Source organism: Deinococcus marmoris DSM 12784 (assembly GCF_000701405.1).
Lineage (GTDB): Bacteria > Deinococcota > Deinococci > Deinococcales > Deinococcaceae > Deinococcus > Deinococcus marmoris.
In genome coordinates this window covers 1-50,095 of sequence record NZ_KL370780.1, presented here as the reverse complement: position 1 = coordinate 50,095, position 50,095 = coordinate 1, and the positions used below count along the sequence as shown (strand labels likewise).

Here is a 50,095-nt window from a genome sequence, read left to right as displayed (position 1 = left end):
ACTCCCAGCCGTCACGGCCACGACATTTCTTAGACCGCCGACTGCGACGGGGACGGTGCTGTCTACCGTGCTGCCGTTGCCGAGTTGACCGCCACCGTTGTATCCCCAGGCAGTCACGGTGCCGTCCGCCTTGAGGGCCAGGCTGTAATCGGATCCACTCTGAAGGGTGTTACGCTGCCGGAGCGCCGTACCCTTGAGTGTGACTGTCACACCCGTCGCCTTGCAATCCACGCCCCGGACGAACGTCACGGTGTGCTGGCCCTGCGCCAGCACCTGAACGCGCAGCCGGTGGGGATGCGGAGCGGCGCTGATGTCGCTCAGCCGGATCTTTGCCGGGTCATAGCACGGTTTGAGGTCCGACAGCATGGTGGCCGGCAACGCTTTGTCCGCCGCGTCGCGGGCCTCCAGATCAAAGTACACCGGCAGACTGGTGTTGCCCACCACCTCGAAGGTCATGGGATCACTGCCGGGCCGCTTGACCACGGCGCTCAAGGCGATGCTCTCGACGGTGGGGCCGGCAGGGGGAGGGGTGTTCGTAGTCCCAGGGCAGGCCGTCAGCAGGGCAGCGCAGAGCAGCATGCCGCAGGTGAAGCGGATGGGACGGGTTATCAGACGGGTTGCTTGCATGAGAACTCCTTGGTGTGAAGGAAGCGCTTGTGGCTGCGTTCAAGCAGCCGATGGTTGGCTTTCTAGGGTCGAAGCCTTGAACCGTTCTAGGGCTCCGGCAGACTGGATTTAAGAGCGCTGGCGCATAATCTGGCGGACTAGCAGAGGCCCGCTTTGCCCTGATGCACCTGGGCGGTCTCGGCACCACGGATTGGTCCTCCGGGTTGGGCCGTCACGTCTGCTCCTTCCGAGACGTCAGCCCTGGGAGGGTGGGGGAAGGGACAGAGGTGTGAGGTCTGTTCCGCAACGCACGCAGAAGCGGGCATACGGTGAAGTGATGGACGCGGCGCACTGCGGACAGGTGGTCAATAACCGGTTGCCGTCATTGGCGCATTACCGTTCACCGGACGTGATGGGGACGGCCCGCGCACAGCGGGGACAGAGACGGTAGCGCAGCGCAGGAGCTGTAGGGCCAGCAGAGTCGTCTGAGTCATTGCTGCCGGTACGCACGGGTAGCCTCCTGGGACGCAAAGGGGAGGGGCGACCAAGTGATGAGCGCCACAACGAATACCGTACGAAGTCCGCAACGGATTGCCCCCGCCCATCTCTGCTTCAGCCTGGCAACCCATCAGTGGCAGATTCCTTCTGGCCGTGATCCGAATGCGTATCCAGCGCGTTGCTGCCGACGTTCCTCAGTCCTTACACCATTGACGGCGTGCGCGTGATCAAGCCCCGCGCTCTGACCACTGCGCCGCACAGCCTCTCTGGAACAACTTTAGATTGTGATTGGCTGCCAAGGGCTGATTCCTGTTCGGGGCGACGTGATCTAAGGTCACCCCAACATCCAGTGGAAGATCCATCTGGATGGCGCGCTCAGCGCACGTCGAGAATGGGACGGGGCATGCCTGGGCAAGACCCAGGAGCGATGTAATCCAGGCAGAAAATGGGCCCTCGAATCGGCATGGGCTTGAACCATCGAGAGATCGGCACGGGCGTAGGCGTCACGGGCTGAGGCGCAGGGTCAGGGATGGGCTGGGGCCAGATGGGCACAGGCCGGAAGCGGGGCCAGCCAGGCTGGGGCAGCGGCCGCTCCCAGCATGTGAACGATCCATTTTCCGGCATCGTACACCGCATCACCTGTTGCTCGGCAGGTTGGGCGGCTTGCTGGGCCACCGCAGGCGCGCTCGCAATCACCAGGGACAGGATGCCAAACCATGCTTTGTTCATAAACTCCTCCTTCAGTTTTGTTATTTCGAATTTTTATATTGTTTCGCTTGGATTGGAATGATGAATTTGAAGATCCCCACACCACCAATATTCGCAATGAGCAGAGAAAGAAGACCAAACCATACTTTGTTCATCATTTCTCCCTCAAGTATTGTTACTTTGCTTTCTCACGTTGTTCCGCCTAAGTTCGAGTGATAAAGCTGAAGCCCTTCCCACTGCTGAGATCTGCAATCACTGGTCAAATTGGGCCTGAGTGATGTCACTCAGAAGGCAAAGAAGTCCTGCCATGGCAAATCAGAGATGCCGGGTGCAGGGCCGATGTACAGTTGCGCCTGCCTGGTGTCGCTCAGGCTCGACTTGCAGGTGTCTTCCATAGGTGTGAAGGTCATGGCAACCCTCTGATCGCCCAGCGTGACGATCCACACCTCCTGCACGCGCGTGCACTCGGGCATGCCGGGCAGCAGATTCACCACGTTGATGGTCATGCGGCTGCCCTCAAAGCTGTAGGTGCCGTGTGGAAAGGGACTGAAGCTGGCGGGGGCAGCGGCGTGTTCCAGGGTATCGACGAGCGCGAACGTCCCGTCGCTGCCGAAACGGCTGTACCCCATCCTGCCCGCCATAGTGAGGTCCACAGGGCTCAGGGGCTGCCTCCAGACCCCCGCCATCTCGGAAATGCTGGTGGCCAGCACCATGCAGGGTGTGGTTTTCCCCTGCCCGCAGGGAACGAGGGGTGACCCGGTGGCCGCCAACGACGAGCCTATGAGCAGCGTCGCCACCATCAATATTCGGTTCATCCTTCCTCCTCTGCCATGGTTGGCAGCTTTAAAAGCCATCAATCAGCGTGATCCAGCAGTGCTCACTCGGTAGGCAGCGCTGGCCCTCCCCGCGAGCAGCTGGCATAAAGGGCATCACAGTACACGGGTTTGCCCGAATGGGCACCGGTCTGCGGCAGTGGGAGAGCGGCGGCAGGAATGCTGGCCAGAACGGCACAAACGGCAATACTGAGCAGAGCGGTGCGGGTCAGGTACTGGATCTTCATCTTCTCTCTCCTCCTCGTTTCCAGGGCAGAACCTGGAGTCACGCCCCGCCGAAGAGGGCGGGTGTGTCTGCTGGGCGGATGAATGCGGGCCGTGGCGTCTGGAACGGATGCATGTGGGTACATGTCCTGTACCGTTGTCATGACAGCGTTCAGTGGATTTCCAGATCAGTTCCGGATGAACTGCCGAACGATCTTCAGCGTGAAGGTTTGGGTACCGCGCTTGATGGTCAGCGTCACCGGCTTGCCCACGTCTCCCCTCACCCGCCTGGTGACGTCCATGCCATTCTCAGGGGTGACGTTCTTTAACTGGAATCCATCCACCGCAACGAGCTGGTCGCCCACCTTCAGCCCGGCGGTTTCAGCCGGTCCACCCGGCACGACGTTGTCCACCAGGACCGCGCTTTTGTCCAGGCTGAAATCCATGCGCATGCCTATGCCGACGTACCCTTCGTAGAGGTGCCAGAAAGCGTCCTGCGGCACCGACTCAGCGCTCACACTGATCTGCCACACCCCGTCCCTCTCCTCTCCATCCTCCTGCCACAGCAGGTTCCAGCCGGCCACCAGGGGCGCGGTCCAGGTCTGGAGACTGTCCTTCGTACAGGTCACCGCGCCGCTGAGTGTGGTGGGGACTGAAGCAAAGGCCAGCGCTGCAATCCCGTCAAATGAGTCGAGTTTGACGGTGCTCAGCAACACGCCATCCTGGTAGGCGTCGAGGGTGAAGAAGTTGACGCGGCCAGCCGGCGAGGCTGTGACCTGTCCTTTACAGGTGTTTTGAAAGGTATACGTGGCACTCGCCGCTGGCAACAGAGCTGCGATCCCAGCGCTGGAGGGCAAGGGAAGGCTGAAGCGTCCCTGCGCGTCCACGGGTGCGGTGGCAATCACGGTGCCCAGCTTCGCATCGGCGTTCTGCGCGAAGTAAGCCACCCGCAGCCGCACCTCGTTCATTGTGCCTGCAGGCCAGTTGATGATCTGGACGGTGAGTGGCCCCGTGACCGGGTCGGCCCGCGCGCCGCTGACGGCGAGCAGCAGGGCCAGAGCGGCCCAGGCGGCGTGGTGGCGAGCGATGTAAGGACGGGACAGGCGCGCTGTGCAGCGATCAGTCATATGACTCCTCCTTTGTGGACATTGCACAAGCAGTTTGCGATCGGCCGCATCGGAAATCCCTCCACAGTGCAGAGCGCCCGTCCCCCGGTGTGCCGGTCGCGAATATCGGCAACAACTTCCCAGGACGCTTCGCCATCCAAGATGATGGGACTACCACAGGCCGGTCAAATCGGTAATCTTCTGATCGTTTCCTTCCCCTCCTGGGCCACAGCCTGATCTACCTCTGGTCATACGGCGGTCAGAAAAAAGGAGAAGTTGTGTCTCCACTGCCTAGAAAAACGGTGAAGCTGCATTTTGGAGCCGTGGTCAAAGGTGGTGCTTTGAATCTTCTGTGGCTGGTACCGTGTTGGCATTCACGTCCGCCAGCACGCTACAGGTGGATCTGTAGCCTCCTCATCTCCATCCAAAGCGTGAATGCTGGGTGTCCGTCCCGCCGACTACTGGATGCCGAAGAAGTCATTCGAGTGAACCAGACCGGGCACTTCGACTACGGAGAAGACGTTGTCTGAGGCCTGCGTGCCGGAGATTGCCAGGAAAGTCGTGTCGCGCTGTCGACCATGCCAGCTGGCAATCATGGTGTCTCCTCTGGCATACGGGCGCATGGAGCGGTAGCCGGCCTGCGCGAGGATGCCGGTCATCTGCTGGACGCGCTGCTGGCACTCGGCGAGGGTCAGTCCGGTAGCCGACATGGCCGTCACCTGGGCACTCAGGGCTCCAAGTAGCTCAGGCTGCCTGGCCAGGGCGCCGGGAGAGGCCAGCAGGGCCAGCATCAGCAGTGCGGACGATGTGCGGCGCACGACAGTCTTGAGCGACAACATAACGGTTCCTCCGGGGCAAGTCGGACCTGCCGCCGCGCTCCTTCATCCACAACTGGACGGAAGGAAGCGCGAAGGGATGTGGGGTGAACGAGGACGAGAACTTTGAGGAGCCTAACGCTCTGCTCCTTCATCAGCGGTGAGCTGGTGTTTCCAGGGTGCGCGTTCCCAGTTCAAAGCACATCGCCAGAACCAAGTACGGTGCGGGCAGGTGCCCCTGGCAGAATTATGTAGAAGCCGGCCCGTGGTGAGAGGGTGGGGGGGACAAAAGCCGCCAGACATCCGTCCGGAGCAGAATTTTCCTGTACGTCGACTCAGCCGTGTTCAGCCGTGAGGCGAGACCAACACCGTTACGACAGGGGCAACCCGGACTCTGCCACGTCAGCCAGCCCATGCCCAATGGCCCAGCGGGTCAGTTCCACGCGGTTGTGCACCCCCAGTTTGCCGAGCAGATTGCTCACGTGCTTGCTGGCAGTCCCAGCGGCGATGTTCAGCACCTGCGCCACCCTGCGGTCTGAATGGCCCTGCGCCACCAGGGCCAGCACCTCCAACTCCCGTGGCGTCAGGTCTGGATGGAAGACAGGCAGAACCGGCACCAAGGCCAGCCGATCAGCCAGTTCCACCACATCCGCCAGTTGGAGTTGAAGACCAGTTGTCCAGGCTTGCTGGTACCCAGCCTCGCCCAGCGCCTGCCGAGCGAGAGCCATGTCCTGGCGCAGGCGGCGCTCTGGCACACTCTGCGCGCTTCCCCAGACGGGATCGTTCACAAAGGCGGTGAACTGAATCAGCGTCGTCCATTCGGACTGCTCAGCCGCCACCAGAGTGAGTCCCAGACGCAGCGCGTCCCGAACCATTCCTCCGAGCCCCCTGTCCACTGCGTCGTGTAGGCAGGACAGCAGAAGGAGCCTTGCCTCGGGAAGCCGCTTCATATACACCAGCAGATGGCCTTCCGCGATCCTGGAGTTCAACTCGAAGACCCGGTTGCCCGCTTCCCGGAAGTATCCACAAGCCAGTTGGGCATATTCCAAGGCTTGCGCGTAGCGGCCCAGTTGCAGCAGATTCAGCGCCCCGCTCAGGTGGACACTGGCCCGGAGCATCCGCTGCCTGCGGGTGGGCTGCCTGTCTCCCACCCGGTCACGCAACTCGCAAATGATCCGCTGCGTGATCGCCCACGCCCGTTCTGGCTGACCACTCTCACGCGCCACATGGGCCAGATTAAGATTGGCCCAGGCCATGCTCTCCACATCATTCAGCTCGCGGCACAGCGTCAGAACCTCATACACCCGCGCCTTAAGCGCCTGAAATTGCCCCGTCCAATTCAGGCTGTCCACACTGACTTGCAGCGCCCGGAGCAGCGTGACGCGGTCTTCAGGTTCAGGCAGGGCCAGCACCCGTTCGACCAGCGGCGATTCCTGCACATGCAGTCCAAAAGCCACCCATAGGCCACCGATTGCGCCGAGATAGCGGTAAGCCAGATCGGAACGGCGCTCCGCCCCCGTCCAGACCAGGCCAGCCCGGATGTTGGGGTAATGCGGCAGGTACGCTTCTCGGTGGTCCACGGACTCGCCCTGCCACCCACGCGTCTCTTCTTCGATCATATTCAGAAAATGCCGAGCATGCCGCTCGCGCCACAGGGCAACTTGCGGGTGACCCTCTAGGTGCTCCAGGGCCAGTTCCCTAAGCGGCTGAAGCATCTTCCACAGCGTCTCCGGCGTGTCTAGGCGCTGCAACAGGCTCTGCTCAAGCAGCGATCCGGCCCGGTCAAGCACCTCGGGCGATCCCCACACCTCGGCCAGTGCCTGCGGCGTGAAGGGGCCATCAAACACCGCGCAGCACTCGAACACCGCCCGGTCGACGTCATCCAGCAGATCGTAGCTCCACTGTACGGCGGCCCGCAGCGAACGCAGTCGTTCGGGCCGGTCCCGGAAGTCGGCTTTGAGAACATCCAGCAGATGGTCCAGTCGGGCCAGGAGGTCGCCCAGGGTATACGTGCGGGTCCGCACGGCGGCCAACTCCAGTGCGAGGGGCACCCCCTCCAGCACCTCGCATAGTCGCGTGATCTGTGCCACGTTTTCCTCGCTCAGTGCGAATGAAGGTGTCAGGGCCTGCACGCGGGCGACAAACAACTGGACCGCTCCATTTGAAGCGGCGTCGAGAGCGCGGTGGGGCAGCGCCAGTGGCTCTACCGGGTACTCGGTCTCGTCATGTAACCGCAGCGCGGCCCGGCTGGTCACCACCAGGTGCAGGTTCGTCGTGGCCGCCAGCAACTCACCCAGGACCGGCGCGGCGGACAGGAGTTGCTCGAAGTTATCCAGAACCAGCAGGGGGCGGTGACGGGCGGCGAAGGTCTGAATTCGCCATTCTGGTGTTCCCCGGAGTCCATTGTCTGGCAGGGACGCCGCGATCAGGCCCATCACTTGTTCCGGTTCGCGGACGGAACTGAGGTCAATGAACTGCACATGGTCAAACTGGGCCAACACGCCTGAGTCCCTCAGCGCGTGGGCCAGGTGCAGGGCCAGGGCGGTCTTGCCGATCCCGCCGGGGCCGCGCAGAGTGAGCAGCCGCACACCACCGCGCAGCAGCTTCAGCAGTTGGCTGAGGTCGTGCTCGCGGCCATACAGTGGGGCGAGCGCACCCGGCGGCGGTGACCCAGGCAGGCGGTTCATAGATTCAGTGTAGACCTGGGAAGCTGGCTGGATGAGAAGCCAGTTCCAGTGGCGAGAAATGCTGCTGTGCAATGAAAGCAGCTTTTACAACAGCCGAATCGTTGACTGTTCATGCAGATTGGACAAAACTTCGACTTTCACCAAGTTAAGCCCACGCTGCCGCAGGCGATGAGATCTGGCGGCTCTCATCCGATTCACGTGCGCCGTGGATGGGGATGAGCGGAAGGCTCTCCACATCGCTGCTCACGATCCCACTTTGAATCTCAAGTCGAAGCTTGACTTCCCGTGCCGCGCAGTTCCAGAAATGCCGCCCAGTCTTCAGGCAGGTCTTCGCCCACCTCTTCAAAACCCTGCCGGGCCGAGGCGTAGAAGTGCCTCAGGCTGCGCTGGCTTCCGGCAGCCCGCAATGCCCGCAACGTCAGGGCCAGGGCCGCTTGGTCATAGGGATTGACTTCGCACAGCAACCGGCCCACGCGGGCAGCCTCGGCGGGGTCCGCGGCCAGGACAGCGGCGGCCCGTTCGCACAACGCCTGTGTCAGGGCGTCTTGAATCAGGGCGTCCGCCTCCAGATGGTTTCCCGCCAAATAGAGGCCACGCCACAGGCGGGTTTCACCCGTCTTCAGAAAGACCTCAGCGTCGCTTTGCAGTTCACCCAGGGTGTAGCCGTCCTCGGTGGTCTGGATGACGCCTGGCTCCAGTGCCGCGCGGGTCTGGTGGACCAGTTCCTTGAGGGCCGCCGCCGCCCGATTCTCCTCAATTTGCGGGTACAACCTATCCATCAGCTCCGGCCGGGACACGTTCGGGCGACCCCGCAGGCGACCCTCCAGGAGACAGGCCAGCAGATCACGGCGTTTGCGACCCCGGACGGTTTCTGCCTTTCCCACAGGACCACACCGCATCTCGCCCAAGACGTCCAACCGGTTCGCCGCTTCTCCCAGTGGGGACTGACCCTTTGACTCCAGGAAAGTGCGCTGCAACGCTGGGAACAGTTGCCGCGCCTTGTCCATCCCCTGCCCGAGTCCCCTAGCCTCGAACCAGGCCAGACGGGTCTGGGCCGCCGCCTCGTCCCTATTCAGGGCGTCAAGTTCCAGCCCTACCAGATGTGCTGCAAGAAGATCGCCCATCTCATGCGCCAGGCTCTCGGCCAGGCTCAGCGCAGCCATGGCCTCAGGGCGGTGCAGGGCAACCAGCGCGGCGCCCCGCGCTGCCTGAGCATCCTGAAGCAGCTGCGACATGCCGAGCTGCGTCGCGAGCGTGACGGCCTGCTCGGCCATGTCCAAGGCCTGCAGCGGCTGACCCGTCCAGGTGCAGGCCAGGGAGGCGGTGGGCAGGGTCCCAGCCAGCGCCCACTGGTCACCCAGGGTCTGGGCATCCCGTAGGGCAGCCAGCCCAAACCGCACTGCCAGAACCCGGCCGTGCGGGGGTTGCCAGTGACGGTACAGCGCGCTGAGCGCGCATTTACAGTCCACCAGGTAGCCCGTCAGTTCCAGACCCTCCAGCAGCGCCAGGGCTTCGAGCAGTTCCGTCTCAGCCTGCGCGTAGGCCCCGGTTTCGGTCAGCGCACCACCATAAGAGGTCTGGGCGATGGCGTAAGCCGCCGGGTCGCCCAGTTCCTGGCAGATTGCGAGCGCCTGCGCCAGACATGCCGTGCGCTCCGCGTAACGGCCCAGGGTCCCCAAGGCCATCGCTCGGTTGAACAGCGCCGCGTCCATCAGGCGCAGGTTGCCACTGGGCTGCACCAGCTCAAAGACCTCCCGCTCCAGCCGCTCCATGGCCCCGAAGTCAGCTTGGACCTGGGCCACCACAGAGTTGACCTTGAGCGCCATGACCCGCGCTCTGGTGGGCAGCCCAGGCTGGTTCCACAACTGCTGGGCCAGGGCCGCCGCCTCATCTGTGCGGCCCGTGTAGGCTAACGCGCGTCCTACCCGGTACATCACGGCTGGCGTGGCGTGCAGCAGGGCTTCGGGATGCTGGTCCAGCAGCTCGAGCAGCCGCTCATTGTCCTGCACCCGCAGGCCCAGCACGCGTGCTACGAAGGCGGTTCCCTGTCGTTCAGCGGGGTACAGGCAGTTCAGCAACTCCTCGGCCTGGTGGCCCTGACCCTGAGCAGCCAGCAGCTCGGCCTGAAGCCAGATGGCCTGTACCGATTGCACCGGACTCTGCGCCGCAAGCTTCGCCAAGCGGGTGGCCTCGGGGACGTCGATTTCCTGAAGCGCCTGCGCCGCTTCTAAAGCTAGACCCGCCGCTGTTGCCGGATCCGCGTACGACACGGCCTTTGCCAGCAAGCGCGCCGCCCGCACTGGATCGCCCACCGCCTGCAACTGTCTGGCCGCCCCAAGGAACCAGTTAAGCGCCGCTTCAGGCTGCAGTTGTGCAGCGTCCACCAGATGGGCCGCACTTCCCAGATCACCTTGCCAGATATCTAGGGCCCGCCGGGCCAGCGGCTCTCGGCGGCCCGGCGGCAGCAGGCTCAACGCCAGCTCGCGGTAGAGCGGATGGACAAAGGCGTTTCCCCTGAGGATTCCCACGCGTTCCAGAAGTCCCAGGGCCTGACTCACCTCAGTGTCCGTCAGGTCCGTGCAGGCGCATAAGCTCTCCTGAGTCACCTCAGGCAGCAATGCAAGGGTCTGTAGGACAGTTCCGGGCGGTCCCTCAGAGGCGTCTTGCAGGGTGCGCTCAATCAGCGCTTCCACCGTCACAGGCAGCGATGGACTGCTGGGGACGCGCCAGCGCCAGCGGTCCCCGCCGTTCCAGAGGTGGCCCTGCCGGGCCAGCAGCCGGAAGTATTCCAGCGTGAACAGCGGGTTGCCGCACGCCCGTCCATAGATCCACACACTGGCCTCATCTGGCAGCCCGGTTCCAGCCTCGGCTTCCAGCAGGGCGGCGGACACCTGCAGGGAGAGCCGTTCCAGCAGGACCATCAGGCCGCTGTCAGGCCAGTTCAGCGGAGGCGGCAGACGGCTGCTCACCAGCAGGCCAGCCCCGCGGGTACGCGCCACGGAGGCGGCCACTTGACAGGTCAGTTCCTTTTGAGAATCGTCGGCTTCGTGAAGGTCTTCGAGATAGAGGACGAAAGGCGCGAGTTGGCCCAGCAGAGTGGCCAGAACGTCCGCTGTCGGGGTGGTCAGGGACTGGCCTGCCTGCAGACTGTCCAGCGCCGCCTGCATCCAGGCACGGGGACGGGGCGGACGGGGCAGGGCGCGAATCAGTTCGGGGAGGGGCAGGGCGGCCGGGAGCGTCAGGCTGCGGCACGGTGTCTCGCGCAGCAGCGCCCGACTGGTATAGGACTTACCGATGCCAGCCTCGCCCCACAAAAACGCGGCCAGACCAACCCGCCGTGCGGTTAAGGCGCGCAGTCGCTGGCCCAGCACTGACAGGGGAACATCCATCTGAATCTTCAGCATAGGCTCTCGGCAGTTGTACCGTTTGACTGGGTGCAAAAGAGGAACGGCAGGGCCTACCCTTGAAGGTGCCTGCCGTCACCTGCGCCAGTAGGGCGTCAGCCTCGTCTGCCCGCCCACTCTGGGCCAGGGACCACGCCGCGTGCCGCGCGCTGTCCGGGTCCAGGCTTTCCCACCACTCGGGGTGTTGGCGCAACAAATCCAGCACGCCCGTGTGGTCCTGGCCGCTGCCGCGCAGCGACAGCAGCCGTCCGAACCAGACCTGACCGCCGCGCGCGCCTGCGGGCAGACGGGCCAGCAACCCTTCAGCCTCACCGGCCCTGCACTGCGCCGCCAGCAGTTCGGCCTCCAGTCAGGTGGCCGCCTCGAACTGGGCCAGGTTGCTGGACGCACGCTGCGCGAGCCGGGGCGCCTCCACCACGTCCACCTCGCGCAGCAGTCGGGCCGCCCGCAAAGCCAGCCCGGACGCCGTTTCCCCATCCGCGTACTCGCCGGCCCGCGCCCACTGACGCGCCGCACCGACAACCTGTCCAGCCGCCTCCAGCCGTTCTGCGGCCCAGATCAGCCACTTCAGGGTCTGGGCGCCGCTCAGGTCAGCCCAAGCCCAGCGAGTGCGACGCTGCCAGCGGCTCGTCTCTCAGAACCACCACGGCCCGCCGCGCGGCTGCCCGCAAAACGGAAGCGGGCAACAGACGCGGGGGTCATCTCCCGGTAGAGCGGATGCACGAAGTCTTCCCGTAGCAAGACGCCGCGCCGGGTCAGCTCGCCCCGCGCCGCTCCGAAGGCGGCTGGATCACCCACCACCCGCACCCACAGGGCGGGCGGCCCGCACCCAGCAGCCCCCACGCCGCGAGGATGGCTTGCAGGGAGGGTGTATCTGCTGCGCCCTGTAGCGCCAACTCGATCAGCGCCTCAACAGTGGACGGCAGCGTGTGCGAGCGAAACAGGTGCCCGGAAATGCCAGCTCTGCCCATCGTTCCACAGCGCTCCCAGGCGGGTCAGAAAGCGGAAGTATTCCAGAGCGAACAGCGGGTTGCCCGCCGCAAGCCCGGGACCCGCGCCATGGGCGAACTGTTTGTGGCGCGCAAGCCCGTGCTGGCAGAAGTGCGTGGGCACAGGGACAACGCGGCCAACGATCAGAGGGGCGACTGGGTGCTGCCGGACTGGAGCATGGGCGGCCAAGACATTCCCCACCTGCGTCCTGCCCAGTTCAAACGTACTTGATTAGCAATTGTGTTGGGCGTCAAGGGGGGTGAAGGCCGAGGGGGTGGGCAGTGGTTGTACCGGCACACACGACGTGCTGGCACAATTGCCAATCAGATTCACTTTTTCGTTCACCGTCGGGAATTTCTGGTAGCAGGTCACAACTTCAGCAGCCCCTTCAGGCCCTGTTGGATGGGTGCATATTCAGTGACGCTCAACCTCCCCAATAAACGGGCCATGCGGGTCACATCCAGGGCGCGCACCTGATCCAGCAGCACCACCGAGTTGGCAGGAAGGCCGCCGACCCCAGCTTCAAGGCGAACGTAAAGCGGATTGCCAGCAATCCAGTCCTGTCGCCTATCCGTAAGGAGAAAGAGGAGTGTGCCCTCACTGTCATTGATTGGGCCACTCCTGAGTGAAGCCGCCGCCCGAGCCTCCTTTCTGTAGACTGCACAGCATGAGGCAAAACGCCGCTTCCAGGTTGGCCGCACGGTCCACTCCCCTCTTTCCCGCAGGTCCGCAGGCCAGCGCCGCGCGCCAGATTTCCTTCCTGCCCGGCACAGTCGCCAGCGGGTGGCCGACATGAGTGCCACCGATTTCCTGCGCGACCTGATCCGTATTCAGGCGCTGCCAGGGCAAGAAGAAACGCTGCGCGAGCGGGTCTTGCAGGAGTGGCGTCAGCTCGGCTTCGAGGACGTGCAGGCCGACGCGGGCGGCAACGCTCTGGCGCGGGTGCGGGGCCGCGAGCCGGGAGCGGCCTGGCTCCTGCTGACCCACCTCGACCACGTCCACGAGGGCGACCCGGCGCTGTGGGAACACCCCCCCTACGAGGCAGTGCTGGAGAAGGGCGTGATTCACGGGCGCGGCGCGGTGGACATCAAGGGTCCGCTGGCGGCCCAGACCTACGCGCTGGCCGCACTGCTGGAAAAGGGTGAGCGCCCGCGCAGTGACGTCTGGATCGTGGCGGCGGCCGAGGAGGAAATCGGCGGCCCCGGCGCGGCGTATCTGGTGGCCCACCCACCCGGCGAGATTGGCGCGGTGATCGTGGCCGAGCCGTCGAGCAACCAGTTGATGCTGGGGCACCGGGGCGCGGCGCGGGTGCGGGTGCAGCTTCAGGGCCGCGCCCACCATGCCAGCCTGGCGATCAAGGACGAGAACCCCATCTTCGCGCTGGCCGAACTGCTGAGGCGTATCGAGGCCCTGACCTTTCCCGACTTCCCGGTGACCGGTGCCTCGACCCTGACGGTCACGCAACTCTTTACCGACTCCGGCAGCGAGAACCTGACGCCCAACACCGTGACGGCAATTCTCGACTGGCGCTTCAACGAGGACGACGCCTCCAACCGGCAGACGCTGGCGAAGTTGCTGGAGGGTCTGCCCGCTCAGGGTGAACTCTCGGCGCTGTGGACCCCGGAATACACGCCGGGTTTCGTGACCGAGCCGAATGATCCGCTGGCCCTCAAGGTGCTGCCCTACGCCGCGCGCTTTCACGCCGAGCCGGGCGTCTGGCGCTTTGCTACCGATGGCCGTTACACCGCCAACGCGGGCTGGCCCACGGTGGGCTGGGGACCCGGCAACGAGGGCCTGGCCCACACCACCAAGGAATCGGTCAAGGTGGCCGACATTGATGCTTACAGCGGAGCGCTGGCCGAGTTGCTGCTCAGCGAAAGCCCCAGCTAAGACGAATCGGGTCAAGAGAGCGGTCGGCCCAGTGCAGCGTTCTGATAATTCTAATATCTCGATGGAGTGTGCGAGGCGAGATGCGTTTTTGAAGCCAGCCGATTTCAAGGCAGAAAACTGATTTGCCAAATTCTAATGATTCAGATTCCCTGGTATCAGAACTTAAAGAACGCTGCACTAGGCACCAGCGCCATCATTCTGTGAAGAATGGCTGTGTGGGTTCCATGTAGTCGCGACATCTCCACCTGTCTACCGACAACGACTTCAGCGAAGTCAGCGCCCTGCGTCAGCAGATCGGTTGACCTGTCTCCCACTGTCCTGCCCCCGCTGTGTACTGTATGGACATCATGATGACCTGTCGCCCGACGCTGGCCCTGTCCTGTTTCATGACCCTTTCTGCCGGTGTGGGGGCGGCGTCCACGCTGCCGGTCAACTTCAACGCCCTCAGCAACCCCGGCCTGCTCAGGGGCAACCCGGACCTGGATTTTCCTGCCCTGAACGCGGCGCAGCGCGCGGCCCTCGCCCGGCAAGGTTTCGTGATCGCCCCTGCTGGGTGGCGGCAGTTCGACGCGGTGTACGAGGCCACCCGGTACGCCGAGCAACCGGTCTTCGTGACCACGGACTCGGTGCTGCACATCTACCATCTGGTCTTCGACAAAATGCTGCGCGATCTGGAACGCGAGACCCTCGCGCCGGCGGCCCAGCAGCTCACGGCGCGGCTGGTGGGAGGCGCACAGAAACAGTTGAAGGCGCTGCGCAGCACGCCACTGGAAGCCGACGCGCGGCGGGCGCTGGCTTACCTGGCCGTCGCGCAGAAACTGGCGGACCCGGCAGCCCCGGTGCCGGCAGAAGTCGCACCGCTGGTGGCCGCAGAGTTGAAACTGATCGACGCCCACGCTGGAGCCGCGCCCTCACCCATCTTCGCGGCCTCGGAGATGCTGGAAGACTATTCGCAGTATGTGCCGCGCGGACACTACACCCGTTCCGAGACACTGAAACGCTACTTTCGCACGCTGACCTGGCTGGGCCGCATCAACCTGCGGGTCACGAAGCCTGACGAGACGCGCACGGCGGCGCTGATCACGAACCTGCTGACCGGAGACGCTCAGGCGCAGAAGCTGTGGGCGCGCCTGTACGATCCCACCGCGCTGCTGATCGGCGCGAGTGACGATCTGAACTACCGGCAGTACGCCACGGCCCTTCAGACGGCGACGGGTGGCAACATTCGCAAGCTGGGCGAGGCAAGCACCCTGACAGCATTTCAGGCGGCCCTTTCCAAGCTGCCGCCGCCCCGCGTCAACAGTGTTTTCGTGGTGGCAAAACCCGGCGAGGGCGCAGACGTCCGCCAGCGCGAGACGCTGGGCTTCCGGTTGCTGGGACAGCGCTTCACGCTGGACGGCGCGGCCCTGCAACAACTCGTCTACCGCGAGGTGGGCACCCAACAGAAGCCGCGTGCCCTGCCGCGTGGCCTGGACCTGCTCGCCGCCCTGGGCAGCGGCGCCGCGCTGAACGAGCTGGGAAAGCTGGGCGACACCGCCTACGCCAACTACGGCCCGCAGATGACCAAGACCCGCACGCAGTTCGCGGCCCTGAAACCCGCCGACTGGAACACCAACGTCTACAGCGGCTGGTTGTACGTGTTGCAGGCGCTGGCCGCACCCGAAGCGCGTGACAGCCGCTATCCGGCCTTCATGCGGACGCCCGCGTGGACGCGCAAGGAAATGCTCACCGCGCTGGGATCGTGGACCGAGCTACGCCACGACACACTGCTGTACGCCAAACAGGTCATGGTGGAGATGGGTGGGGGCGAGGAACCCGAACACCCGCGCGGCTATGTGGAGCCGAATGCCCAGGTCTGGACGCGGCTGCTGGCGCTGGAGGCCCTGACCCGCCGCGTCCTCACCGATCAGAACATTCTTTCCGAGCGCACCGACAACAACCTGACGCAACTGCGCGACATGCTGGCGTTTCTGAAGACCGTCAGCGCCAAACAACTGGCCGGGCAGCCCTTGAGCCGTGACAGTTATGACCGTATCCACTTCTTCGGCGGCTGGCTGGAGCAGCTCAAGATTGCCAGCACCGATCCCGAGGGTGGGGACGAGGGCGGCGCCCCTTCCTTCGATGAGCAACCCTACGCGGGCGTGGTGGCGGATGTGGCGACGGCGGGTGGCCTCGCGCTGGAGGAGGCCACCGGCACCATCCACGAGGTGTACGCCGTGGTGCCGGACGGGCGCGGCGGGCAGCAGATCGCGCGCGGCGGCGTGTACTCGCAGTACGAGTTCACGGTTCCTGTCTCGCAGCGCCTGACCGACGAGGCGTGGCGCGCGCGGCTGAAGGCGGGCAAGCTGCCCCCGCTGCATCCGTGGCTGGACGGCATCGTGGTGAAGTGAGGGTCAGGACGTGAAGGCCAGCGCCGCGCTGCTGCCAGTCCTCGGTCTGCTGGCCCTGACTTCTGGCGGGCGAGAGGAAACCGCGCCACTGACGTTCGCGCTGGTAGGAGACGTGAGCGTGGGGCGCGGCGTGGCCCAGAAGAACGCCACAGACTGGAACGTGGCTCTCTCAGACGTGCGGGCGGCGCTCAGGGCCGACGCCACCTTCGGCAACCTGGAATCGCCGCTGACCACGCAGGCCCATCAGGGGCGCGGCCTGGACCTGCGCGGACCGCCCGCCGGGGTAGCCGCACTGAGCGTCTTCACCCACCTCGGCCTGGAGAACAACCACACGCTGGACGGCGGCGTGGAGGGACAGACACAGACGCGGCAGGTTCTGCGGTCAAGCGGCGTAACCCCAGTCACGCGCGGGCTGAGCATCACGCGGGTGCGCGGTGTTCCTGTCGCCTGGGTTGCGTTTTTCGATGACGGCCACACGCCGCCTCCCCTGGCGGCCGTCCGGGAGGGTGCGCGGCAGACACAGGTGGTGGTGGTCGGCGTCCACTGGGGAACAGAATACGGGCCGGTCACGGCGCGGCAGCGCCAGTTGGCCCGCACCCTAGCCGCAGCGGGGGCGGACCTGATCGTGGGCAGCGGGCCGCACGTCCTGCAAGGCCACGAGCGGATAGGCACGGCGCTGGCGCTGTACAGCCTGGGCAACCTGCTACTGGATCAGCCCTACCCGGACGCGCGCGTGGGGGCGGTGGTGCGGGTCACGCGCGAAACGACGGGTTGGAGCGCCTGCGCCGTGCCCACCCGCTACCGGGCAGGACGCGTCTCGCCCGCCAACAGACAGGAGCGCCCCCGGATTCTTGCCCGGCTGGGGCTGGACGCGTGCGCGTGAAGCTCTGGCTGCCTGCCCTGCTCCTCGCGGGTGTCGCGCTGGGCGGTGTTGCGTTGGCTGGGGGAGGCGCGGGCGGCTGGCGCACGCTGCGCGCAGACGGCACCCTGATTCCCGCCGGGGCGCTGCGATCTCCTGCGCCCTGTCCTCCTCTGCGCCTGCCTGCGTCCTGGGACGTACGCTCGCAGGTCTACGCCGACGTGACCGGCGACGGCAGCCCCGAATGCATTCTGGCGGTGTGGCGGCCCTGGCGTGACTGGCCGATCACGCGCTGGTCAACGTCTGGCTCACCCATTACCACCAACCACGACGCGCGCGGCGACAGCGCCCACATTGCGGTCCTCAAGCCTGGGCCGGGCGGCACCTTCCGTGACGTCTGGGTGGGCAGCGCGCTGCTTCAACCCGTTACGGCCCTGACCGTGTTGCCGGATGGATGGCTGGTAACGCTGGAGGGCCGCTACGCCAGCGGACGGGACGCCCCGTCGGTGGCCCTGAGCGAGTGGAGCTGGACCGGCTTCGGCTTCCAACTGGACCGCCGCCTATCGCTCACCGCACAGCAGCTCAGCACCGACGCTGCAGGGTAGCCTGCCATGCGTTGACCACCAGCGGTGTAGCGGAACGGAGCCGAAAGTCCAAAATACGTGCCCTGTACACAGCAGTAGAAGGCTGGAATCATAACTGACATGCCTGACATGAGGGGCGTCCGGGGCGTACCCCCGGACGTATGCAATCACCCTCACTCGACAGTTTCCGCTGCCTCAACCCCGCCTGTCCAGCCGCTGGACAGTCAGGTCTCGGGAATATTCGTCACCGCAAGTGGTACGACACGCGCTCAGGGCCGCGCCAGTTGCTCCGCTGCTCGACCTGCGCTCAGGAATTCAGTGAACGCAAAGGCACCGCCCTGTGGAACGTGAAGCTCCCCTGTGAGCGGGTGGAGAGCATCGTGGAGCACGTGACGCGCGGGAACAGCTTCAAGCAGACCGCTGAACTCACCCACACCCACTGCACCACCGTCTCCCGGCTGGCGTGCATCGCAGGCGAACACGCTGCGCGTGTTCACGATCAACACGCCCAGGATCTACACGTGACGAGCCTCCAGGCCGATGAACGGCACGGCTTCGTGGGGCGTAAGAATCAGCCGTGCTGGGAGGCTACGGTCATCGACCCACGCTCGAAATTCATCGTGCAGAACGCGCTGGGGACACGAACGACCGATCTGGCGGTGAGGTTGCTGTTCGGCGCACGTTCCCGGCTGCGCGAGCCACATGGGACCCTACTCTTCACAGATGGCTGGCTCCCCTACGAATCGCTGTTCCCTGCGGTCTTTGGTCGGCCTGACCAGCCCCAACGTCAAGGGAAGCGTGGACGCTTCCCCAAACTTCAGTACCGCATTCCCCGGACTTCAGGGCACGTGCGCATCATCAAGATGTATCAAGGCAAGCGCGTAGTGGACATCCGCATCGAACGCGTCGCTGGCTCCCAGCAGCGCGTCAATCAGGAGCTGGCCTCTCTCGGCGACAACACCCCCAACACCTCGGCAGTGGAACGGCACAACGGTACAGCCCGACGCATGAATCCGCACCAGATCCGCAGAAGCCTCGCGTTCGCGAGGCTTCCCCACGTCCGTCAGACGGTCAGCGATCTGGTGGGTGGGGTTTATAACATCTGTCGGGTGAACTGGAGCCTGCGAGTCAAGTTGAATGAACCGGTGGGGCGTCGTCAATATGCACAACGGACGTCGGCAATGGCCGTCGGGATCACGGACACGGTGTGGAGCGTGCTGCGCCTGCTCAGCACCGTGGTCCTGTCGAACCCGTGTCGATTATGATTCCAGCCTTCTACCGATTTTGCCACCGTAGGAAAAAAGCCATGAAGAACGCTCTCAAGTCAGCGATACGGTGTCCATTAACCCGGCTGGGTGCTGGAATTTCGATCTCCCCGATCAAATCTGTCGGGCCGCCAGGGTCAGCAGGACGCGCGCCTCAGAGTGAGCGGCGCAGAACGACTTCGGTTTCGAGGAGCGTGAGGGACACGTCCTCTGGATCGTCCGCGACACTCAGGAGGGTGTCGGCCATGCTTTCCATGCTGTAGGAGATGGTCGTCAGAAAGGGCCTCACGTGGTGGAGTAGCGACTCCACGTTGTCGTACCCCGCGAGGCCCAGATCATCCTGAACGTGCTGGTTATCGCCAGTCTCGTACAGTTGCTGCATCAGTTGGCGCAGCACCACGTCCGAATACCCGAGCAGCGCCATGCGCTGACCTGCGGGCTGGCCACAGACCTCGGTCCACAGGTCGCTCACGACGCCTTGCAGACCGCAGGAGTGCCGGTGTTCCAGGGCACCAGGCACCGAGTCAAGGTTTACAAGCAGCGTGGCCGCATTGTGCATGCCGTGATCGGCAAGCCACTCAGCGGTGCGGTGTACGTCGACGTCTGGAGCAAGCCAGAGCTTCAGATCCGGTTGCTCGCCGCGCCGCGCTAGGGCCCGCGCAACCCCCTCAAGGCGTGCGCAGGCGATCCAGCGTCCCTCGGTGAAGTACCCCAGGTGCATTGCGCTGTAGGACTGGTCCATCGCCCGCAGGGTGAGCTGCTCGTAGGCGTCCACCCAATCCGGCGCAACGCTCGCGGCCTGCTGGTGGTGGCCGACGACCACGACCCGGCGGCCAGCAGCATTCAGCGACGCGACCTGCTTGTCGATGCGGTCACTTTCCCACAGGATGACCAGGTTGGTGATGCTCGACTGTGCGATGTCGGGCAGCAGCCAGTCGGTGGGAACAGGCGCGATAACGGGGTGCAGGCCACGCGCGCTGACGGCCTCGCTGAGGACGTGGATCAGGGAAGTGTAGTACGGGTTAGCAAGGTGGTGCATCTCCGGGCAGATGGCAACCACGTTGCCCCGGCTGGTGCGTCTGCAACGGGCCACCATGTCCGGCTTGTACCCGAGGCGGGCCGCTTCACGGTTGATGGCATCAAGGATTTCTGGACGCACGAGGTGCCGGGCGTCTGGCCGGTAAGCGCGATTGACCGTGGCGACAGACGTGTTGGCAGCCATCGCCACGCGGTCACGCATGGTGATGCTGTACTGCAATTCATGCGCACTGGTGTTGACCAGGGATGTTATGTCAGCGTCAAGGTTATTCCTCATGGCCAGGGCGGATCTCACCTGCTCTGGAGTCAGCCCGGCATTTCCAGCAATTCTTATGAGATCGCGGTTGGAAATTGATTTTTTCATGTTCCCCCTGAGCGCATAAAGTGGCGAGGACAGCCGCGTTGTTTTAACCCTTCTTATGGCCAACTCACTTGCGTCTCAGTGCATCATCTTCATGAGGCGTGATCAGACCGTGATCAGTCCCATGAAACCTGCGGGAGCAAAGACTTTCTCCGGGCACTCACAACTGATGGACTCAGTTTTTTACCGTATGGAACGGCAACTAGAGGTATTGTCGAGAACAGGGTGCGTCTCAGGGAGCAGCAGATGCCGATGCAGCAGATGGATCACGAATATCCATCTGAGGGGCTGAATCAGGGACAGGCTGTAGAAGATATGATACGCCCCAGGGAATACAGAAAGGGCCGCGCTAACTTTCCATCCGAAGCGGGTCATGACGGCCAGAAGTGCACTGAAGACGACCCAGAGCCGTATCTCATAGACCAGCGCTCAGATGACGGAATCGTACGGTTTGAGCGGGGGCGGCGCACTGGCCAACGCGACGGGCGTCTGCTCGGGGGCCGCCGTGTCCATCTGGGCATCGGCCACGTGGCAGGGGGTGTTGGTAGTCATGGTCATGTCCTCCTGGGACCGATGCTCCCGCGTTGCGTGGGCCAGCTCAGTTCGGCGCGTGTCCCGACGTAACCGCCGTACTGGACGGGGCTGCGGGGCCGACCAGAGTGGCCCGGTGGGCAGCCGTAACCCGCAGGGCATGCAGGGTGCCCTGCACGATGGCGCGTGCCTGCGGCCACTCCCGCTTGATCAGCCGCTTGACGAAGTACCACCCCAGGCCGCGCAACAGCGGAACGGCGGGGATGCGGCTGTGCTTGCGGTAAAACACCACGGTGCTCTGCGAAAAGTACCGCTCGAAGGTGACGGACTTGCGCTTCACGGTGTTCACGCCGGTGCTCGCCCCGCCCAGGTGCCACACGGTGGATTCCGGGGCCACAGTCAGCGTCCATCCGGCCCGGCGCAGGCGGAAACTGAAGTCCGCATCTTCCCAGTACATGAAGAAGCGCTCGTCAAGGAGTCCTACCTGCGCAATCGCCGTGACCCGCACGAGCAGGCTGGTGCCGGCAACGAAATCGAAGCGTTCCTCGGGCACGGGCGCAGTGAACATCTGCGCCCGGCCAGCCCACAGGTCGATCCAGCCGCCGCCGTACGCCTGGACCCGATCCGTGCCCATGTCGTACAGCACCGACGCGGCGGCACCGACCTGCGGACGTGCCCGCAGAATGTTCACCAGCGCGTCCAGCGCGCCCGGATCGACTAGGGTGTCATTGTTCAGAAACCACACGTACGCTGGCTCGCCCGTCTGCAACGCAAAGCGGCAGCCGGCGTTGTTCGCAGCCGTGAACCCCACGTTGACCGGCAAAACCAGCAGGTCGGCGGCGGGCACATGCCCTTGCAGGCGCGCGACGGAATCGTCGAAGGACCCGTTGTCGACCACCACGACGCGCGCCAGCGGGGTGTGCAGGGCGCTCAGAGACGCCAGACATGCCAGCGTGAGATCCGTCTGGTTGTAGTTGATGACCACCACAGTGACGGTGGGCGAATGCAGTTCAGTCATGGGCCTCCTTGAAGTCGCCTACGGAACCGGGCGGCGTGGGGCGGGAACGGGGGGCAGCGTGAAGTGACCCTCTGGCTGTGGAAGGAGAAATGGACTGCGGGCGGCGGCATAGGTGCGGGCGGCGGCCTGACGGGAGCGGGCGAGCAGGAAGGCCCCGCAGAGGGTCATCATGAAATTCCAGTCAGCATTGGTGAACACGATGGTATAACTGCCGATCACGGCAATGAACACCAGCGTCAGGCCGAGAGACAGCGCGAGCGTGGATCTCAGGCGCCAGCGCAGGGCCGTGAGTGCTGGCAGCGCCAGCCCGCCTGCGGTCAGCAGTGTCAGGCCTAGGTAACCGAACGTCCACTGGATGGAGTGGTAAGAGTAGTGCAGTTCATTCGTCACCTCCCATGGATTGGGCGACTTGATGTCCTCAGGAATGGAGACGTTTGTGCCGATGCCCAGCCAGCGCTGCTCACTGCTCTGGATCAGTGTGAAGGCGAGCTGCGCCTGCTCGGCCCGCCAGTCGATGTTCTTGGTGTCGAGGCTGAAGCGTTCCTGCCCGCTGTACTGCTCCACGGTGCGGCCCACCGCGAGGCCAGCAGGCGTGGTCGCCAGGCCAACTGCTGCGGCGAGCACCAGCAGCGCCGCGCTGAGCAGCGCCCGGAAGCGTCGCTGCACCGTGACGTGCGTGGTGACCCAGCGCCCAGCGATGTACAGCGCCAGCAGGGCGAAGGTGGTGAGCAGAAAGCCGCGCGTGAGACTCACGCCCAGTGCCGCCAGGAACATCAGCGCGCGCGCCACTTCCAGGCGGACGCCCATCCCGCGCGTCAAGGCCCGGTCGACGGACATGACCAGGCCCCAGAACACCAGAGCGACTCCCGGGTAGAACACGCGGGCCAGCGGGCCAATCTTCTCGTAAATGACCACGTCGTCCCACAGACTCGCGGCACCCGAGCCGGAGCGGCCCGGAAACACGCCGGGAATTACAAAGGCGATCAGGGTGCGCAGGGCGATGACCGTGGCGAGGATCAGCAGGGTCCGCTCGATCCAGGTGTCGTTGTGGTGCAGGCACCAGCGGTACAGCGCCGGAAACAGCAGCAGTGGGGCAAACTTGTAGAAATAGCTGAATGCCCCCACCAGCGGCTGGCCAGTGGTGTACAGGAAGATGAAGTACCCGTAGGGCAGCAGGCCCAGCACCAGCAGCAGTACACCAGGCAGCGGAATTCGCGGCATCTTCAGCAGCGCCCACGCGGCCCACGCCCAAGTCAGGCCCAGCCACCCGAGCAGCGCCGCGCTCGCCACGCCCGGCGCGATCCGCGACAGGTTCCCGAACACCGACACGGTGCCGAGGTACAGACTGAACAGCGCGGCGTGTCCCCAGAAGTCCAGTTGGATGCGCGGAATCCGCACGTTACGCCCGCTTCAGCGTGGCGGGCACGTCACGCTGGGTCAAGTAGTACGCAGCGCTGAGGGCAAGCATCACGGCCACCTCGGTCACGACCACGGCACCGGCCATCGCCAGCGGGCCGCCGCGCGGCACCAGCCACACCACCAGTCCGGCGTTCAGACTGGCAGCGCCCAGGATGGTGAGGTTGAAGGTGCTGTCCATGCCGCGCGGCAGCAGCCAGAACAGCCCCAGCACCATGTTCACCGCGATGACCGCCGGGAGCAGCCCCAGCACCTGGAGCAGCGGGATGGCCGGTTCGTACCCCGGACCGAGCAGAAGCCGCACGAGCAGCGGCGCGCCCAGCACCGACACGGCAGTAAGTGCCGCGCCGGCCCCCAGCATCAGCCGCATGCCGGTGCCCAGCGCGGCGCGCGCTTCGGGCAGCGGCGCTTTGCCGAGGCGGCTGTAGCGCGGAAACAGCGAGCGGTACATGGGGGTGAGCAGGCCCTGGAAGGCCCGGGCGATGCGCTCCGCGCCGGTGTAGTACCCGACCAGTTGCGGGCCGACGAACAGCCCGAGCAGGAACACGCCGCTGGTGGCGTACAGACTTGACGCGGCCCGGAAAATGAACATGCTCGCGCCGAGCCGCAGCGTCTGCATGATCGCCGCAGCGCTTGGCCACGACAGCGGTGCCCGCCGCGTGGCCAGGCGCAGGCACACCACAGCCGACGCGAGCGCTGCTGCGCCCTGTACGGCTGGCACCCGCCACGCGTCGTCAGGGCCGGCCACAACCACGAAGATCAGACCAGTGCCGACCGCCTTGAGGGCGATGTCGATGCCCGACACACGCGGCAGATCCTCCAGGCCCTGAAAAAACCACATCACGTTCAGGGCCTGCGAGGCGGCCCACCCGAAGCTGATCCACAGCAGCGCCGGGTGGGCGCGGAACGCCGGCACAGCCAGTTGCGCGCCCAGCGCGAGCAGTGCCGCCGCCACAGTCAGCATGACCTTGGCAGTCACCACACCTGAGAGCAGGGTGCCCAGCGCCGCGCGGTCCCCCTGCACCCGGGCCGCCTCGCGCGTGCCGCTCAGCTCAAAGCCGTACTCGATCAGCAAGGCGAGCAGCAGCGCGAAGGCCTGCGCGACCGCCAGCGTGCCCCACGCGGCTGGCCCGAGCGTGCGTGCCAGAAAGGGCGTGGTCAGCAGCGGCAGCGCGTACGTGACCAGATGCACGCCGTAAAGCGCCGTCATGTTGCGGATGACCTGGGGCAACAGCAACTGCACTCAGGACCTCACTTTGGCGGGCATCCTGTGGGCGTTCGCGTCGTAGCGCTGGTCATAGCCGTATCCGTAGCGGGCCACGGTGTCTCTGGGGTTGACCTTGTTCAGGGCCACACCGACGACGTTGGCATCCACCAACAGCAGGGCGTCCATCAGCCGCTGCACGCTTGCTACGGGTGCGCGGCCCGCTTCCAAGACCAACAGCACGCCGTCTACATGCGGGGCCAGCGTCAGGGTGTCGGCCATCGCGAGGGCCGGAGGGCAGTCCACCAGGATCAGGTCATAGCTGCCCCGCCAGCGCTCGATGGCCTTGCAAAAGCTCGCGCTGCTGATCTGGCCCGGCACGCTTGACGTGGCCTTGGGAGCGATCAGGTGAAGGTGTTCGCGCAGGCGACGCGCTTGGGCGATGTCCGGCGTCGCGAGCGAGGTGACCACGTCGCGGCTTTCCTCGTTCGGAAAGGGATTGGCACCGGGAAGATTGACCCAGTCTGCGGCGTGCGCCGCCATCTGCCACAGCCCCACCTGTGTTGGGCGGCGCAGATCCGCGTCGATCAGCAGCACGCGGTCGCCATGCGTGGCGCGCGCGTCGGCAATGGCAGCCGCGACACTGGACTTGCCGTCCCCGCTGAACACCGACGTGACCAGCACCACCGACGCGCGCCCGTCCTGCGGCGGCAGCACGCTGCGCAGGCCCGCAGACAGGAATGACACGCTGTCTGACCAGCGGCTCTGACGAAGCGTAACCAGCAGTGAGCGTCCGCGCCGCTGGGTGCGCAGCCGTGGTACCTCGCCGATCAGGCGCAGGCCCAGACCTTTGATGTCGTTGTCGGACGTGACACGCCGGTTCAGGGACGCCCACACCATCACGCCCGCAGAAAGCAGCACGAAGGTGAATGCGCCGACCAGCACGCCGTTGCGCAGGGGTTTGGGAGCGATGGCAGTGATCGGCGTGGCGGCTGGCGCAACGATAGTCAGCGAGCCCACCACGGCCTTTTGCAGGGCCATCAAGCGGTTAAGCGCGTCCAGCCGGTCCGAGCGCTGGGCAAGCAGCCCCTGCTGGGTGGGGGTCCGCGTTAAGCCCACCAGGCCACTCAGATCCAGGCGCCGCTGGATGTCGGCGACCTCGAGCCTGAGGACTTCGGCTGCCGACGTGACCTTCACCAGGCCGCGCCGGGCGTCCCACGCCAGCAGGGAGTCGCCTGCCAGGTTGGCGAGCTGCGCCGCCACAACCGGGTTCTCATGCACGGCGCTGAGTACGAAGGTGCCGTTGCCGAAGAGGTCGGACTGCCCCGAGATGCTCAGGACAGTGCTCTTGCCGCTGGCGATCGACTTGTACAGCGCAGCCTTCAGCGCCTCTCGCTGCGTGGTGTCCAGCTCTGAGATTTCATTCAAGCGTCCAATCACGACGCCTTGCACGCCCTTGCTGTTGAGTACGCCTTTGATGGCACCGGGCGGCAGCGGCGGCGCGCTGACGAGCGTGTCATTCACCCGCTGGTTGCCGGTCTGGGTACCGGCCGAGAGGATCATGATCTCGCCCTCATACAGCGGCTTCTGGTTCTTGAAGAGCGAGTACGTGGCCACTGCGGCCAGCACCGACAACACCACGAGCAGCGCCGCGCTGCGGCGCAGCGCCCGGAACGATTGGCTCAGGTCAAGGTCTTCAGTCGTCGGTGGCATGTAAAGGCGTCCTCCTGTCCGGGGTCTGATCGGTGAAACGAAGCGGGGTGGGCATCAGGACAGGTAGAGGCCGCGGGCGCGGCGCCGTGGCTGGCTGGCTGGCCGCGACGACGCCCACGCACACCCACATCCACAGGGCGGTGCCGGGTACGGCCGTGGCGTTGCCGTCCCAGATGCCGGCGGTCCACAGCGGGACGAGGCCGCTGAGCAGGCACCAGCCCAGCGGGTCGAGCCTGCGCAGCGGCAGCGCCGCGCCGAGCATGGCCAATACGTACAGCCCCAGGCCCACCGCGCCGAGTTCGATGGCCATCTGGTAGTAGTCGTTGTGGGCGTAATTCACAAAACCGAAGGCGTGGTCATTGGTGCCGTCCGCCACGGCTGGGCGGTACCTCGGCACGGTGTTGACGAAGCCGCCGGGGCCGACGCCGAACACGCCGGCATGTTCGGCGGCCTGCTGATCCATCGTCCACAGGGCCTGGCGCTCCAGGATGAAGCGGTCGACGGATTTGGTCTGTGTGCCGCGCATCACGGCGTCCAGCGTGGCGCGGCCTGGATCGCTACCGAGCAGCCACACGCTGCCGGCCAGCGCCAGCATGACGGCGGCAAGTGCGAGCGCGCCCGTCACGCGGCGCCAGTGCCACAGCGCGGCGCAGGCAGCCAGGGCACCGGCCAGCAGCGCTGTCGGCATGCTCGAGGAGTTGGTGAACGGCAGGGACGCCACGAGGATCAGCGCCGATACCGCGCCGAGGACCTTGAACGGCCGCGCGGCGAAGCCCACGCCCCACACGGCGACGGGCACAGCCAGCGTGACGAAGCCGGCGTAATGGCTGGGATGGTAGTACAGCCCGGTCAGTGCGCCCGGATCCGAGCGCAGTGTGAAGCCCCCGGTGAAGTGCTGGAGCGCGACATACGCCGCCATGATGGCCACCACCACGACCAGGCCCTGCGCGAAGACCCGCCGCCGCCGGGCGTCCGCGAGCAGGGCGCGCGCGCTGACGGCGCTCAGGATGGTGGCAACCATCAGCGCGCCCTGCTGCCGGGCACCGAAGTGTTCAGGTGCCTGCGCGGCGCTCAGCACGGTCCACGCGGCCAGGGTGATGGCTGCGGCGAGCCACAGGTTCACGCGGCCCCATGTCACGGCACCGCGCCGCGCCGCCAGCGTGGTAGCGAAGAACGTCACGGCGGCCAGGATGACCAGGCCGGCGCGGCCACCGTCGAAGGCGCTGCCCTGCGCCAGCGGTGCCCACGCGGCCGTGGCACCCAGTGCGGCCATGCCCAGCCGCGACCAGCCGTGGCCGATGTGGGGGCGCGTCATGGCGTGCCCAGGCGACGCTCTGCGTCCTGTGAGTACTCGTTGGCGTCAATGGCCCCGGCGGCCCGGTACTGCGCGAGCGCGCCCGGCACGTCTTGAGCGGCCTCGAGGGTCTGCGCGTAGGCAACGTGCAGGCCCGGGCTGTGCGGATCGCGGCTCAGGGCGTCACGGTACGCCGATCCAGCCTCGCCGAAGCGGCCCGCGACCATGAGGGTGCGGGCCAGTTCCGCGCGGGGCACCGCGCTGTCTGGGTTGAGGGCTGCGGCGCGCCGGTACGCGTCCAGAGACTGGGCAAGCTGCCCGGGCTGCTGCTGGAAGACCCACGCGGAGCGGGCAGTCAGCGCCAGGTCCGACCACGCCTGCCACGCGTCCGGCGCGGCGCGCAGGGCTGCCGTGAGCACGCGGCGCGCGTCGTCGTAGCGGCCATCCTGCCGCGCCAACGTCGCCTCGGTACGCGCGCGGCCCACCGTGAAGCCCTGGAGCGCCGTAATGCCCAGCGCAGCGCACAGGGCCGCGCTGGCAAGCACCGGAATGGTCGGAGGCACCACTGCCGCTCAGCGCTTCGGCGTGATGGGCGTCACGGGCTGTGCGGCGGCCAGCAGCAGGCGGTTGACGCTCAGCGGATCGTCCAGCAGCGCGTCGAGATCCGACGCCAGATTCAGCCCCATGCCCCTGACGAGTGCCAGCGCGGACGCGGCCGTGAGCGGCTGGCCATTCACGCTGGACACGCAGCGCACCTCCAGCAAGACCAGGGCGCGGACGCCGGGGCTCAGCGGAGCCGCCTGGAGCTGCCCGAGACTGGCCGCACTGACGCACTTTTGCTTGCTGCGGAAGGCAGTGGCGACGTTGCTGCTGGCGACGTTGCCAGTGAATATGCTGGCTGAGAGGCTCACGCCGCTGGCCCGGCCCAGCCGCTCGACGTACGTGCGGGCCTGGCCTGTGAGGGGCGCAGCGGTAGCGGCAGAACTCAGGATTAGGGCGGTGACGGCCATCAGGATCTTGTTCATGGGAACTCCTTGCCCGCACGCGGGATAGGCACATTTTGCCCATGAGTTCGTAATGAGCAGCCGTTGCTCATTTTTCATCTTCTCCATAGTGCCCTCACCAGCCAGAGGGAACCGTCCTCCATCACGCCGCGCCCACCTCCCTCTAATGAGATCCGACTGAAGGAGCCTGATCATGATCCAGTCCAGCCACCTCATCCAACCCATCAACCTTGCCCAACGAGGAAGCCAGCCGTGAAGGCCGTGATTCTTGCCGGTGGACTCGGCACGCGTATCAGCGAGGAAAGCACCATCCGGCCCAAACCGATGATCGAGATCGGCGGCCGCCCAGTGCTGTGGCACATCATGAAGATCTACTCCGCGCACGGCATCAACGATTTCGTGATCCTGTGCGGTTACAAGCAGTACATGATCAAGGAGTATTTCGCCAACTACTTCCTGCACATGTCCGACGTGACGTTCGACATGCGCAGCCACGACACAAAGTTCCTGTGCAATCACGCCGAGCCGTGGACCGTGACCCTGGTCGACACCGGCGAGGACACCCTGACTGGCGGGCGGCTGCGGCGCGTACGCCAGTACCTCGGCGACGACACCTTCTGCTTCACGTACGGTGACGGCGTCGGCAACGTCGATATCACCGCCACTGTCGAACACCACCGCGCCCAGGGCCGCAAGGCCACCATGACCGTCATGCAGCCGCCCGGACGCTTCGGGGCAGTGGGCATGGAGGAGGACGGCAGCGTGCTGGCCTTCCAGGAGAAACCCGACGGCGACGGCGGCTGGATCAACGGCGGCTTTTTCGTGCTGGAGCCGTCCGTGATCGACTACATCGAAGGAGACCACACCACCTGGGAGGCCGAGCCGCTCCGCAACCTCGCCCGCGACGGCGAGCTGTCGGCATACCGCCATCCGGGTTTCTGGCAGCCGATGGACACGCTGCGCGACAAGCACCACCTCGAAGAGTTGTGGCGCGGGGGCAAGGCCCCCTGGAAGGCATGGTGACGCGCCACGACTTCGTGATCGTGGGCGGCGGCATCGTGGGCCTGGCCACCGCCTACGCGCTGGGCACCCGTCACCCGGACGCCACGCTGCTGCTGATCGAGAAAGAGGACGATGTCGCCCAGCACCAGACCGGACGCAATTCCGGCGTGATCCACAGCGGCATCTACTACGCCCCCGGCAGCCTCAAGGCCCGGATGTGCCGCGCCGGCAACGCGTCCATCACCGCGTTCTGCGACGAGTACGGCCTGCCCTACGACCGCTGCGGCAAGGTGATCGTCGCGACCCGGCCGGAGGAGCGCGCCGGCCTGGAGCGCCTGCACGCCCGCGCAGTCGAACATGGTCTGCCTGTGCGTCGGCTGGACGCGGGAGAAGTGCGTGAGATCGAGCCACACGTGCAGGCCGTCGCCGGGCTGCACCTGTCCATGACCGGCATCGTCGATTACGCCGCCATCTGCCGGACCCTGGCGGGCGTGATCCTGGCGCGCGGCGGACAGTTGCGCTTTGGGACCGAGGTTACTGGCGTGCGTCAGGACACCGGCGGCTACCAACTGGAGACCAGCGCCGGCCCGGCAGCCGCGCACGTCCTCGTCAACTGTGCGGGCCTGCACAGCGACCGCGTCGCGCGCATGGCCGGGGCCGATCCACAGAGCCAGATCGTGCCGTTCCGGGGGGAGTACTACGAACTGCGCCCCGAGCGCCGCCACCTGGTCAAGCACCTGATCTACCCGGTGCCAAACCCGGACTTTCCGTTCCTGGGGGTGCATTTCACGCGCATGATCGACGGCTCGGTGCATGCCGGTCCGAACGCTGTGCTGGCCTTTGCGCGCGAGGGCTACCACAAGACCGCCCTGAACCTGCGTGACCTCGGCGAGTCGCTGCGCTACCCCGGCTTTCAGAAGCTCGCCCGCAAGAACGTGCGCGAGGGAGCCATGGAGATGTGGCGCTCGCTGTCCAAGGCGGCCTTTGTGCGCAGCCTCCAGACCCTGATTCCCGAGGTCACCGCCGACGACATCGTGCCCAGCAAGGCCGGCGTGCGCGCCCAGGCCCTGACCCCTGGCGGGCAACTGGTCGACGATTTCCTGCTCGTCGATGGCCCCTCGGCGCTGCATGTCTGCAACGCGCCCTCTCCCGCCGCAACGTCGTCGTTTGAAATTGGCCGCACCATCGCCGCGCGCGTTCCCGTTCCGGCACACCTCAGCGCCGCCCACCACCCCGGAAGAAAACAAGGAGCACTGCTATGAAGATCCTGGTCACCGGCACGGAAGGCTACCTCGGCTCCCTGCTCGCTCCCGAACTCCTGCGCCTGGGACACGAACTGCTGGCCGTGGATACCGGCTACTACAAGGCCGGCTGGCTGTACCACGGCGAGGGTCAGACGCCGCGCACCCTGGCCAAGGACCTGCGGCACATCGAGGCCGCCGACCTGGAGGGCATCGACGCCGTGGTCCACATGGCCGAGCTGTCCAACGATCCGCTGGGGCAACTGCTGCCGAACATCACCTACGACATCAACCACGCTGGTTCGGTGCGCCTGGCCCGTCTTGCAAAGGCGGCGGGCGTGACGCGCTTCGTGTACATGTCGTCGTGCAGCGTGTATGGCGCCGGCGGCGCAGACGTCAAGGACGAGACTTCACCCGTCAATCCGCAGACCGCCTACGCGGAGTGCAAGGTCATGGTCGAGCGCGACCTGCTGCCTCTGGCCGACGACACCTTCAGCCCGGTGTTCCTGCGCAACGCCACCGCCTTCGGCGCAAGCCCCCGCATGCGTTTTGACATCGTCCTGAACAACCTCAGCGGACTCGCGGCAACCCAGAAGCAGATCAGCATGACCTCCGACGGCACCCCCTGGCGTCCGCTGGTCCACGGCCTGGATATTGCCCGCGCCATCATCTGCGCGCTGACCGCGCCGCAGGAAAACGTTCACGGCCAGGTGTTCAACGTCGGCAGCAACGAACAGAACTACCGCGTGCGCGAGATTGCCGAGGTCGTCGCGGGGGCCTTTCCCGGCTGCGGCCTGAGCTTCGGTGAACCCGGCGCGGACACCCGCTCGTACCGCGTGAACTTCGACAAGATCCACAGTCAGTTGCCCGGCTTCCGTTGCGAGTGGAACGCCGAGCGCGGCGCGCAGCAGCTCGCGGCCCTGTTCGCCCAGATTGGTCTGACGGCAGAGATCTTCGAGTCACGCGGCTTCACGCGCCTCAAGCAGCTCGAATACCTGCTCTCCACCGGGCAGATCGACAACGACTTCTACTGGCGGCCCCTGCCCGTCCCCGCGCCCGCCCGCGAAGGAACCCCCGCATGATCTTCACCGAAACCAAATTGAAGGGCGCGTTCATCATTGATCTGGAGCTGCGCGAGGACGAGCGCGGCGGCTTTGCACGGACGTTTTGCATGAACGAATTCGAGGCCCACGGCCTGAAACCACAGGTGGCGCAGTGCAACCTCAGCTTCAACCACCGCGCCGGCACGCTGCGCGGGATGCACTATCAGCTCGCCCCCGCCGCCGAGACCAAACTGGTGCGCTGCACGCGCGGGGCGATTCTTGACGTGATCGTGGACCTGCGGCCCGGCTCGGACACCTACCTGCAACACGTCGCTGTGGAACTGAGCGAGGGCAACCGCCGCGCCCTGTACGTGCCCGAACTGTTCGCGCACGGCTACCAGGCGCTGACCGACGGGGCCGAGGTCAGTTATCAGGTGGGCGAGTTCTACACCCCCGGCTCCGAGCGTGGGCTGCGCTACGACGATCCGCTGCTGGGCATCGCGTGGCCGCTGCCGGTCAGTGTGATCTCGGAGAAGGACGCCGCGTGGCCGCTGTTGACCCAGGCCGCTGTGAATGCTGGGTCCATGCGCGCCGGGGAGGTACTGGCATGATCATCGTGGACACCGCACTGGCCGGGCGTGAGGCGGAGGGGCGGCCCATCCGGGTGGGCATGATCGGCGCGGGCTTCATGGGCCGGGGCGTCGCCAACCAGATTATCAACTCGGTGCCGGGCATGCGGCTGGTGGCCATCTCGAACCGCCACCTGGCCGGGGCCGAGCGCGCTTACCGGGAGGCCGGGCTTGAGCCGATTACCGTAGGCAGCGTAAGCGCGCTGGAAGACGCCGTGCGTGCCGGAACACCCGCTGTGACCGAGGACGCCGGCCTGCTGTGCGCCTGCGAGGGGATCGACGCATTGATCGACATGACCGGCGCGGTGGAGTTCGGCGCGTGGGTCACGCTGGAGGCCTTCGCGCACGGCAAGCACGTCATCACCATGAACGCGGAACTCGACGGCACGGTGGGGGCGATCCTGCAACGCCGCGCGGAGGCCGCCGGCGTAATCCTCACCGCCGCCGACGGTGACCAGCCGGGCGTGCAGATGAACCTGTGGCGCTTCGTGAAAAGCATCGGCCTGACGCCGCTGGTGTGCGGCAACATCAAGGGGCTGCAAGACCCCTACCGCACGCCCACCACCCAGCAAGGCTTCGCCGAGAAATGGGGCCAGAACCCGTACATGGTCACGTCCTTTGCGGACGGCACCAAGATCTCCTTCGAGCAGGCCATCGTCGCCAACGGCACTGGCATGACGATCGAGAAGCGCGGCATGCGCGGCACGGATTTCCGCGCTCACGTGGACGGCCTGGTGAATGAATACGACGTGGAGGCGCTGCGGGCACTGGGCGGCGTGGTGGACTACACCGTGGGCAGCCAGCCGGGGCCGGGGGTGTTCGTCCTCGCCACGCACGATGATCCCAAACAGCGCCATTACCTCAACCTGTACAAACTCGGCGAGGGTCCGCTGTACTCGTTCTACACCCCGTACCACCTGTGCCACTTCGAGGTGCCGCTGACCGTTGCGCGCGTCGTGCTGTTCGGCGACGCGGCCCTGCGCCCCGTCGGTGCCCCGACGGTGGACGTGATCGCCACTGCCAAGTGTGACCTGAAGGCCGGCACCGTGATTGACGGTCTGGGCGGTTACCACACCTACGGGCAGTGCGAGCGCGCGGACGTGACCGCCGGCCAGCGCCTGCTGCCGATGGGCCTGGCCGAGGGCGCGACCCTGCGCCGCGCCGTATCCAAAGACGCCGTGCTGACCTACGACGACGTGACGCTGCCCGCCGGCTCGCTGGCCGTGCGCCTGCGCGCCGAGCAGGACGCGCTGTACGCCGGCGCGGCCCTGCAACCCGCGTGACGCTCTCCGCCCATCCCCCCCGTTCTGGAGGACACCGACCGTGACCCAGCTCGCTCCACTGAACGACGCGCGCCCACCGGACCTGCTGACCGCCGACCAGGCCGACACCCCGGTCGTCCGCGCCCACATGATCAACACCAACCGCCTGAGCCGGCGCGCGGCCATGAACGGGGCCGCCCTGGTCGCCAGCGATTTTGTGGTGCTGTGGCTGGTGTCAGGCCTCGTCCTGAGCTTCGTGGTGGAGCGTGAGGCGACGCTGCCTGGTCAGATCGGGTTTACCAGCACCTGGCTGATCGCCGCCATCGTTCTGCGCTCCTATCCCGGCTACGGTCTGGACGTCAGCGAACGCCTGCGGCGCAGCATGATCTCGGCGTGTGCGGCGCTGCCCAGCCTGATCATCGCGGCGCTGGTGACCCCGCATCTGGGCATGACCGGGCTGGGGACGCTGCTGCTGTGCCTGCTCGCCTGCCTGCTGCTCACGATCCTCGGCAAGACCCTGGTTCGCATCACGCTGCGCGCCCTGAACATCTGGGGGGTGGACGTCGCCGTGATCGGCACCGGCGAGTCCACCCGCGACATCAACGAGGTCCTCAGGAACGACTGGGAACTCGGTTACCTGCCGGTGGACAGCGGCATGGCAAAGCTCGCCATCCTCGCAGTGCCCAACATTCCCTACGCCATGCGCGACCGCCTGCTCGACGGGCCGCTCGCCAGCTTCCGGCAGGTGCTGGTGATGGTCAGCCAGCCGGCCTCCGACAGTTGCTGGGCGGGATCGTCGTACCTGGGACCGTTCAGCGTGATGGAAGTCCACCGCCGGCACCTGGAACCCAGCGACCTGCGCCAGAAACGCGCGCTGGACCTGCTGCTGGTCGTGCTGTTCATGCCCCTGATCGCCCCGCTGCTGCTGGTCATCGCCGTGGTGGTGGCCCTGGACTCCCCTGGCCCGGTGCTGTACGGTGCGCCGCGCCTGGGCCGGGGCGGACGGTCCTTCAACTGCCTGAAGTTCCGCACCATGCACGGCGACGCCGAGGACAAACTGGCAGCCCTGCTGCAAGCCGATCCCGAGGCGCGGGCGTACTACGCGCATTACCACAAGCTGCGCGACGACCCGCGCATTACCCGGGCCGGGCGCTTTCTCCGCAGCGCCAGCTTGGATGAACTCCCGCAGCTCCTCAACGTCTTTCGCGGCGAGATGAGCCTGGTGGGGCCGCGCCCCTACCTGCAACGGGAAGTCAGCGAAATCGAGCCGTACACCGAGGTGATCTTGTCCTGCCGGCCCGGCATCACCGGGCTGTGGCAGGTTTCCGGGCGCAGCAGCACCAGCTTCAAGGCGCGCGTGCAGCTCGACTTGCAGTACGTCCGGCGCTGGAGTCCGTGGCTCGACCTGACCCTGCTGATGGCAACCGTGCTGGTCACGCTGCGCCGCCGGGGTGCGGCGTGAGCCGCCCGCTGAGGGTTACGGCGGTGCTGCCCGCGCTGGCCGGCGGCGGCGCGGAGGTGCAGATGGCCGAACTGCTGCGCGCCCTGCCGGATTTCGGCATCGAGTGCGAGCTGGTGACGCTGCTCAGCGCGCCGGTGGACGCGGATCTGCACGCGCGGCTGGGCGTGGAGCATCTGCGCCACACGGACCTGGCGGTCGCGACGCGTGGGGGCAGCGGGCAGGGGGCGCTGCGCGCCGTGCGGAACGTCGTCCAGGCACGCTCGGCCCTGGCCGCCCACCTGCGCCGCAGCGCCCCGCAGGTCGTGTACAGCCGCCTGTGGTACGCCGGTGTGGCCGTCGCCAGCCTGAACCGCCGCGCGCACGGCTTCGCGCACGTCGCCAACGAGGAGAACGCCCTGAGCAATCTCGACGACGCCGGCCCCATCAAACGGCAGGCGCGCGTCCGGGTGATCGCGCAGGCGGACCGCTGGGTGGTGCCCACCCACGGCCTGCTGCGCGAGTTCGTGGGTGCCGGTGCGCCGGCCACGGCGGGACGCGTGATTCACAACGCCACGCCGCTGCCCGCAGCGTTGCCCCCGCGCTGTGGCGGCGCGGCCCGCTTCGCCGCCATGGGCCGCCTGGTGCCCGCCAAGGGCTTTGACCGGCTGATCGACGCGGCCGCACAGCTCCGTGACGGCGGCGCGGAATTTACGCTCGACATCGCCGGCGAGGGGCCTGAACGCGCCGCGCTCATGGCCCGGATCACCGCGCTGCGCCTGGACACCCATGTGCGTCTTGTGGGCTTCTTGCCCGATCCGCTGGCGTTCCTGCTGGAGCATGACGCCTTTGTCCTCGCGTCCCGTTCCGAGGGCTTTGCCAACGTGCTGGCCGAGGCCATGGCCTGCGGCCTGCCCACCGTCGCGTTCGACATCGACTACGGCCCCAGCGAGCTGATCGTCCCTGGGGAAACTGGCCTGCTGATTCCCGACGGCGACGGGGCCGGCCTGGTCCACGCCCTGAAGCGGCTCGCCACGGACCCGGAGTTGCGGGCACGCTACGGCGACGCTGGCCGCGCCCACGCCACACGGCATTTCTCTGTAGCGAGCATGGCCGAGGCCTTTGCCCAGACGTTTCACGACGCGGCTGCCTTGCAGCCCCAGAAAGGAGGCGAATCTTATGTGCGGCATCCTTGGTACCGTTTCTAGTCTGCCGCTGACCGGTCCCCCCGAGGCCCTGCACCTCGGCGCGATCCGCCACCGTGGCCCGGACGCCCAGGCCAGCGTGCAGGTGGGCAGCGCCCGCCTGGGCCACGCCCGGCTGAGCATCATCGACCTGGCCGCCGGCGCGCAGCCGATGAGCGACGTTCATGGCCTGGCGACCATCGTCTTCAACGGCGAGATCTACAACCACCGCGAGTTGCATGACGAGTTGCAGGCGCGCGGCCAGCGTTTCGCCACGCGCTCGGACACCGAGGTCATCGTGGCCGCCTACCTGGCGTGGGGCGTAGCGGGTTTCGCCCGGCTGCGCGGCATGTTTGCCGCCGCAGTCTATGACCACCGCGACGGCAGCACCGTGCTGGCCCGCGATCCTTTCGGCATCAAGCCGCTGTTCTGGGCGCGCAGCGCCGACGGCTCCCTGGGCTTCGCCTCGGAACTCGGCGCGCTGTTCACGCTGCCGGGCCTGCGCGCCGAACTCGACTACACCTCGGTCCTCGATACCCTGACGTACCGCCACACCTTCGGGCTGCACACCCTGTATGCCGGGGTGCAGCGCCTGGAACCCGGCACGGCGCTGGTCGTCGCGCCGCGCGCGAGTTCGGCCATTCACGTGCAGTTCAGCAGCGTCACCGAGGAAGTCGAGCGCGCCGTCGCCGGGCAAGCTGGTGCGGTGCACACTGGCCGCAGCGCCACCACCGACGACGTGCGTGGGCGGGTGCGCGACAGCGTCGAGCGACATACCCTGGCAGACGTGCCGCTGGGCTGCTTTCTCAGCGGCGGCCTGGATTCCAGCGTCGTCGCCAGTCTGCTGGCCCAGCCCGGCGGCGAGACCGTCAACGCGTACTCGGTGGGCTTCGAGGGGGCCAGCAGCGAACGCAGCGAACTGCCCTACGCCGAACTGGTCGCCAAGCATCTGGGCCTGCGGCTGCATCCGGTCACGGTCGGTGCCCGCGACTTCCGAGAACTGGCTCCGCAGCTCTCCGGCAGCCTCAACGGACCGTTTTCTGAACCGGCGGACATCGCCATGCTCAAGCTCGCGCAGCGCGCCGCGCAGGACGTCAAGGTCGTGCTGTCTGGCGAGGGCGGCGACGAGGCCTTTGCCGGCTACCCCAAATACGCCGCAGACGCATTCTCAAGCACCCTCGGCCCGGCGCTGAGCCTGGGCCAGCGCTGGCTGGGACGCCGCAACCGCCTGGGCATCGCCGCCGACGCCCTGAGCCAGCCTGACCGCACCGCGCGGTGGATGCGCTGGTTTGCCAACAACGACGCGCCGGACAGCCTGGTCAGCGGCCTGCTGCTCGCCGGCGCGCACCCGGACCGCGCCCGGCAGTGGGTGGGAGACCGCGTGGCCCGCTACCCGGCAGGCTGGGACGACATGCAGCGCATGCAGGTACTGGACCTGGAGGCCTGGCTGCCCAACAACCTGCTGCACCGGGGCGACTACACGACCATGCAGGCCTCCATCGAGCAGCGGGTGCCGCTGCTCGACCGGGAACTGACCCCGTGGGCCGTCGCGCTGCCCCGGCAGATCAAGGTGCGGCGCATGAAGGGCAAGGCCCCGCTGCGTGACGCCTTCGCCCACGCCCTGCCGCGCGAGGTGCTCGACCGGCCCAAGAGCGGCTTCCGGCTGCCGCTGGGCGAGTGGATGACCACTGACCCGCAGCTCTCGGCCATGACCCGCGACCTGCTGCTCTCGCCACAGGCACAGGTGCGCGCCTTGATGGACGCCCGGCAGCTCGAGACCCTGCTGTCCCCGGCCACGCTCGCACAGTCCGGCGGCGCGAAGCTGGCCTGGACGGTCCTGAACCTGGAACTGTGGCTGCTGGCCGTGCGCGCCCAGGGCGTGCCCGCATGAGCCAGCCTGCCCGCATGGCCCAACCATCCCAGATGCATCTGCTGCTGTCCGGGCCGCACCCGCGCGTGGGCGGCGGCGTGGTCGCGCACTGCGGCGCGCTGGGCGACGCGCTCGTGCGCCTGGGCCTGCACGTCCAGCAGGTACACGTCGGCGCCGGCCTCGACGAGGATCAGACGCTCGGTGCCAAGCTGCGCGGTGTGCAAAGCCTGCTGCGCGGCCTACCGAACTTCGCGCGGCGTGCGCGCGGCCAGCTCGTTCACCTCAACCCGTCGTTCACGCCCAAGGCGGTCCTGCGCGACGCGGCCCTGCTGATCGCCGCGAAAGTGACCGGCGCGCCCACTGTCGCCGAATTCCACGGCGGCATGCCCGACGACGTACCCGGGATACTGGGCCGCGCCGCGCTGCGCGTCCTGATGAATGCCGACGCGCTGGTCGTCATCAACCGCCTGCAGGAGCGCGCCCTGGCCGCACGCTACCCGGCCGCGCGCGGCCGCCTGCACCGCATTCCCAACGGCGTGTGCCTGCCGGACGTGGACGTCGACCAGCTCATTGACGGGCGCCTGGCGAACCCGACGCTGCTGTATATGGGCCGCCTGCTCGAGGAAAAGGGCGTCCTCGACGTGATCCGCGCTGCCGCGCACCTGCCCGGCGTGCAGGTGGACGTCGCTGGAGATGGCCCGGCCCTCTCTCCAGCGCAGGCCCTGGCCTCCGAACTGGGAATCGCCGGGCGCGTCACGTTTCACGGGCACGTCGGCGGAGAGGCCAAGGAGGCGCTGCTGCGCGCCGCGTCGCTGTTCGTGTTCCCGTCGTACTACGCAGAGGGGCAGCCGATCGTGCTGCTTGAAGCACTGGCGTGGGGCATCCCGGTCATCACCTGCGACCTGCAACCGCTCACAGACCTGATCACGCCGGAATGCGGGGGCCTGGTGCCGCCCCGCTCGCCCGCCGCCGTCGCCGACGTCGCCCGCCACCTGCTGTCGCGCCCCGAAGTCTACGCGGCTGCGGCGGGACACAACCGCGCGCTGGCCGAACACGAGTACGACCTCGAACTGGTTGCCCGGCGCTTCGTGCAGCTTTACCGGCAGGTGCAGTGGAGGCGGACATGACGCGGCAGCAGCAATCAACGTTACAACGCTGGCGCTGGCGCTACAGGCGGCTCAGGGCAATGTCGATCAGGGAGGTTATGTGGCGGGTTACGGTGGAGCGCACCAAGGCACAGTGGCGGGCAAGGGGCCTGCCGGCGCCGGAGCGCGTGATGTTTGAGCGGCTTCCCCAGCAGGGATTTTTCGGCCTGCCCCTGACCCCGGCTGAGCTGAGCACTTTGGCCGGCAACGCATCCCACAGCGCCGTCTTACAGGAGGCAGAAGAGATCTTGCAGGGCCGCTGGCGCTTTTTTGCCTTCGCGGACGCCCCGACTGCGCCCACCCCGGACGGCATGACCGACTGGCACCGCTGCGACGTGACCGGCAAACGCGCCAACCCCGACGCCTTCGGGCCAACCCTGGACTACCGCGACCCGACCGTGGTAGGCGACATCAAGATCATCTGGGAGAAAAGCCGCCACCACCACACCACCCTGCTGGCCGTCGCGTATGCCCTGACCGGCGAGCACCGCTACGCTGCGGGGGCCGTTGCGCGCGTCGCCGACTGGATCCTCGCCAACCCCCCGCTGCGCGGCGTCAACTGGGCCAGCGGGCTGGAAGTCGGCCTGCGGCTGATGGCCTGGGCCTGGGTGTATGAGCTGCTTCGCCCCCATCCCCAGTGGACGACGTGGTTCGGCCCGGACTCACCGCTGTGGCCCAGCGTGTACCAGCACCAGACTTTCCTCGAGGGCTTCGAATCCCGCGGATCATCGGCGAACAACCACCTGCTCGGCGAACTCGCCGGACAGTACGTCGCGAGCGTCACGTGGCCCGTCTACCCGGAATCCACCGGGTGGCAGCAGTCGTCCAAGGCCGCCCTGACCCGCGAGAGTGCCCTGCAGTTCTTCGAGAGCGGCGTCAACCGCGAGATGGGCTTCGGGTACCACGTGTTCGCCACCGAATTGCTGTTGCTGCCCGCCCTGCTCGGCGAGCGGTCTGGCGACGCCTTCGCCCCAGCGTACCTGGCCCGGCTGGCCCGCTCTCTGCGCGTGATCGGTGATCTGCGCGGCCCCGGCGGCCTGCTGCCCCGCTACGGCGATGAGGACGAGGGCCTGGCCGCGCAGCTTGAGGCCCGCAACAGCCCGCGTGTGGACGGCCTGCTGCGTGTGGGCCGCGACTGGCTGGGCGTCCCGGTGGCCGAGCCGGCGGGCGGCCATCTGAGCGCCGCGCTGCTGCTGGGCGCAAAAAGAGACGAGCTGCGCGCCGAACCCGCCGCCCCCGGCTCCTTCGCGTACCCCGACGCCGGACTGTTCGTGCTGGACGCCGGCGGTCCCCCCCACCGGAACGTGCGGGTGCTGGCCGACGCCGGCCCACTGGGATACCTGAGCCTCGCCGGGCACGGGCACGCCGACGCCCTGGCGTTCACGCTGTCCGTCGGGGCACAGCCGGTCGTCGTGGACCCGGGGGTCTACGCCTACCACGCCGACAGCGTGTGGCGCAGCTACTTCCGCTCGACGGCGGCGCACAACACCCTGGAACTGGACCTGCAAGACCAGAGCGTGCAGGCCGGCTCGTTCCTGTGGGCCGACAAGGCGGCGGCCACCCTGAAAAGCTGGACACCGCTGCCAGACGGCGGGCAGCTTGGCGCGGCACACGACGGCTACACCCGCCTGCCCGGCGCGCCCGTCCACACCCGCGAGTTTGAACTGCGTGGCCGCTTTCTCACCATCACGGACCGCGTGACCGGGCAGGGCGAACACCACCTGCGCCTCCACCTGCATCTGCACCCGGACTGCGACGTGCAGCCCGAGGCCAAGAGCAGTTACTGGGTCACCTGGGACACCGGCGCGCTGCGCGCCACTTTCGATCCACAACTCAGTGTCCACCTGGGCCGGGGCGAACACGACCCCGCCTCCGGCGCCACCCCGCTGGGCTGGTACTCCCCCCGCTACGGCCTCAAAGTGCCGAGTCCCTCCTTCCGCGCCACCCTCACTGCCACGCTGCCCATCACCCTCGTCACCACCCTGGAGATCCTATGAACCCCATGAATATCGCCGTGTTTGGCCTCGGATACGTCGGCGCCGTCACCACCGCCTGCCTCGCGCAGCGTGGCCACCACCTGATCGGCGTGGACGTCAACCCCCTCAAATGCGAGTTGGTCGCGTCGGGCCGCTCCCCGATCATCGAACACGGCCTCGACGACCTGCTGCTTGAGGGCGTCAAGGCCGGGCGCATCCGCACCACCACCAGCGTCCACGACGCCGTGCGGGAGTCGGATCTCAGCATCATCTCCGTCGGGACGCCCAGCCTTCCGAACGGCGGGCTGGACCTGTCGTATGTTTACCGCGTATGCCAGCAGATCGGCGAGGCACTGGCCGATATCCGCCGCCCACACGTCGTCGTGCTGCGCTCCACCGCACTGCCTGGCACCACCGAGACCTGTCTGCAAATTCTCAAGGACGCCGCGCAGGGCACCGAGGTGAGCATTGCCTTTAATCCAGAGTTCCTGCGGGAAGGCAGCAGCATCAAGGACTTCGACGCGCCCGCCTACACCGTCATCGGTACCGAGGATCCCGTCGCAGAGGCGGCCGTGCGCGCCGTGTACGCCGGTATCGACGCGCCTTTCCACGTCGTTGCGCCGCGCGTCGCCGAGATGGTCAAGTACACCGCCAACGCCTTCCACGCCCTGAAGATCACGTTCGCCAATGAGATCGGCGTGCTGGCCAAGCAGATGGGCGTCGATGGCCGCGACGTGATGGCATTGATCGTCCAGGACACCAAACTCAACGTCTCCCCGGCATATCTGCGTCCCGGCTTCGCGTACGGCGGCTCGTGCCTGCCCAAAGACGTCAGCGCCCTGCTGCACCTTGCCCGGCGCGAGGAACTGAGCGTGCCGCTGCTCGCCTCGCTACCGCAAAGTAACCGCGACCAGATTGAGCGTATCGCCACGCAGGTGCTCGCCACCGGCGCGCGGCGCGTCACGGTGCTCGGCCTGGCCTTCAAGGCCGGCACCGACGACCTGCGCGAGAGTCCCGCCGTGGAACTCGTCGAGCGCCTGATCGGGCGCGGCTGCGACGTGCGCATTCTGGACCGCGCCGTGCAGAGCGCCACGCTGGTCGGCGCCAACAAGGAATACGTCGACCGTCGCCTGCCGCACGTCTCTTGCCTGCTGACAGACGACCCGGAAACGCTCATCCATGACGCCGAGGCCATCGTCGTCACCCAGAACCAGCCGGAATTCGTGAAACTGCTTGCGGGCGTGCGCGAGGGCGTGCCGGTCTTCGACGTCTGCGGCGTGGCTGTACCCGCTCACGTGCAGTTGCGCGGCGTGGCGTGGTGAGCGCGCACGCCCGCGCGCCGCGCGTCCTGATCGTCGTCGAGAACCTACCAGTGCCCTTTGACCGCCGCGTGTGGATGGAGGCCACCGCCCTGCGCGACGCCGGACACCACGTCAGCGTCATCTGCCCGGTCGGCAAGGGCCACGAGGCCCTCCGCGAGACCCTGGAAGGCATCGAGATCTACCGCCATCCACTGCCCCCGGAGAGCAACGCCGGCCTGGGTTTCATCCGCGAGTACCTCGTGGCGCTGTACCACGAGACTCGCCTGGCGTGGCGGGTGCGCCGTGAGCAGAGCTTCGACGTGCTGCACGCGTGCAACCCACCGGACCTGATCTTTCTGGTCGCCGCGCCCTTCAAGGCGCTGTTCGGCACGCGCTTCGTGTTCGATCAGCACGACGTGAACCCGGAACTGTACATCACCAAGTTTGGCCGCCGCGACCTGGGCTATCACGCCCTGGTGCTGGCCGAACGCCTGACCTTCGCCCTGGCGGACGTCGTGATCTCCACCAACGAGTCCTACCGGCAGGTGGCCCTCACCCGGGGCCGCAAACGCGCGGATCAGGTGTTCGTCGTGCGCAGCGCCCCCAGCCTCGAGCGCTTCTCCCCCCGCCCCGGCGGCGAACACCACCGTGACGGCTTCCGCCACCTGGTCGGTTACCTGGGTGTGATGGGTCCGCAGGAAGGTGTCGACGTGCTGCTGCGCGCCATCCGCCACCTGATCGACGCTGGGCGGGGCGACGTGAAATTCATGCTGATCGGCGGCGGCTCCAGCCTCGCGGACCTCAAGGCCCTCGCCGCGCAACTGGGCCTTGGACGCCACGTCGAATTCACCGGACGCATCCCCGACGATGACTTGCTGATGCGCCTGAGTGCCTGTGACCTGTGTGTCAATCCAGATCCCCTCAATCCCCTGAACGACGTGTCCTCCATGAACAAGATCGTGGAGTACATGGCGCTCGGCAAGGCCATCGTGCAGTTCGACCTCAAGGAGGGCCGCGCGTCTGCCGGTGAGGCGTCGGTCTACGCCCAGCCGAACGACCCCGCTGCGCTCGCCACGGCCATGGCCGAACTGCTTGACGATCCCGGGCGGCGCGCCGCGATGGGTGAGGCCGGACTGCAGCGCATGCGCACCAGCCTGGCGTGGTCACACCAGATCCCGACGCTGCTCGCCGCGTACAGGCGGGCGCTGACCACCGGCCGGGCGACAGCCGCCCGCCACGGACTTCGGTCATGAGGCCCATGACTGCCCGCTGCGTGCTGAGCGCCCTCATTCTCGCGGCGGCGCTGCCTGCCACCGCTGGGCTTGTCGCGAACCCAGCCCTACGTCTGGAAGCCGAAGCAGGAATGGGGAACACTGGCGCGCCCATGCAGGAACGCGTCGGTTCCGGCCCCGCGTGGATCAACCGCGTGCCTGCCGCCAGCCAGGGCCGCGAGGTCATGATCGCTGGCCAGGACGGCGCAGTGCGGTTCACGCTGCCGCGCACCCTGAGTGCCGGCACGTACACCGTGGCCGTCACCGGGTATGGTCAGGCGTTCGACGGTGCCCCGATTCTCGCGGTACTCGTCAACGGCATCCAGAAAAGCCGCGTCACGCTCGACTGGGCCGCGCGAGCTACCACCTCTCTGAGGGGCGTGTCGCTGAAGCCGGGCGACGTCCTGGAGCTGCGCTTCGTCAACGACGCCTACGGCGGCGAGGGCAAGGACCGCAACGCCGTGCTGGACTACGTTCAACTGAGCGCAGAGAGCACTGCGCCTGCTTTCAAAACCACGGCCAGCGCGCCCGCTCCAGTCGTTAAGGCTTCTGCTGTCAAAGCGCCCACAGCCAAGCCCCCCCTTGTGAAGGCTGCAACCCCCGTCGCGAAAGCCGCGCCCGCTGCAGGTTCAGCCACCGTAAACGTACGCTCCTTCGGGGCCACCGGGAACGGCAAAACCGATGACACCGCCGCCCTGAACCGCGCCATGGCTTCCGGCGCGGCCACCGTCGTGTTCCCCGAAGGCCAGTACCTGGTCAGCGCCCCGGTGATCGTGCAGGGCAACAAGCGCGTCATTAAGGCCGACGGCAATGCCCAGCTCGTCGCCGCCTCCTCGTTCCGTGGCGTTCCCGGACAGCAGCGCGGCATGCTGTGGCTGCGCGGCGTTAGGGACGTCACTGTGCAGGGCCTGAGCATCGACGGGCGCAAATCAACCCTTCCCGATCAGGACGACACCCTGCTGATCCAGGGGATTCTGGCCACCGGCAGCGATACATTGATCTTCAGGGATCTGAAAATTCAGGACGTGACTGCTGACGGCATCGCCGTGCTGGACTCCAGCAATGTGCTGACTGAAGGGAATCAGATCACGGGCACAGGCCGGCATGGAATCTGGACTTTCCAGACCAACAATCAGGTACACCGGCGCAACACGGTGACCGGTCTGGGCTTCACCGGCAGCGACGACCGGCGGCGGCGCGGCGGCGGCATCGCGCTGCTGGGCACCCTGGGTAACGGCTTCATCGCCACCGACAACATCCTCAAGCAGAGCAGCGACACGGCCACCAAAACCGAGGGAATGAGCCAGGTGGAATACCGTGGGAATACTATCGACACCTTTGGCAAGGACGGCATCAAGGTCATGCCCTACCCCCCGAAAGTGGCGTCCATTCGTGACGTGCTGATCGAGAAGAACACCATTGTGGGCATTCACCCCTGGCGTCCGGACGGCTCCGGGTACATCGTGCTGCAATCGGTGCAGGGTGGCCGGGTGCTGAACAACACGGTGCAGGGCAGCAAGGGTGAGGGAGAGCCTTATCAGGAAGATGCGGTGCGTGTCAACACCTATGCCTCCGGCCCCCAGTCGAGCCAGATCGTCATTGAGGGCAACGATCTGCGGGACACGCGCCGTGGTGTGCGGCTGGCCAGTGACGGCGCGGTGGTGCGGGGCAACACCATCAGTGGAACGTCTCCGTGGTCACGCAGCGGCCTGATCGTCTCCGGCCAGCAGGTGCAGATTCTGAACAACACCTTCAAAGGTGAAGTGGTCGGCGTTCTTCTGGACAAGGGCATCCGGGCGACACGGGTGCAGGGCAACACCTTCGAGAACCACGAGCAGGCCGCGATCTACGCTAACAACGAGAATCCCGACACAGCCGTGGTAGACAACCGCTTCGGAAGCGGGATCAATATGGCCGTGGCCGGACAGATCAACCCAGGCGAGAACTGCCGTGGCAATACAGGCGGCTCCTGCCCATGAGATTCAGGTGGCTGCGCCGGTGATCCGTATGGAGATGGAGCAGGACCGCCGGACGACGCCTGAGGGTCAAGTGTTCGGTGGTCTCCTGAAAAGCCAGACGTCTGGCTTGCATGGCCTGAGGCGGGACATACCTCAAACCGTGGCGTGGTTCTGAAAAGGGCACGGCTGATCTTCAGCGGCACGGGAAACCCGACTTTCAATATCGCGCGTTCAAACAGAAAAACATGGGGGCGATGCAGTGCAGACGGCAGCAGAGGCAGGCAAAATGCGTTTTGAATCATTGACCGGCCTCCGGACACTGGCCGCCGTCTGGGTGGTGATCTACCACTTCAAAGAGGAAATTGTCAAACTGTTTCCACACCTGCCAGCGCCGTTGCTCGAGTTTGTCAACACCGGTGGTCTGGGCGTCGATGTTTTTTTCGTGCTGAGCGGATTCGTGATCAGCTACAACTACGCCACGACTTTTAAAAATTTCGACGGAAAAACGTACCGCCGTTACCTCTGGCTGCGGCTGGCGCGCATCTACCCGCTGCACCTTGCGGTGCTCTTCGCCTACGCTGCGCTGCTGTTCATCGCCTCCCGTGGATACGGCACTGTCAACAATCCTGAAGATTTCACGCTCTCCAGTCTTCTGACTTACCTGCTGCTCATTCAGGCGTGGGGGTTCGAGATCGAGGGTTGGAACAAACCGGCCTGGTCGATCACCGCAGAGTGGTTCGCTTACCTGACCTTCCCGGTGACGCGCGCCCTGACGGCCCGGCTGAGTCCTGGCGGCCTGCTCCTATGTTCGGTCATGGCCCTGGTCCTGGTGCCCATCATGGCGGCGAACGCAACTGGCGCAGCGCTGCACTTCGTCAATATCACCCGCCTCATCTGTGAATTTACTGTCGGCTGCTGCCTTTACTGGATGCATGCAAAAGGGATGGGCCGCCACCTGCCGTGGTCACCCATTGCCGCCGTTTCCTTGCTGGCCGTGCCTGTGGTGGCAACCGTGTGTTCTTCCCTGGGCGTGATCTCATACTGGGCGACGTTGCCCATCGGCGTGATGGTGTATGCGCTGATCCAGGCGCGTGGCCCCATCGCCACCTGGCTCAGCTCACGGCCCATGGTGTTCTGGGGTCAGGTCTCGTACGCCGTGTACCTGACCCACCTGCTCACCCGCAGCCTGCTGACCCGCGTGATCAACCCGGACGCCTTTGTGGACGCCGCCACACCCGTCAAGATTGGCGTACTCCTCGCCTTCGCGGTAGGCATCGGCACTGTGGCCACCCTGGCGTTCCTGTTCATCGAAGAACCCGCGCGCAAGTGGATGCGCCGCCGCTATGACCAGCGGATCAGTGGGCGGGTACCTGGCGCTGCCATCCAACCGGAGCAGCGTGGATGACCACAGAGAACAGGAGGGCCGATCCCGCACCGCCCTGAGACCATGCGGCACCATGCAGCGCTCCTCCCAGGAATTCCCGGGAGGAGCGCTGTTTGAAACCACCGCGTGCCGGAAGCGGCTTAAGGTGTGACGGTGACGCTGGACCCAGCGACGACCTGACGGCGATAGCTGCTTGCGAAGGTATTGCCTGAAATGCGTCCCTGGTTGCCGCTGTTCGCGGCATAGATGCCGACATCGGATCCAGACAGCACGTTTGCTGTCACGTCGGCCTGGGTACCGATGTCGTACAGCACGGTGATATTGGCCCCACTTCTGAGTTCGGGATTGCTGCTCAGGCTGATGCCCCTGCCGCCCAGCACCGCCGCGTACCCGGTGGACTGGACACGGTTGCCCGAGATCGCCAGGTTGTCGGCATTCATCCGCAGACCGACGACAGAGTTGCGGATGGTGTTCCCGGTGACCTGAATGTTGCTGGAGCGGGGACCCGAGCCGTAGGTGTTCACGCGGATGCCATCCTCGTCACGTGAGCCGCCGCTCCCGCCCGTTCCAGTCACGGTGTTGCCCCGCACAGTGCCGCCAATGACCGACTGCATCAGGATGCTGCCAGAACCCTCGGGAACCCAGCCCCGGTAGCCAGAAATGGTGTTGCCTTCCACGACCGCATTGCTCACCTGAGTAACGCCCGACGGCGGGTGGGGCATCACTTTGATCCCGTCTTTCCCGAAGACATTGACCGTGTTGTCCCGGTAGACCACATTGTTGACGGCTTCGGTCTTGGTGCCCGTGTCGCCCGTATTCGAGATGGTGTTCTGCTGAGCGAGGAAGCCGGTTCCGACGGTGGCGAGAATGCCGATACCGCCGTCGGGATTTTGTCCCCGGCCAGTCACGCTGTTTCGCAGGAAGCGCACGTCATTGCTTTTCCAGCTCCAGATGCCGTGCCGTCCGTTCGCGCTGATGGCCGAGTCCTCGATCTGCACACCCTGCGAGTCCACGATGGTCACGCCGTTGGTGGGCGCGCGGCCCACGGTCATTCGACTGAGGGTGACCTGCTGGCTGCCAGCCACACGCACGCCATCAATATCGGACCCAGCCGAGGAGGTGTTCACGCGGTTGCCCTGGACGGCGAGGCCGCTCATTTTCACGTTGCGGCTGTTCTTGACGTACAGAACCGCGTTGTCCCTGTCTCGCACGAATCCCGCCACGGCCTGGAGCGTGGCCCCGCTCCCGCTGACAGTCTGATTCTGAAGGCCGTCGAAGACAATCACACCTCTGGTCAGGTACGTTCCAGCGGGGAACACGATGTCTTTTCCGCGCGTCGCGGCGGCGCGGCGCAGGGCGGCGGTATCGTCGGTCACACCGTCACCCTTTGCACCGAAGTCCTTGACGCTCACAGCGTTTGAGCCGGTGGGAACAGGAGTGGGTAGAGGGACAGGAGTGGGTGCGGGGACGGGTGTGGGCACAGGAGCAGGGACGGGGGCAGGGGCGACCGAGGGGTTCGTGACGAGGACCTCGCAGACCTTGCTTATTCCATAGGCTGGATCATGACCAAAGAAGTCGTTGGTACATTGACCACTACCGGTGACGGATTTCGCAATCCAGCTTGATCCCTGGCCGTAGCGGACGGTCTGCGTGCCGGACACGGTGAAGGCCGCACCTTCCGTGGCGAGCCGCGTGTAATTCCCTGACGGAGCAGGAGTGGGTGCGGGAGACGGAACTGGTGCGGGCGCGGGAACCGGCGTCCCGGACCCCCGGAGAGTCAGGGTAACGTAATCGATGACAGCGTTGCGATCCTTGCCACGGCCTGCGTAGGCGTCGTTGATAAAGGTGACGCTGACGCGGTCCCCTGCCTTGAGGTCCAGGGGGGGAAGCGTGAAGTCACCGTAGCTCTCAGAGGTCAGGGTCACCCTGGTCTTTTCAGTCCCATTGATGCGGACGGAAACGATGGGGCTTCCAGCGTACATGACGCCCCGGCCACGGAGGTTCACAGCGTAATTGCCAGTGGCGAAGTTGCTGGCAACCGTGAACTGCACCGTGCTGCCGTTTCCGAGGAGGTTGACAGCCTTGCCCCCGCTCGCTGCCTTGTCATCAATGATTTCGCCGCCTGTGGGCGCGCCAACTTCAACTACACCTTGCCCCAGCAATGTCTCAATGCCTGCGCTCTCTGCTTCAAAGGTTGCTGTACTAGAGACTGCGGGGACCATCACAGACGTGACATCTGAATTCGCTGCGTTCGGGGTGGTCTCAGTCTGACTACAGGCGGCCAGGAGTGTGGCACTGATCATAAAGATGGATGTAATTTTTAACAAGTTCCTTTCCATAAGTTAACCTTAGCCCAGTTACATTCAACTTCATATTACAAAATTCACGCATGGATCTTAATAGAGCAAATTGTCAGAGTTCTGACAGAAAAATAATAGATATACAGTCGAATTACTTTCGGAAATCGTAGAATAAAAGAATTTTTTGAATATATCTATGAAGACAGATACCTTTCAATGAAAGATTTCTACACTCCTGTGAACCCTAGCGGATCTTTATGAGTGGAGTTCTGGAAAGATGTGTGAAGAGAGGGGCATGAACGCTGGCTGACCGCACTCAGTCGACGGAATCTGATGAGTAACTTGTTCTGGGTCAACAGCTAAAAAAGGTGGATTCAAGTTGCTAGCGCACAGCGTGACCCGGAGGGGCTACGCTTTCTCTGTCAAAGGAGAAAAGCATGTGCTACCACCGGTTCACACTGCCCCTACGCTATCAGCTCCAGGCACTTCACCAGGCCCAGCAACCCATCCCCGCCATCGCCGCTCAACTCGGCTTCCACCGCACCACCATCAGGCGCGAACTGGCCCGCGTCTCGCCCTACGACGCTGAACTGGCCCACCACCAGGCCCATGACGAACAGGAGCGTCGCCATCACCTCAGGATTCAGGAGAGCGTCTGGGACGCCATCAATGA

39 protein-coding genes are annotated in these 50,095 nt (G+C 66.0%); 21 read left to right on the top strand and 18 right to left on the bottom strand.

The features are described 5' to 3' along the window. The 7 genes from Q319_RS28530 to Q319_RS27770 all read right to left on the bottom strand — a co-directional run. The coding region (locus tag Q319_RS28530; RefSeq protein WP_029484857.1) for an RCC1 domain-containing protein at window positions 1–627 on the bottom strand (627 nt) is incomplete at its 3' end. 1,469 nt (window positions 628–2,096) lie between these two features. Beyond that, the gene (locus tag Q319_RS0123900; protein ID WP_156039595.1) at window positions 2,097–2,627 is read right to left on the bottom strand and encodes a hypothetical protein; all 531 of its coding nucleotides are present in this window, start codon (window positions 2,625–2,627) and stop codon (window positions 2,097–2,099) included. A gap of 410 nt (window positions 2,628–3,037) precedes the next feature. Then, window positions 3,038–3,976: a PDZ domain-containing protein gene (locus Q319_RS0123890; protein ID WP_029484854.1), complete on the bottom strand. Its 939-nt coding sequence runs from the start codon at window positions 3,974–3,976 to the stop codon at window positions 3,038–3,040. A 437-nt stretch (window positions 3,977–4,413) separates the two neighbouring features. Then, a complete protein-coding gene (locus Q319_RS0123885; RefSeq protein ID WP_029484853.1) occupies window positions 4,414–4,794 on the bottom strand; it encodes a hypothetical protein in 381 nt (126 codons plus the stop codon). A gap of 347 nt (window positions 4,795–5,141) precedes the next feature. Then, window positions 5,142–7,457: an ATP-binding protein gene (locus Q319_RS0123880; RefSeq protein WP_029484852.1), complete on the bottom strand. Its 2,316-nt coding sequence runs from the start codon at window positions 7,455–7,457 to the stop codon at window positions 5,142–5,144. A gap of 263 nt (window positions 7,458–7,720) precedes the next feature. Continuing rightward, complete coding sequence (locus Q319_RS0123875) at window positions 7,721–10,846, bottom strand: AAA family ATPase (protein WP_081846304.1); 3,126 nt, start codon at window positions 10,844–10,846, stop codon at window positions 7,721–7,723. A 600-nt stretch (window positions 10,847–11,446) separates the two neighbouring features. Next, entirely contained in the window at window positions 11,447–11,704 is a 258-nt protein-coding gene (locus Q319_RS27770) for a hypothetical protein (protein WP_156039594.1), read from the bottom strand. A gap of 111 nt (window positions 11,705–11,815) precedes the next feature. Here Q319_RS27770 and Q319_RS0123865 point away from each other — a divergent pair, with 111 nt between their 5' ends. Next, entirely contained in the window at window positions 11,816–12,082 is a 267-nt protein-coding gene (locus Q319_RS0123865; RefSeq protein ID WP_029484850.1) for a hypothetical protein, read from the top strand. Window positions 12,083–12,219: 137 nt separating this feature from the next. Here the strand turns inward: Q319_RS0123865 and Q319_RS27765 are convergent, their stop codons facing one another. After that, window positions 12,220–12,645: a type II toxin-antitoxin system PemK/MazF family toxin gene (locus tag Q319_RS27765; RefSeq protein ID WP_156039593.1), complete on the bottom strand. Its 426-nt coding sequence runs from the start codon at window positions 12,643–12,645 to the stop codon at window positions 12,220–12,222. Here Q319_RS27765 and Q319_RS0123855 point away from each other — a divergent pair. From Q319_RS0123855 to Q319_RS28525, 5 genes are all read left to right on the top strand, one after another. Beyond that, window positions 12,644–13,741: a M20 family metallopeptidase gene (locus Q319_RS0123855; protein WP_029484848.1), complete on the top strand. Its 1,098-nt coding sequence runs from the start codon at window positions 12,644–12,646 to the stop codon at window positions 13,739–13,741. The two genes, Q319_RS27765 and Q319_RS0123855, sit on opposite strands and share 2 nt — an antisense overlap. 386 nt (window positions 13,742–14,127) lie before the next feature. Continuing rightward, the gene (locus Q319_RS0123850) at window positions 14,128–16,131 is read left to right on the top strand and encodes a DUF3160 domain-containing protein (RefSeq protein ID WP_245619461.1); all 2,004 of its coding nucleotides are present in this window, start codon (window positions 14,128–14,130) and stop codon (window positions 16,129–16,131) included. Between the two features lie 10 nt (window positions 16,132–16,141). Continuing rightward, the gene (locus Q319_RS0123845; protein WP_029484846.1) at window positions 16,142–17,014 is read left to right on the top strand and encodes a CapA family protein; all 873 of its coding nucleotides are present in this window, start codon (window positions 16,142–16,144) and stop codon (window positions 17,012–17,014) included. Next, window positions 17,011–17,595 (top strand): hypothetical protein, encoded by a 585-nt coding sequence (locus Q319_RS25240; protein ID WP_034416846.1) that lies wholly within the window; start codon window positions 17,011–17,013, stop codon window positions 17,593–17,595. The genes Q319_RS0123845 and Q319_RS25240 overlap by 4 nt, the downstream gene beginning before the upstream one ends. Before the next feature lie 140 nt (window positions 17,596–17,735). Next, window positions 17,736–18,839, top strand: coding sequence for an IS1 family transposase (locus Q319_RS28525; RefSeq protein ID WP_211252428.1), 1,104 nt, complete (start codon window positions 17,736–17,738; stop codon window positions 18,837–18,839). Between the two features lie 154 nt (window positions 18,840–18,993). On the opposite strand, the gene Q319_RS0123825 is transcribed toward Q319_RS28525, so the two are convergent. The 9 genes from Q319_RS0123825 to Q319_RS0123785 all read right to left on the bottom strand — a co-directional run bounded on the left by Q319_RS0123825 (window position 18,994) and on the right by Q319_RS0123785 (window position 28,439). Next, window positions 18,994–20,154 (bottom strand): substrate-binding domain-containing protein, encoded by a 1,161-nt coding sequence (locus tag Q319_RS0123825; RefSeq protein WP_162178721.1) that lies wholly within the window; start codon window positions 20,152–20,154, stop codon window positions 18,994–18,996. A 513-nt stretch (window positions 20,155–20,667) separates the two neighbouring features. Then, window positions 20,668–20,790, bottom strand: a complete 123-nt coding sequence (locus tag Q319_RS29020) for a hypothetical protein (RefSeq protein WP_281173860.1) — start codon at window positions 20,788–20,790, stop codon at window positions 20,668–20,670. Between the two features lie 46 nt (window positions 20,791–20,836). After that, window positions 20,837–21,787 carry a glycosyltransferase family 2 protein gene (locus Q319_RS25235; RefSeq protein WP_051655744.1) on the bottom strand — a complete coding sequence of 317 codons (951 nt, stop codon included), beginning with the start codon at window positions 21,785–21,787 and terminating at the stop codon, window positions 20,837–20,839. Window positions 21,788–21,805: 18 nt separating this feature from the next. Next, window positions 21,806–23,185 carry a hypothetical protein gene (locus Q319_RS0123810; RefSeq protein ID WP_029484842.1) on the bottom strand — a complete coding sequence of 460 codons (1,380 nt, stop codon included), beginning with the start codon at window positions 23,183–23,185 and terminating at the stop codon, window positions 21,806–21,808. A 1-nt stretch (window position 23,186) separates the two neighbouring features. Further along, window positions 23,187–24,446: an oligosaccharide flippase family protein gene (locus Q319_RS0123805; protein WP_051655743.1), complete on the bottom strand. Its 1,260-nt coding sequence runs from the start codon at window positions 24,444–24,446 to the stop codon at window positions 23,187–23,189. Beyond that, window positions 24,447–26,120: an AAA family ATPase gene (locus Q319_RS0123800; RefSeq protein ID WP_029484840.1), complete on the bottom strand. Its 1,674-nt coding sequence runs from the start codon at window positions 26,118–26,120 to the stop codon at window positions 24,447–24,449. After that, window positions 26,104–27,435: an O-antigen ligase family protein gene (locus Q319_RS0123795; RefSeq protein WP_029484839.1), complete on the bottom strand. Its 1,332-nt coding sequence runs from the start codon at window positions 27,433–27,435 to the stop codon at window positions 26,104–26,106. Before Q319_RS0123795 ends, Q319_RS0123800 begins: the two co-directional genes overlap by 17 nt. Then, entirely contained in the window at window positions 27,432–27,977 is a 546-nt protein-coding gene (locus Q319_RS0123790; RefSeq protein ID WP_162178720.1) for a tetratricopeptide repeat protein, read from the bottom strand. The genes Q319_RS0123795 and Q319_RS0123790 overlap by 4 nt, the downstream gene beginning before the upstream one ends. 9 nt (window positions 27,978–27,986) lie before the next feature. Continuing rightward, entirely contained in the window at window positions 27,987–28,439 is a 453-nt protein-coding gene (locus Q319_RS0123785; protein ID WP_029484837.1) for a hypothetical protein, read from the bottom strand. Between the two features lie 231 nt (window positions 28,440–28,670). Here Q319_RS0123785 and rfbF point away from each other — a divergent pair, with 231 nt between their 5' ends. The 14 genes from rfbF to Q319_RS26010 all read left to right on the top strand — a co-directional run bounded on the left by rfbF (window position 28,671) and on the right by Q319_RS26010 (window position 47,143). Next, complete coding sequence (gene rfbF, locus Q319_RS0123780) at window positions 28,671–29,441, top strand: glucose-1-phosphate cytidylyltransferase (protein ID WP_029484836.1); 771 nt, start codon at window positions 28,671–28,673, stop codon at window positions 29,439–29,441. Further along, window positions 29,435–30,682 carry an L-2-hydroxyglutarate oxidase gene (gene lhgO / locus Q319_RS0123775; protein ID WP_029484835.1) on the top strand — a complete coding sequence of 416 codons (1,248 nt, stop codon included), beginning with the start codon at window positions 29,435–29,437 and terminating at the stop codon, window positions 30,680–30,682. The genes rfbF and lhgO overlap by 7 nt, the downstream gene beginning before the upstream one ends. Next, the gene (locus tag Q319_RS0123770) at window positions 30,679–31,743 is read left to right on the top strand and encodes an NAD-dependent epimerase/dehydratase family protein (RefSeq protein WP_029484834.1); all 1,065 of its coding nucleotides are present in this window, start codon (window positions 30,679–30,681) and stop codon (window positions 31,741–31,743) included. The genes lhgO and Q319_RS0123770 overlap by 4 nt, the downstream gene beginning before the upstream one ends. Continuing rightward, the gene (rfbC, locus tag Q319_RS0123765) at window positions 31,740–32,315 is read left to right on the top strand and encodes a dTDP-4-dehydrorhamnose 3,5-epimerase (RefSeq protein ID WP_029484833.1); all 576 of its coding nucleotides are present in this window, start codon (window positions 31,740–31,742) and stop codon (window positions 32,313–32,315) included. Before Q319_RS0123770 ends, rfbC begins: the two co-directional genes overlap by 4 nt. Continuing rightward, window positions 32,312–33,616: an NAD(P)H-dependent oxidoreductase gene (locus Q319_RS0123760; protein ID WP_029484832.1), complete on the top strand. Its 1,305-nt coding sequence runs from the start codon at window positions 32,312–32,314 to the stop codon at window positions 33,614–33,616. Before rfbC ends, Q319_RS0123760 begins: the two co-directional genes overlap by 4 nt. Window positions 33,617–33,656: 40 nt before the next feature. After that, window positions 33,657–35,057 carry a sugar transferase gene (locus Q319_RS0123755; RefSeq protein WP_051655742.1) on the top strand — a complete coding sequence of 467 codons (1,401 nt, stop codon included), beginning with the start codon at window positions 33,657–33,659 and terminating at the stop codon, window positions 35,055–35,057. Further along, window positions 35,054–36,241, top strand: a complete 1,188-nt coding sequence (locus tag Q319_RS26025) for a glycosyltransferase (RefSeq protein ID WP_156039592.1) — start codon at window positions 35,054–35,056, stop codon at window positions 36,239–36,241. The genes Q319_RS0123755 and Q319_RS26025 overlap by 4 nt, the downstream gene beginning before the upstream one ends. Next, complete coding sequence (asnB, locus tag Q319_RS26020; protein WP_051655740.1) at window positions 36,213–38,108, top strand: asparagine synthase (glutamine-hydrolyzing); 1,896 nt, start codon at window positions 36,213–36,215, stop codon at window positions 38,106–38,108. Before Q319_RS26025 ends, asnB begins: the two co-directional genes overlap by 29 nt. 14 nt (window positions 38,109–38,122) lie before the next feature. Then, complete coding sequence (locus Q319_RS0123735) at window positions 38,123–39,214, top strand: glycosyltransferase family 4 protein (protein WP_162178719.1); 1,092 nt, start codon at window positions 38,123–38,125, stop codon at window positions 39,212–39,214. Window positions 39,215–39,363: 149 nt separating this feature from the next. Next, window positions 39,364–41,229 carry a heparinase II/III family protein gene (locus Q319_RS26015; protein ID WP_162178718.1) on the top strand — a complete coding sequence of 622 codons (1,866 nt, stop codon included), beginning with the start codon at window positions 39,364–39,366 and terminating at the stop codon, window positions 41,227–41,229. Between the two features lie 5 nt (window positions 41,230–41,234). Next, window positions 41,235–42,530, top strand: coding sequence for a nucleotide sugar dehydrogenase (locus Q319_RS0123725; RefSeq protein ID WP_029484826.1), 1,296 nt, complete (start codon window positions 41,235–41,237; stop codon window positions 42,528–42,530). After that, window positions 42,527–43,762 (top strand): glycosyltransferase family 4 protein, encoded by a 1,236-nt coding sequence (locus Q319_RS0123720; RefSeq protein WP_051655751.1) that lies wholly within the window; start codon window positions 42,527–42,529, stop codon window positions 43,760–43,762. The genes Q319_RS0123725 and Q319_RS0123720 overlap by 4 nt, the downstream gene beginning before the upstream one ends. A gap of 5 nt (window positions 43,763–43,767) precedes the next feature. Beyond that, complete coding sequence (locus tag Q319_RS0123715) at window positions 43,768–45,759, top strand: right-handed parallel beta-helix repeat-containing protein (RefSeq protein WP_029484824.1); 1,992 nt, start codon at window positions 43,768–43,770, stop codon at window positions 45,757–45,759. A 280-nt stretch (window positions 45,760–46,039) separates the two neighbouring features. Then, a complete protein-coding gene (locus Q319_RS26010; protein WP_162178717.1) occupies window positions 46,040–47,143 on the top strand; it encodes an acyltransferase family protein in 1,104 nt (367 codons plus the stop codon). A 119-nt stretch (window positions 47,144–47,262) separates the two neighbouring features. Here the strand turns inward: Q319_RS26010 and Q319_RS26730 are convergent, their stop codons facing one another. Further along, on the bottom strand, window positions 47,263–49,344 hold the full coding sequence (locus Q319_RS26730) for a right-handed parallel beta-helix repeat-containing protein (protein ID WP_245619463.1): 2,082 nt from the start codon (window positions 49,342–49,344) through the stop codon (window positions 47,263–47,265). Between the two features lie 515 nt (window positions 49,345–49,859). On the opposite strand from Q319_RS26730, the gene Q319_RS27760 reads away from it, so the two are divergent. Continuing rightward, window positions 49,860–50,095, top strand: a 236-nt coding sequence (locus tag Q319_RS27760) for a helix-turn-helix domain-containing protein (protein ID WP_156039590.1), incomplete at its 3' end; no start/stop codon positions are given.

Bases quoted from the DNA above. Each gene is read 5' to 3' on its own strand.
- Q319_RS0123900 (WP_156039595.1), bottom strand. From the start codon at position 2,627: ATGAACCGAATATTGATGGTGGCGACGCTGCTCATAGGCTCGTCGTTG.
- Q319_RS0123890 (WP_029484854.1), bottom strand. From the start codon at position 3,976: ATGACTGATCGCTGCACAGCGCGCCTGTCCCGTCCTTACATCGCTCGC.
- Q319_RS0123885 (WP_029484853.1), bottom strand. From the start codon at position 4,794: ATGTTGTCGCTCAAGACTGTCGTGCGCCGCACATCGTCCGCACTGCTG.
- Q319_RS0123880 (WP_029484852.1), bottom strand. From the start codon at position 7,457: ATGAACCGCCTGCCTGGGTCACCGCCGCCGGGTGCGCTCGCCCCACTG.
- Q319_RS0123875 (WP_081846304.1), bottom strand. From the start codon at position 10,846: ATGGATGTTCCCCTGTCAGTGCTGGGCCAGCGACTGCGCGCCTTAACC.
- Q319_RS0123865 (WP_029484850.1), top strand. From the start codon at position 11,816: ATGCCAGCTCTGCCCATCGTTCCACAGCGCTCCCAGGCGGGTCAGAAA.
- Q319_RS0123855 (WP_029484848.1), top strand. From the start codon at position 12,644: ATGAGTGCCACCGATTTCCTGCGCGACCTGATCCGTATTCAGGCGCTG.
- Q319_RS27765 (WP_156039593.1), bottom strand. From the start codon at position 12,645: ATGTCGGCCACCCGCTGGCGACTGTGCCGGGCAGGAAGGAAATCTGGC.
- Q319_RS0123850 (WP_245619461.1), top strand. From the start codon at position 14,128: ATGACCCTTTCTGCCGGTGTGGGGGCGGCGTCCACGCTGCCGGTCAAC.
- Q319_RS28525 (WP_211252428.1), top strand. From the start codon at position 17,736: ATGCAATCACCCTCACTCGACAGTTTCCGCTGCCTCAACCCCGCCTGT.
- Q319_RS0123825 (WP_162178721.1), bottom strand. From the start codon at position 20,154: ATGAGGAATAACCTTGACGCTGACATAACATCCCTGGTCAACACCAGT.
- Q319_RS29020 (WP_281173860.1), bottom strand. From the start codon at position 20,790: ATGACTACCAACACCCCCTGCCACGTGGCCGATGCCCAGATGGACACG.
- Q319_RS25235 (WP_051655744.1), bottom strand. From the start codon at position 21,787: ATGACTGAACTGCATTCGCCCACCGTCACTGTGGTGGTCATCAACTAC.
- Q319_RS0123800 (WP_029484840.1), bottom strand. From the start codon at position 26,120: ATGCCACCGACGACTGAAGACCTTGACCTGAGCCAATCGTTCCGGGCG.
- Q319_RS0123795 (WP_029484839.1), bottom strand. From the start codon at position 27,435: ATGACGCGCCCCCACATCGGCCACGGCTGGTCGCGGCTGGGCATGGCC.
- Q319_RS0123785 (WP_029484837.1), bottom strand. From the start codon at position 28,439: ATGAACAAGATCCTGATGGCCGTCACCGCCCTAATCCTGAGTTCTGCC.
- lhgO (WP_029484835.1), top strand. From the start codon at position 29,435: ATGGTGACGCGCCACGACTTCGTGATCGTGGGCGGCGGCATCGTGGGC.
- Q319_RS0123770 (WP_029484834.1), top strand. From the start codon at position 30,679: ATGAAGATCCTGGTCACCGGCACGGAAGGCTACCTCGGCTCCCTGCTC.
- rfbC (WP_029484833.1), top strand. From the start codon at position 31,740: ATGATCTTCACCGAAACCAAATTGAAGGGCGCGTTCATCATTGATCTG.
- Q319_RS0123760 (WP_029484832.1), top strand. From the start codon at position 32,312: ATGATCATCGTGGACACCGCACTGGCCGGGCGTGAGGCGGAGGGGCGG.
- asnB (WP_051655740.1), top strand. From the start codon at position 36,213: ATGTGCGGCATCCTTGGTACCGTTTCTAGTCTGCCGCTGACCGGTCCC.
- Q319_RS0123735 (WP_162178719.1), top strand. From the start codon at position 38,123: ATGGCCCAACCATCCCAGATGCATCTGCTGCTGTCCGGGCCGCACCCG.
- Q319_RS26015 (WP_162178718.1), top strand. From the start codon at position 39,364: ATGTTTGAGCGGCTTCCCCAGCAGGGATTTTTCGGCCTGCCCCTGACC.
- Q319_RS0123725 (WP_029484826.1), top strand. From the start codon at position 41,235: ATGAATATCGCCGTGTTTGGCCTCGGATACGTCGGCGCCGTCACCACC.
- Q319_RS0123715 (WP_029484824.1), top strand. From the start codon at position 43,768: ATGACTGCCCGCTGCGTGCTGAGCGCCCTCATTCTCGCGGCGGCGCTG.
- Q319_RS26730 (WP_245619463.1), bottom strand. From the start codon at position 49,344: ATGGTCCCCGCAGTCTCTAGTACAGCAACCTTTGAAGCAGAGAGCGCA.